Genomic DNA, 57671 nt, shown 5'->3' on the forward strand with positions numbered 1-57671 from the left:
TTAATGGAAAAATCTAAAAGGTATGTTTTACCGAAAAAAAGAAGTAGAAACTACCCACGAGTTGTGAAAGGGAAACCACAGAAATACCCAAAAAAATGCCAGTCAATCTCTTAACTGACTGGCATTAAGCAAGAGCTGGCTTTTTTATTGATTCATTCTAAGTTTAGAGCTGGCTTTGAATATAGTTTTCGATACCCATACTTTCGATAAGATCTAGCTGAGTCGTAGTCCAGTCCAGATATTCCTCTTCTTTTTCCAGAATTTCTCGCACTAAGTCTCGAGTCACATAATCCATCTGTGTTTCTGCCAAAGCCACAGCCTGCTGAATGACTTCAATATTTTCTTTTACTTTACGTACATCACAATGCAGTACTTCTTGAGTATGCTGGCCAATATACAATTTGCCAAGATGTTGTAGGTTTGGTAAGCCTTCCAGAAATAAAATACGTTCAATGATTTTATCGGCATGCTTCATCTGGCGGATGGACTCTTTATATTCTGCCGAACCCAGTTTTTCAATGCCCCAGTCATTAAACATGCGTGAATGCAGGAAATACTGGTTAATCGCTGTAAGGTGGTGATACAACACCTGGTTCAGCTGATTAATTACATCACGATTGCCTTTCATCGTATCACTCCATATAGCCTGTTGACCCATTTATCGCTATGGGTTTTTGATTAACTTATCTTAAATCAATCGAGTGAGCAATGGCGAGTAATTTATTGAACTGCAAATGAAAATCGCAATCAAAAAGCTTCAGGTGAAATATAAAGCAATAAAAACCCGCCAGAGTCAGAGGCGGGGGAGGAGTAATGATACGAGACCATTGATTTTATAATTATCGTTATCCGCTTTAGGCAGCAACCGCTAGCCGTGCAGCAATCTGGGAAATTTCATCACTGATGATCATTCTAGCTTCTGGCGCGCAACGACCACAACACGTCCCTAGATCAAGCATTTCGCGTACATCACGGTAACTTTCGGCGCCATTTGCAATAGCATCTTTAATGTCTTGATCTGTAATGCCACGGCATAGACAAACGTACATAGGATACAACCACAGTGAATAAATAAGATAAGAGATATTATTGATAATTGTTATCGTTTGTCAATAAAAATCATTTGAAAATGCTTTTTATAATGATTGGTGATTTAGATAAAAAAATATCACTCAAGCAAAAATCCGATTATTGCTCGGGTTTTTGCTTGAGTGATTCATGATTGCAAACGAAATATAGAAGCTTAGGTGTTACATAAATTTTAAAAATTATTGCTGAATGATGACTACGCCATCCATCTCGACCAGAGCATCTTTCGGTAGGCTGGCAACACCGAGTGCTGCACGTGCTGGATAAGGCTGGGCAAAATATTCACCCATAATCTGATTCACCAGCTGGAAGTGCGATAAATCAGTCAGATAAATATTCAGTTTGGCGATGTCTGCCAGAGAGCCACCGGCCGCTTCGCAGACGGCTTTTAAATTATCGAATACACGGCGAATCTGTGCTTCAATGCCTTCAACCAGTTCCATGCTGTATGGATCTAAACCTATTTGACCAGATAGATACAGGGTATCGCCCACAAGAATGGCTTGCGAATAGGTGCCAATGGCAGCAGGGGCATTTTCAGTATGGATTACTTGGCGGAACATTAATTTCTCCTTTTATCAAATGGAGCGTAAAACTCTGTCCTTCAGGGCAGAGATATAAGCGATACGACATAAAATGTCGTTGAATTTTTTAAAATCAACACCTTTAATTTAACATGATCTAAAATAAGCTCATGAAAACACTTAAATTACGCATAAAAGACAAACATTGCAAGGTGCTAGACCAATTAGCATCTGAGGTGAACTTTGTTTGGAATTATGTGAATGATTTGAGTTTCAAACACCTGAAAAGAACAGGTGACTTTTTCTCAGCATTTGATATGACTCAATACACAAAAGGAACTTCAAAATTGTGTGGTTTGCATAGTCAAACAGTGCAAGGGATAACAGAAGAATATGTTGATAAAAGAAGACAACACAAGAAAGCAAAGCTGAAATGGCGTGTGAGTAACAAGAAGTCAGCAAGACGTTCGCTTGGTTGGATACCATTTAAAAAAGTAGCGATTAAATATGCTGATGGATATGTGCAATACGGCAAGCAGAAATTTAAGCTATGGGATAGCTACGGCATAAGTAAATACAGCGTGAGAACAGGCTCATTCGTTGAGGATAGTCGTGGGCGCTGGTATGTGTGTCTTGTTGTGGACTCACCTAAACAAGACAAACCAACGGCAACTAAAGCGATTGGTATTGATCTTGGTCTAAAAGACGTTGCCACCTGCTCAGATGGTACTGTAATTTCAAATCCTAAGTTTTACCGTAATTACGAGCAGAAATTAGGGATTGCTCAAAGAGCAAGAAATAAAAAACGTGTACGTGCATTACACGCTAAAATTGCCAATTGTCGTAAAGACCATTTGCATAAAGCAAGCACTCTGCTTGTGAAAGAAAATGCACTGATTGTTGTAGGTGACTTAAGTGCGAGCAAACTTGTAAAAACCAAGATGGCGAAATCTGTTTTGGACACAGGATTTTCAGCACTGAAAACAATGCTCAAGTATAAATGCGAGAACGCAGGGGTATTGTTTGAGGAAGTCAGTGAGAAATTCACAACCCAAATCTGTTCGTGCTGCGGTGAAATCACCTCTAGCAGTCCCAAAGGTAGAACAGATTTGCGAATAAGAGTATGGGAATGTGAGTGTGGAAGTATAAATCATCGTGATTTAAATTCCGCTAAGAACATACTTGCGCTTGGGCATGAGCGTCTAGCAGTAGGAATCCGCTTGCTTTAGCTGGAGGATGTCAACATCAACATACATCATATTAGATCAATTCAACTGACAAAAGCATTATCGTTTTAAATGATTAACTGGCTTTAGAGGTTTCAGCAATATTGAGCGGTTGTTCTAAGCGGGTAATACGTGGAAAACCAAAATGCATGCGTAAATCACGAATAATCTTGGCAATCTGTTTACGGTTATGCACCACAATATTTACATAAGTTTTGCCATCATAATTACGCACCATCTCTACACCTGTATGGCCTTTACGACATTGATAAATCAGATCGGAAATCTGTTCATCGTCCATGGCCTGATCAATACAGAGATAGGCAGTAAAGCTGACATCATCCAGATCTTCAGTCGTCCATTGTAGAGGCATAATATTTTCAGGATGCATATGTTGTTCCTGCAATAAATTATGGCAACGGGCACGATGTACAATTAGGCCACGACGAGTCAGATGACCTTGAATTGGATCACCAAGTACCGGGTTGCAGCAATGTGCGTATTTAACATCTACACCTTCTGTACCCTGAATAAGACGACCTGAACTATTCGCATTTTGATGCTGGTCATGTGCAAATAAATGGTTAGCAACCAGTTGTGGTAATAAGTCACCTACAGCAATCTGTTCAAATAGTTGCTCTTTAGTGGGAACATGACGCCATTCCAGTACATTTTTCCAGTCAGCTTCGGTCAGATCGAGAATAGAACACTGGAAAAGTTTTAAGGCACGGTTGAGGGCCTGTTGACCCACAAGGCGCTGTTCATCAATGTCTTGATCGCGCAGGATATTCTGAATCGCGCGACGGGCTTTTTGGGTGTTAATAAAACTGAGCCAGTCCGGGTTTGGGGTTGCAAGAACATCAGTGATAACTTCAACGACCTGACCACTCAATAATGGCGTAGAAAGCGGTTTGGTTTCACCATTAATTTTAGCGCCAATAGCGTGGTTACCCAGGAACAGGCTGGCAGCATAGGCAAAATCAACTGCAGTCGCACCTTGCGGTAATTCATGCAGATGACCGTGAGGGGTATAAACCCAAATTTTTTCCTGATGTAGATAATCCAGTAATTCACTGAACGTAGTCTTGGCACATTCGCCATCAACGAGTACGTTCAGGTTTTGCATGGATGCCTGAATGGCAGAGCGGCAGGCCTGAGGGGCATTTTCACCAAGTACGACGCCAAAGCGTGCGGCTTTACGCATTAGTTCAGTTTGAATAGTCAGCGATAAAGTAGTCTTTTCGCCTTTTAAGCGCATGGTTAAAGACTGGTTGCCGCCCGGAAGAGGGCGACGGATATTATCTTGATAATTTTGAACCGTAAAACTCTCAGTCAGGATATCGGCCAGGCGGTCACAGTCGGCAATGCTCTCTAAGATAATTTCAAATGCGTGGCTATGCGTAAGTTCCTGCAGATCAATATCATTTTTTACAAAGTGGCGTAATAGCTCGATATTATTGTTTTTCTTTTTAACCCGGCCTTCAATCGCATATTGCTGTAATAGTTCGTTAAGTTTCTGTTCCCACTTGGCCTGATATTCACAGCGTTTAGGCTTGGTTTCTAGAAGGGCTGCCTGGACATCATTGTACATATCCAGATCCAGATTCTGATAACACAGATGTTCCAGATTATCAGCCATTTCGTTCATGCCGACCAAGCGTGCCATTGGAACGAAAATTTCAAAGGTTTCGCGGGCAATACGGGCACGTTTATCCGGGCGTAGCGCTTCTAGCGTAGTCATATTGTGATAGCGATCTGCCAGTTTCACAATAATGACACGTGGATCCTGTAGAGTCGCTTGCAGAATTTTACGGAAAGAGGCCGCTTTATTATATTCCTTATCACTAGAATGGCTGAGCTTGGTGACACCATCAACCAGCTCTGCAACCGTGCTGCCAAATTTTTCAGTAATGTCATCTTTATTGAAGTCGGTATCTTCAATGACATCATGCAGCAGCGCTGCCATTAAGGTTTCAGTATCTAGACGCATATGGGCCAGAATACAGCTCACCGCGATAGGGTGCAGAATATAAGGTTCACCACTTTTACGGGTAATGCCATCATGGGCAATATCGGCATAATCACAGGCCGCAAGCACACGTTCGACATCGCTTTCACTTAAATACGCGTCGATGATGATTTTTAACTGTTGCTTAGCTTCACTGACCTGTGGGCCTGGCATAAAACACCTTTAAAACTGGATTTTTTAACAAATAAAACAGAGAAAGCTCGTATGAAATGTATAACATAAAGTGGGTCAGTTTTTTCATATCAACAAGTGAAAAATTTATACTGACTTTAGAGCTAACCCTTATGTTATAACCGTTCTGTGCAAAATATAAAAGTCACAGAACAAAAAAAGCCTAGTTTAAAACTAGGCTTTTTGGAATGGTTTATTCTTATTGGAAAGAAAAACCATCTAAATTTAGATTATTTGCAGAAAGAGCAAGGTCTAAACTTGAAGTTTGATAATCTTGATCACGTTGTTTCAAAATATCTTTTGATACATGACCTGCAGCGATTTCACGTAAAGCAACTACAGTTGGTTTATCATTGTCCCATTCTACAGTTGGTTCAATGCCTTGACGTGCCAATTGACGCGCGCGTTTGCTTGCCACTAGTACAAGCTCAAAGCGGTTGTCTACATGGTCTAAACAATCTTCAACGGTTACGCGTGCCATAAGAATTCTCGTTTTGAATAGTAAATTTCAACAGACTGCACAGTATAAAATGCTTTGTCTGGAGACTCAAGTTTTAATCACTGTTCGCTTGGAGTAATTAGAGCCTGGATCAGTTTTTCATGGCGGGTCGCTTGCTGGGAAAGGACCAGTCGATTAGCAATAATCACAGATTCAAGATCATGCAATGCCTTATTAAAGTCATCATTGATAATGACATAATCAAAGTTGACGTACTGCTGCATGTCTTCGACTGCACAGCTAAGACGGTGTTCAATCACTTCAACAGAGTCTGTACCACGGTTGGAAAGACGCTGACGCAAATCGAACTGACTTGGCGGAAGAATGAAAATCTGTTTAGATTCAGGAAAAAGTCGACGGACTTGTTGCGCACCTTGCCAGTCAATTTCAAGTAGTACATCATGACCTTTAGCAAGTTGTTCTTTTACAGTCGCTTGTGCTGTGCCGTAATAATTACCAAAGACTTCGGCATATTCAATAAAACCACCTTCCTCGACCAGATTCAAAAAATCTTCTTTAGTCGAGAAATGATAATGTACGCCATCGAGTTCGCCAGGTCGTTGACCGCGTGTCGTATGAGAAACAGAAACATGAAGATTGTTGACACGTTCAAGTAATGCTTTAACGAGGGATGTTTTGCCCGTTCCAGACGCTGCAGAAACGACAAACAAGAGACCCGACATGATATTTTTCCTGATATGATAAAATATCTTCTCTATTTTAGAGTAGACCGGCTTTAAACTAAATAGTTGTACGTCGATTGTTTTACATTTATTTCAATTGTAGCGCCATAAATTGAGTGAGTATTGAGGATTTCTATGGAAATTGTTTTAGCTAACCCGCGTGGTTTCTGTGCCGGTGTGGATCGTGCCATTGCGATCGTGAACCGTGCCCTAGAATGCTTTAATCCACCTATTTATGTGCGTCATGAAGTAGTCCACAACAAATTCGTAGTTGATGACTTGCGCCGGCGTGGTGCGATCTTTGTCGATGAGCTAGATGAAGTTCCGGATGACAATATCGTGATTTTTAGTGCACATGGGGTGTCTAAGGCTGTGCAGCAGGAAGCCGAACGCCGAGGTTTAAAAGTTTTTGATGCGACCTGTCCATTGGTCACTAAAGTACATATTGAAGTGACCAAATATGCCCGTGAGGGAGTAGAAGCGATTCTGATTGGTCATGAGGGTCACCCAGAAGTTGAAGGCACTATGGGGCAATATGATAAAAATAATGGCGGTGACATTTATCTGGTCGAAGATGAAGATGACGTCGCTGCTTTAACAGTTCGTAATCCTGAGAAAGTCGCTTTTGTGACCCAAACGACTTTGTCGATTGACGATACAGCGAAAGTCATTGATGCGCTTCGCAAAAAATTTCCGAATATTCAAGGTCCACGCAAAGATGATATTTGCTATGCGACACAAAACCGTCAGGATGCAGTACGTGATTTAGCTGCACGTTGTGATGTCGTGCTGGTTGTAGGATCACCGAATTCATCGAATTCAAATCGCTTGCGCGAACTGGCGGAACGTATGGGTAAAGCAGCCTATTTGGTTGATAATGCAGATGAGCTCAAGCAGGAATGGTTTACCAATATTTCTAAAATTGGGGTAACCGCAGGTGCTTCCGCCCCGGAAATTTTAATTAAGCAGGTGATTCAGCGGCTACAGGACTGGGGTGCGGCCATACCTCAAGAATTAAATGGTCGTGAAGAAAATATAACTTTTAGTTTGCCAAAAGAATTGCGAATTCCAGTCACACAAGCCTAAAGGGTGATGTATTTAATCAACTGATTTTTACTTTTAAATGGACAGATAACTACTTTTTGCAGTTATCTGTTTTTTTATGCCATTTATCCTGATTTGTGTTAGTTGTGTAATTTAATTATATATTATCTTTAATGGGGTAAAGTTTTGTTGCCTGGGGAGGTTGTATGCAGAAAAAGAATGGATTTACGCTGATTGAGCTCATGGTGACGATTGCGGTATTGGGGATTATTGCTGGAATGGCTGCTCCCTCAATGAGTAATACCTTAGAAAAAAGCAGATTTCAAAAAAAAGAAAGAGAGCTTGTATTAATAGTGAATCATGCAAAAAGTCAAGCTATCTTAAAACGCACTGATATCACTTTAAATTTGAATTCCAGCATTGCTAATACGGAAACAGCGATGAATTGGGAGAAAGGAGCTAATGTGAATTTAACCATTCAAACCCTAGCTGAAGACCAATCATTAGGGAGTTATTCGGGAACAAATTTAATATTTAATAAAAATGGTGTGGTTAGCAGCTTAAATCAAGATGCTTTGATTAGTTTATGTAATACAAAGTTGAAAATAAAAAAACAACTTGTCTTAACCAAGCTGGGTGGTATTTATTCTAAGCTTGAAGGAAGTTGCTGATGAAATACATAAGATATCAGGCGGGCGTAGGGATGATTGAGGTTTTGGTTGCCTTACTTGTGCTTGCTTTGGGGGTGTTGGGATATGTGGCCGTACAATTACGTGCAATAGATGCTTCTGCAGAGGCTTTGACAAAATCACAAGCAATTCTAGTGATGCGTGGATTAGCAGAAAATATTAGAAGTAATCCAGTTGCAATGTCTACCTATCCAGCTCAAGTCCAATCATATATTGGTTACTCTTCATCAACGAGTGAACCTACGACATGTTTAAATTCAGTTTGTACACCTGAGCAAATGGCAACTTATGATGCTTATAGTGCAGCAAAAAATGCTGATCAGTATGGCATGAAACTGACGATGGATGATTGCCCGGGTGTAACTACCTCCATGAGTATGCGACGTAAATGTTTATATACATTTTGGGGTAAGACTACTCCAATAATCAGCAATTGTATGACTACGACAGGAACCTATGTGAGTGGTTCTACCTGTTTAATGATGGAGGTGTATTAAATGTTGAAACTAGCTCCTTCATTACAAAAAGGATTTACGCTTATTGAGTTAATCGTTGCACTGACTCTGGGTTTGATTCTTGTTGCTGCAGCAATTCAATTATTTACTGGTGGCATTATGTCAAGCCAGCTGCAACGCGCAAATGCTGAAATTCAGGATAATGGCGTATTTGGTTTGGACTTTATGTTACGTGATATACGTTTATCAAATGTAGGTAATATTAATAATTTAGAGTTAACTGATCAAACAGCCTATGGTGGTATTGTCCTGACAGCTTCAACAGCTACAAACTCAAATAATGTAAATTTTATTTCTTCTATTGCAGCCAATACGTACCTTCCTGATGCATTATTAAGTCGAGGAATGGGGGATACTGTCTCCACAACAGATAACCATTGGAAAGGTTTGTCCAATGTGAAAGATGATATGGGAGTAGCTCAAAATAGTGATCAGTTAACGATTCAGTTTATTGCGCCTTCAGATATGTTCAACTGTGAGGGGCAGCAGGTCTTTGCTGGTGACTTGGTCGTACAGCGTTACTTCTTAAGAGTGGATGCGAATGGTACGGGAACGACAGATTTGGCCTTGGCTTGTGATGCGAATACACCAGCAACGACAGCCGCTACTGCTTCTGCCACACCTTCTACAATCAGTGGTTTGGGAACAGCAGGGCAAATTCTTATTCCTCGCGTGGATCATTTTCATGTTTTATTAAAAGCGAGAGATCATGCTGGAAATCTTGTTTTATATACGATTCCGCAATATCGAGAGGCTGCAATTCAAGCGCGTAAAGTTGTTACAGCGGATGATGCAACAGATGAAGATCCAGAAAAAGCGGCATCAAATCCGCCAAGAATTTTAGCTGTACAAGTATCGGTACTTATTCGTTCGACAAATAATGCGAATAATCCAGTTTTGGATCCTGTAAATGCAAGCTATGTGATGCTTGATAAAACAATTAAGGCAAGTGATACCACGAATCGTTTCTTGAGAAGGGTATATAACTCAACTATTTCTTTGCGCAATGGTATGGGAGAAGATTTATGAGATATCAATTAGTCAATAAGTCTTTTTCTCAAAGAGGTGCTACTTTAATCGTTGTATTAGTTATCCTTCTTGTGATTACTATGGTCGGAGTTTTGGCAATTCGGGTGGCGATCGTTTCTTTAGCAGTAGCCACAAATAGCCAAGTTGATCAGCTAAACTTCCAATCTGCCGACACACCCCTAGCACTTGTTTCTCAAATCAATCCCACTGACTTAACAAATCTGAGTAATGTGATTGGTGCTAGCTTAAGAGAGCATGAGAATAATCCCGGGGCTGAATATGTATTTTGTTACCAGCCCATCTCAACGACAGCAAAATTTGCTCAAACTAAGGACGCGATTCGTATTCGATTTGATAGTAGTGCTAATAGTATATCTAAAGAAGCTGGTACAGTTGATGGATTTTGTAATCTAAATAGTGACTTCGGTAGTAAACGCCAAGCTGTTTTAACTCAGGTGGCGGTCAGTGTGCCAATTGATGCAAGTAATAATAGACCTGGTGCTAATTTGCCAAGAGGTACAAATGTTTCTGAAGGTACACAACTTCCCAAAAGTATGACATCAGCACAGCGAGTGAGGGTTACGACAACCTCAATGCTTCCAGCCTATTCGTCAGAAACGACATCTTCTATACAGGAGAGTTGTTTGAGTGCTGCAAACATAAAGATTAGTGATAATTTGGCACCTGATTTAAGTTCACAGGAAACACTAGCAGATTGCTTAAAATCTAAAAATGTTCCATTTAATGTGCATGTTCAAGAGTTTAATTATATCAATAAATTGACTGAAGTAATGGCACCAGGTGGTTAAGGGGGAATTGTATGAATATGAAATTATTAAATTTTAAAATAAATAAATTGTGGTATGCCGTTTCTACAAGTTCTTTTGCACTGACTTGGTTAACGGTTTCGTCAGTAGTCCAAGCTAGTGATCTGCAAATTTATGCCAAGCCCGAAGGTGGTCAAACGACGGTTATACTGATGCTAGATAACTCAGGATCAATGGATAGGACTTATACCAGTGAAGGAAGTTTAACTCGATTACAGCGATTAAAAAATGGAGTAAATGACCTGTTAACTAAAGATACCGTTACATTAGCTAATGGTACAGTTGTAGATTTACGCAATGCTTATGTGGGATTGGGCGTGTTCGCAGATTCTGCAAGTCGTTATGACGGACAGATTAAGGTGCCTGCAGCTCCGTTAGGAGATGCTTCAACGCTGACAACCTCTGGTTCACAACGTTTTAAACTAAGAGCAGCTGTAAATGCAATGGATGGATCAAGTTGGACTCCTTCTGCAAATGCGATGGCGGAAGCGGCAGCCTATTTGTTAGGTACAACTACTTTTTGGGAAAAAACGACTTATCCAACAATTCAAAAACAAGTTTATCGGTTATCCCGAAAATACACCGCGAGTGGTACTGGCAGTGGGTCAGCAAATAGAACCTACACATATACTTATGATTTTGAAACTTGTAACAGATGGAATGAAACGAATTTCACTACAAAAGTTCAAGAATGTAATAGATGGATTAGTAAAGTTTCAAAAACGGTTACAGAAGATAAATATGCAAATAGGTCTAGTCCAACATGGAAAGATCAAAGTACTATAATTACTGGATCATATGATGGGCCAAATTTGTCCAGTTACACAAATCCATCTCGGGGTGATTTGCAGTACATAACATTATATGTGAATGATGACACTCAACCTTATGTGATTAATGCAAATACAAATCGTACTAATAGTGGTATATCAGCTGCTAAAGGTAGTACCAGAAATCCAGATATTCTGGTAGAGAAATCTGCTTCTGATATAAATCTAAGATATAAATCTCCTTTACCTGCCAACTCTGTGAGTTGTGATGGACAGGGGATTTATTTTTTATCTGACGGCTTGCCAAATATGACAACAACAGAAAGTGTTGAGCCATTAATGCAAACAGTATTAGAGGATGATACTTTTACATGTCCTGTCAGTAATAATGATACACCTGCAACAGTAAATGATTTGCCTAATCCCGTTGGTGATGGTACAGGTTATGATGCTTGGGGGCGCTATACTGATAATTTACAATCTAACTGGAACTGCATGGGGGCATTAGCTAAGCGGCTTTTCAGTGGAAATAATCCCAAAGTAAGATCAATTAATACTGCTTTTGTTGGTTTTGGTAGTGCATTTTCAAATATGACAGCAAATACTGCTGAAGCTAGAGGTGCGAAATATGCTTGTAAATTAGGTTCAAAATTGACAGGTGATGTATGTTCGCCTGATGCAAGTGACTCGAGTCTAAAGAATCCATCTGAAGGGTTCGGAAATGGTGGGTTTTATTATGTCACAACAGATACTCAGGTAACACAAAGTATCGCCAGCTTTATTAAGGATAATCAAAATGGAGTTGTTGCACCTTTAGCAACAGGGCAAATTACAGTCCCTTATGACGCCTTAAATCCAAATATGCTACAGAATTATGGCTATTTACGTGCTTTAGAACCCAATCCTGCAAGTAATCATGTGACATGGCGTGGAAATTTAAAAAAATATGAAGTTATTCAATCCGGTATTACTACGGGGGCATTTCAAGGTAATTCTGGTGGATTGGTTTTTGACAACTTAGGTAAGTTTAGAACTGGAACTAAAGACTTCTGGAATAGCAGTGATTATAGTGATGGTGGTCTTACGTGGTTAGGTGGTGCATACTCAAAAGTTCCTTTACCTATATTAGGGCAAACACAAACAGTGGATGCAGCAGGTAAAGTAACTCGTTATGCTTACAATGCGTCTAATAATATTCGTAATATATTTACTGACATTAGTGCTGCTACCTCAACGGCTTTAACTAAGCAGTCGACTAAAGATAGTCCTTTATTAAGAATTCCAGCGGCTCCAGAAGGAACTAATCCTTTTACTAGTCCTACTAGTACAGCAAATTATGTTTTAGGTAAATTTAATTCATCGAGTGGACAGCCAATCCTCAGAGATTTGGCATTAACTATAAAGTTAAAACTGCTAAATTATTTAGGTTATAACGTCGATATCAATACAACGACTTTACCTACAAGTTTAACCACTTCAAATGCACCACATCTTTCGATGGGGGCAAGTATTTATTCTTCGCCAGTTCAGTTAACTTATTCAGGAACCTTGGATGCAAATGGTAATTTGACCAATGCACGTGACCAAGCAATCTTGTATGGATCTTCCGAAGGGGGATTACATCTTGTTGATGCTTCTTCTGGTGAAGAGAAAATGGTATTTATACCTGCCGATATTTTAGAGCATTCAATTGCATCTAAAGGTTTGGTTCCAAATACAATTGATTCAGGAAATGTTCCGACACATGGAGTAGATGCAACCTGGGTATCTGATGCAGCATACAATTATAATGAAACCACGACAAAAGATGCAGGGGGGAAGGATCAAACCACTTCACAGATTAAAGCTCGAAAGATGAATATTTATGGTGGCTTACGTATGGGTGGTTCTAGCTATTATGGTTTAGATGTGCTCAACCCAGCATCACCTAAATTTTTATTTAGAATTTACCCTGCTAATATTACAGGAAAAGGTGATTATAGCCGTCTGGGGCAGACATGGTCTAAACCTGTATTAGCAAATGTTCGGCATAATGGTCAAATTAAACGGGCGATGATTGTCGGTGGTGGTTATGACATGTGTTATGAGAATCCTCGCTTCCAACTTAGTGCAACAGTTGATAATACTGAATATCCAAATCTAAATTGCACCAATAAACCTGAAGCTCAAGGTAATGCTATATATGTTATTGATGCATCGGATGGAACGCTTATCTGGTCTGCAACTTATGATGCAAGTGCAGCAATTACGGATGGTAAAAAATATCTTCGGCATAGTATTGTGAGTCGTATTAGTACATTAGATCGTGATGCTGATGGTTTAGTAGATCATCTTTATTTCGGTGACCTAGGTGGACAAATTTTCCGTGTTGATTTAAACAATAATCAGGTTAAAACAGCTAGTCAATATAGTGATTTTGGGGTTCGTGTGGTTCGTTTAGCGGATTTAGCAACGAATGATACTGTTGCTGATTCGAGTAATGACTATACAGGAAGCAAAGCTCCACGCTTTTATGAGTCACCAACAGTCACTATTCATGATGAGGGGGCGCATACCTTCATAACTTTAGGAATTGCATCAGGTGATCGCAGTACACCATTAGACGTATCGCCGACAGGTACGACAGGTCGAGATAACATGAAGCCAGCAGCGGCATTAACCGACCGACCTGTAAACAATGTGTATGGAATTATTGATAAAGATTTTATTAAACGGGATCTAATCACAGGTACGCCTACTTTAGAAACGATCAATAAAGTCAGAACTAACTTAAGAAAAAACCCACAGATACTTGCGAGTGGTGAAACTGTTTCAAACATTTTCTTTCCTGCATCAGGCGCTGGGAAGGATGGTTGGTATAGATCACTTTCGAGCACAAATGACGGTACTGATAAAGCAATTGGCACAGGTAAAATTCGTGTTAAAGGTGGGTTAAAAGCCTTTGAAGAGCCAATTGCAATTACAGGTAATTTAATGGTACCGGTTTATGATCCTGAGGGAACTGGAGTTGGAAGCAATATTCCATGTATGCCACGTGTGGTAGGTGAAACAGACTGGCAAACATTCTGTTTGCCATTTGGAGTTTGTTTAAAATCAGATGGAACTATAAATAGTAATAAAGAACAGCTAACAGGCTTTAAGTTGGATAGAACTGGGAAAAATTCCAATGTTATTGGTCCAGGTATTCGAAGTATTTCACTTGTACCAAAAACTGATTCTACTACTGGTAGTTCATCTACAAGCTGTGGAAAAATTACGATGGCAGGCAATACAGCTGGAACAGGTGAGTGGCAATGTACCAGTCATTTTATTCCAACACGATGGTATGAGCGTTATCGTTAATAGGATATATGAATGAAAAGATCTTTAACGATAAGATTCAATCAGGGATTTACCCTGATTGAATTGATGATTGTAGTGGTGGTGATTGCTATTTTGGCAGCAATTGCAATGCCGAGTTATCAGGCATATGGGCGTAAAGCAAATGCTGCTTTTGCTCAGCAGGAAATATTAAAATTAGCTGATCAACTGGAAAGACATAAGACTCGGAACTTCAATTATAAAAATTTTGCTATAAGCACGATTACACTTAATCGTGGTGGATACACTCTTGCCATTACAGATGATACAACCGCAGGAAATGCATTAAATTCAACAGCAACTAATGGTCAGACTTGGGTGATTAAAGCTACAACTCCAAATAATCGTAATATGAAGCTTATTGCGAAAAGTACGGGTTTACGATGCCAAAGTATTAGCTCAACCTCTGTTGATAATAATTGCGGCGGTTCAGTATGTACGACATGTGAAACTAATAGTGAGGCTTGGTAATGCGTAATGGATTCACATTAATTGAAATGATGATTGTTGTAGCAATTATAGGAATCATTGCTGCAATTGCACTACCAAGTTATTCTCAATATAAAAAAAGAATAAACCGGGCAGATGTTCAAGCAGAAATGTTGAATATTGCTCAAAAATTAGAGTCTTATAAGCTAGCTAATTTTAAATATCCTGTTACTGCAACCATGACAAGCTTATATGGAGGTACAACTTATCCTAAAACTGGAACTCCACTTTTTGATCTAGAGTTTTCGAGTTTAACAGATACCGAATGGGAGATGAGAGCCACACCAATTCTAGGCGCAGCACAAGCAGGTGATGGGGTTATTTGTCTGAACTATCAAGGTCAAAAGTTTTGGGGCAAAGGTGCGACTACTTGTGCGTTATCTACAACATCCAACTGGGACGGCCGCTAACTAAATCCAAAATTGTAGCTAACCTACTTTTAATCTTTCATTCAGGGCAAACTTCGCGTAAAATATGGCCCTCTATGAAAGGGGTTTGAAGTGTTCCGGTGGTCGGTACATGAATAATCCGTAAAAACTATAAGGTTCTATCATGGTTGTTATTCGTCTTGCACGCGGTGGTGCTAAAAAACGTCCGTTCTATCAAATCATTGTGACTGATAGCCGTAATGCACGTGACGGTCGTTTCATCGAACGTATCGGTTTCTTCAACCCTACAGCTCAAGGTAAAGCAGAAAAACTTCGTTTAGATGCTGACCGTTTTGCTCACTGGGTTTCTCAAGGTGCTCAACCTTCTGAACGTGTTGCTTCTCTAGCTGCTCAAGCTAAGAAAGCTGCAGCTGCTGCTTAATTTTAAGGTAGCAGGTAGCCCATGACACCAACACAGAATGTTCCCGAAGATCGTATTCAGATTGGACAGTTACGTTCAGCATATGGATTAAATGGGTGGCTCTGGGTCTATTCCAATACAGAACCTATGAGCAACATATTTGACTACCTTCCTTGGTACATTGAGACCAAAGCAGGATGGCAAATTGTCGATGTAAAACGTTGGAAACCACATGGCAAGGGCCTGGTTGTTTCGCTAAAAGGTGTGAGTGATCGCACCGCAGCAGACGGTCTGGTTGGTGCTAATGTCTGGATCTCTAAATCGCAACTGCCTCAACCAGGCGTGGACGAGTATTACTGGTCTGATTTGAAAGGTCTAACTGTGTTAGGTCTGGATGAAGAAGAACAGGAAGTGAATCTCGGTCAAATCCATGAAATGTTTGAGACAGGTGCCAATGACGTAATGGTAGTTCGCGCTACTGCTGACAGCGTCGATGGCGAAGAGCGGATGATTCCATGGCATAAAGATGTGGTACAGCGGGTTGATCTCGAAGCTGGTCGTATCTACGTAAATTGGGGCGTAGATTATTAATCCTTAAAAAGGGTTAACACAGCAGGAAAATGAGGAGTCTGCGGTGTTCTTTGCAGTCATTACGCTTTTTCCTGAAATGTTTGAAGCGATTACAGCCTACGGTATTAGCGGGCGCGCAGCAAAACGTGATTTGATGCAAATTCATTGTATTAATCCACGAGAATTTGCTGAAGGGAACTATAAACGGGTGGATGAACGTCCATTTGGTGGTGGTCCCGGTATGGTGATGATGGCTGAGCCATTAGCGAAAGCAATTCATCGTGCCAAAGAGCTTGCAGCGCAAGCGGGTGCAGTTAACGTTCCTGTGGTGTATATGTCACCACAAGGAAAAACCTTAAATGAACCTGCGGTACAGGACTTCGTAAACTATGACGGATTGATTGTACTTTGTGGTCGTTACGAAGGTGTCGATGAACGTTTGATCCAGAAATATGTTGATCAGGAATGGTCGATTGGAGATTACGTATTATCGGGTGGCGAGCTCCCTGCGATGGTGTTATTGGACAGTATTATCCGGAGACTTCCGGGTGCAATGTCAGATGAACAATCACACGTGCAAGACTCATTTGTGGATGGTCTGTTAGATTGCCCACAATATACCAAGCCAGACCATTTTGAAGGTATGGATGTACCGGACATCTTGAAATCGGGACATCATGCCAATATTGAGAAATGGCGGTTTTTGCAGCGATATCAGCGCACTTTGGAACGCCGGCCTGAATTGGTAGAAAAAGTTGAACTGACCAAGCAGCAAAAGAAATGGCTAAAAGATTTAAAAAGTGGCAACAACTAATCCTGTTGTCCAAATCTTTATTTAAGCAATGTTGTTTAAATATTTAAAATAGGCTCTTTATGCATTGAAGCGGTCAAGCATAAAGGGAAAGTCAATCGGGTCTATGCGATTTAGCCTCTATACCCAGCGATAATCAGACCTCTTCTGACTCGCACATATTGGAGATACCCCATGAGCGGTAAGCATCCTTTAGTACAAGCTGTTGAAAATGCTCAGCTTAAACAAGACATCCCAGCTTTTGCACCAGGTGACACAGTAGTTGTCCAAGTAAAAGTAAAAGAAGGCGACCGTGAACGTCTACAAGCGTTCGAAGGCGTTGTCATTGCTAAGAAAAACCGTGGTCTGAACTCTGCGTTCACAGTACGTAAAATTTCTAGCGGTGTTGGCGTTGAGCGTGTATTCCAAACTCACTCTCCAATCGTTGCTAAAATCGAAGTGAAACGTCGTGGTGACGTTCGTCGTGCTAAACTTTACTACCTACGCGAATTGTCTGGTAAAGCTGCACGTATTCGTGAAAAATTGCCAGCTCGTAAACAAGGTTAATTTTAGCCTTGCTTTTAAGCAAAAAAATGCGCCTTTGGGCGCATTTTTTTATGTTTGCTTTTATCTGGATTTATTCGAAATGTTCCTGCAAAGGCAAGATCATGGCATCCAAAATATCCAAGAAAATTTTATGAATAAACATCAGGAATAATACAAAATATCCCCAAGACTGGAATCCTGCATTAAAAAGTTGAATGCAAATAAAACATTGTGTGATAGCCAGTAAAATACTGATCCATACATTTGCGATAATATGTCGATGACAAGAGGGACAATAATAAGGCTTATATTTTTTAAATTGAAAAGGATTAATCACTTTTCGTTTGCAACAGGGGCAGGTTCTTTTAAATCTGTTTTTGATTTCTATAGAAGGTATCTGCATTTATTTTATTTCACAGTTCTTTTTATATTTGATGAATATTTTATATGCAGTTTAATCATGATTAACAAGTAAATTTTAAGAAAAAATTTAGCGAAAAATAAGATGGAAAAAGCCTCTGGATGAATAGAGGCTTGTGTAGCTCTATAAACCTTGCAGTTTTAAGCGGTTGGCATGCTGGCGATAAACATCGACTGGGTCTGGAGCAAAGACATTTTTTAACCCGAGTAACTGGTTCACTTCGTCCAGGTGGTTCCAGTTGTAGTTATCCCGAATGGTTTTACCGAATTTGGCACTACAGCGGGAGACCAGACCATCATTTTCCTTGCCGCCATCAATGAGCAGGGCTGTAACTTTGAGTGCTGAATCAGGATCGAGCGGGTTGGTAACTTGGCCTACACCTGTGAATGAATAGTTGTAGATACCTTTTTGTTGATATGCACCTTCACCACAGGTGGTAGTCGGCATACCAATGGGATATCTCTGATTAAAGTTCGCAGAGCCCAATGCCGTTAAACTGCTGCCACCCGCAAGTGAATCATGCGGATAAGAGTTTGGGTCCAGGCCTTGAGCCCAGGTAATGGCTTTAGAAACCAGATTTATTGTGCCGACCAGTGGCGCTTCAATAGCAGTCCCTTCAGCTTTTAGAATCAGGTCTGCAACCGGTGAACCTTTGTGCGGTGCACCTACTGTGGTTAATGAAGCCACCAGTTTAGGTTCTGAACCGGCCACATAACGAATTGTTGGGCCACCATGTGAGTGTCCGATCAGATTAACTTTATCTGCTCCGGTAATTGCGGCAATTTCCTTGACCTGCTCCAAAAGTTGTTCACCGCGAATTTCAGATGAGTTAAAAGGGGAGACTCGCGTTGCCCAAACATTCGCACCATTACGGGCCAGATCAGGTAAAATCTGATACCAATAGTCCAGTCCAAACTGGTCAGTGCCAACCCGAATGAAACCCGCCATGCCGTGTGAAAATACAATCGGATATTTGGTTTTGGCATATTGTGAACTGGCTTTCGCCGTCACCTGACTGGCCTGGGTAGAGGCATGAGCCGTAAAGCAGGCCGCTGCCATGAGCAGACCTGTCGTTAATACTCCATATTTCATCATTATTTCCTCATTCTTGTTGTTGTGTTAAGGCGATCCTCGCCATAATGTGGGGAATAGCCAGCTGAAAAGCTGACCCATTAAGCGTTTTGAGTGTTTTATCTCCCTATTTTTTTAAGTGAAAATAACGAAAAAGCCCTTATATCCGCAGATAGAAGGGCGATGAAAATTATAGATTCTGAAGTTTTAAACGATTGGCATGTTGACGGTACATCGCCACCGGATCTGGAGCAAACAGGCCTTTAAGACCAAACATCATATTGGCCAGATCGGTATGGTTCAGCTTGTACTGGTCATTAATCACCTTACCAATGAATGCACTACAACGGGCAACCATGCCATCGTTGTCTTTATTGCCGTAAGATAAAGGGCCAAGCTGCATCAGGATGGTATCGATATCCAGTGCATTGGTCGCTTGAGCCACACCGGTCCAAGAATAATAATAGATACCGTTACGGTCTTTTGATTTCAGGTTCTTATTACAGTTTTCTGTGGAGGCTAAGACACCATCCTGCACCATCTGTTTGGCCACGCTGGCATTAAAAGAGCTGGAGCCAGTTTGGGTCAGGGATTTCATGGATGCATCGAAATCAATTTCCAGTTCAGGTTTGAACTGTCCCAGTGCGATCAGTGGCCCAATAATATAATCACCGAGAACATTAAAAGCAGTGCGGGTAAGAGTATTGTTCTGAATATCATCGGCCACTTTAGAGCCATGATAGGTGCCTGCAACCCCCGTAATGGATGCAATCTGCTGCGGTCGAGTCGCTGCCACATAGAGTACAGTCGGGCCACCATGGGAGTGACCGATGAGATTGATTTTTTCCTTCCCTGTAATTGCCAGCACTTCATCGACCTGATGAATGAGCTGTTCACCACGGTGGGTCGTGGTATTGGCAGGCGACAATTGGGCGGCAAACACGGTAGAGCCATTACGAGCCATATCCGGCAGAATCTGATACCAGTAATCTAAGCCAATGGTATCAGTACCTATGCGTTGCCAGCCTAGCCAGCCATGCACCATCAGAATAGGATATTTGGTTTTGGCATAGTCTGATTTGGCTTTTTCAGTGACCTGAACTGCACTTGCTACCGCCTGGGTTTGTGTTGAAAAGCCAAAACCGAGGCCTGCTGCCAAGGAAAGCGCCAGCATCTGTGTTGTTTTGATAAAAGTACGCATAACCGTTCCTTTGTTCATTTTATTGTTATAAAAAGCAATCATTGCTCGGGAGTATTGATGCACGATAAATATTGAAGTTGAATACCTCGATCATGCAGACCTAATCTTCAATCACGTGCAAAAATTATTATTTTGAAGCAGAAGCATTTTTTCATGCTGATGAGCCAATTCCATGTCATTTTGGGCCACGCCCAGTAAGCACTTGTGAGTACATAAATTTGCAATTTATATACGTATGTATTTTATTTTTAACCCCTTGAAATATAAGATTGATGAATATTTAGGTTGAAATAGTTAGAAACAAATAACAATGTTAAAAAAAGTAATCAGCCCAAGAAAATCAAGGCTTTCAGAGAGAAATGGCTCTGTTAAACTCTCAAAATAGAGGGTCAGCGTTACTGTTTTTATATAAGAGATGAGACAAAAAAAAGGGAATAAGAGAAGATATTCGACGCCGTAGCAGTACTGTGTAGCTACGGCGTCAATGATCAATTTTAGCTGAAAATTAATTGGCAAAGGGTAGGGTCCCACCCTGATCATGTACCTGTTCAAATGTACCTACACGAAGCCGTTCTTCAGGGCGCTGGAAATGTTTCTGACGCAACTGATCAACTGCTTGCTGTTTGGCATTTTCACTCAGGCCACTTTTTAGGATGTTATCGCGCTCGCCCAAGTAACGCGTCACACTGGATTTCCAATTCGCACGTTCATCATCAAGTTTTTCCAGACGTTGGGTTGCTTCAGGACCGACCAGATTCAGGCGCATCTGACGGATTTCTTCCGCAGAACCACCCCGGGCTTTAATATCAGCGGTGAGTTTACGCAGATCTTCCAGTTTATTCAGCTGCTCCAGATTTTCTTGCCAGTCCTGCGGTAACTGCGCAAACAGTTCTTTTAGCTTCTGGGCTTTTTCTGCTTCGCTCAGCTTTTTATCCGCCATGACTGCCATCCGGTCTAAGGTATATTCATGATAGGTATCTTCAGTGCCAAACAGTCCTTCAATTTCATAATCAGAGAAAAAGCGTTTACGCAGGTTCTGGGTGCTGGTATAGATACTGCGGTAGTAAGCTGGATCTTCTTGATCCAGACCTGCAGGTGGAGTCAGTTCTCCCAAACCTTGACGATACTGGATATAACGATCCCAAAGATCCAGAACTTGTGAGAGTGCAGGATCCTGATAATTTTGTTGAATATAGGCTTTAAAATCTCGCTGGATTTGTTCGAGGGTTTTTTCCCCATATTGGGTAATAAAATATTCAAAACAGTTACGGGTCTGTTCATTGACAATCAGGCGATTGCTGGCATCCATCTGCATCTGGCAATTAATTTCCGTATCCTGCTGGCTTGGACTCGGGAATATGTTATTTACGGGGCCATTGGCCAGTGCTGCTGCCTGCTGAGCACTGCTTTCATTGGTGGATTGCGGGCCTGAGACACGTGCCTGTGCTTCATCCCTGGGCGCAAGCCATAGAATCAGGGTAATCAAGCACAAGATGATGAGCGCAATCACGATCCATAGTTTATATTTCTGCATATCCTATGCACCTTTATTTTAATTATCGGATTATTTTAAATTTTGCATTCGGCAGGATAGGAGATATTGCACCTTATATGCTGTAGAAAAGTTGTAAATAATTGGCTGGGGTTTTACCATTGCGCCAATTTATAAAATGTCTGACTTTTTGCCATGAAATCCTCATCTCCTAAAATTCAGCGTCGTCATATCAGCGGTGTATTTCTATTAAATAAGCCTCTAGGCATCAGCTCGAATGCTGCATTGCAAAAAGTACGCTGGTTATATCGTGCGCAAAAAGCTGGACATACTGGTGCACTAGATCCCTTGGCCTCCGGTCTTTTACCGATCTGTCTGGGTGAGGCGACCAAATTTTCGCATTATCTGCTGGATTCAACCAAGCGTTACCAGACCACAGTTTTTCTGGGACATAGCACCACCACAGGTGATGTCGAAGGAGAGATTCTGCTGGAAAAACCAGTCCCTGAACTGAATGAAGAGTTGATTCAGGAGACAATTGCCAAGTTTGTTGGTGAGATCCAGCAAGTGCCACCGATGTATTCGGCTCTGAAAAAAGAAGGTCGTCCGCTGTATGAGTTGGCACGTAAGGGTATTGAAATCGAACGTGAAGCACGTCCAATTACCATTTATGCAATTGAGCTTTTATCTTTTACTGAAAATAGCATTACGCTGGATGTAACTTGTTCCAAAGGCACTTATATCCGGGTACTCGGCGAAGATATTGCCAAAGCACTCGGTACTTATGGTCATTTGACTTATCTGCACCGGATTCAAACCGGTCATTTTGACCTTATTCCAAGCTATACCATTGAATATCTGGAAAGCTTAACTGAGGCAGAACGTGAAGCACTATTACTGCCAGCTTATGCACCAGTACAGTATTTCCCGCAGATTCAGGCACCGGAAGGCCGTGCAGAATATTTTAGTCGGGGTATGGAAAGTAATATCGACCATCCGGCAGAGCCACAGGTGCTGGTTTTTGATGGCGAGAAATGCTTAGGCCTGGCTGAAATCACGGATAAAAAACGTCTGGTACCTAAACGTGTTCTTAATCTCTAGGCGCGTTGAATAACAATGGACATCGAGATTATCCTCAGTCTGGTGCTTTTTGCCTTTATGGCCGGAGCGATTGACGCTGCTGTCGGTGGTGGCGGTCTGATCCAGATCCCGGCGATTATGAGCAGTCTGCCGCAGTTGCAACCTGCCACGGTATTTGGCACTAACAAGCTGGCCTCTATTTTTGGTACAGGCTCGGCAGCCTTTTCCTATCTTAGACAGGTCAAACTGCCATGGGTTTTACTTGGTGTAATTGCGCTGTGCAGCTTTATTAGCTCATTTATTGGAGCAGCCAGTGTCACCTTGATTCCGGTGGATATTCTCAAGCCTTTTGTGCTGATTATGCTGATCGTGATTGCGATTTATACTTTCATGAAAAAGCAGTTTGGTCGGGTACATGTCGAGCAAAAGCTGAATAAAAAGATGCTGATACTGGCAGCACTAGGCAGTCTGGCTATCGGTTTCTATGACGGAATTTTTGGCCCAGGCACGGGCAGTTTCTTTATCTTTTTCTTTATCCGTTATCTGAGCGTGGATTTCTTGCATGCCTCAGCTTTATCGAAAATTGCCAATTTCACTACCAACTTGGCGGCACTGAGTTTCTTTATTCCTACAGGTCATGTGCTGTTTCTAGTCGGTGCCATGATGGCGGCTGCCAATATTTGCGGTTCGCTATTAGGAGTTAAACTGGCCTTCAAATATGGCAGCGGTTTTATCCGGATTCTGTTTCTGATCCTGGTCAGTTTGCTGATTTGCCGTATGGCTTATCAGATGTTTTTAGCCTAAAAATAGATGTAAACTATTCTCAATATTAAAGTTTTTTATACAAATTCGCCTTATAAATATTCCTGACCATTTGCCGGTTTCACTCTATGCTGGAGCAAAGGCATGACAAAAACAGGAGAAAAATTACATGACCACCATTTTTGAAGCATTAAGGGAAAGTCATGAAATCCAGCGTGATCTGGCAGAAAAATTACTGCAAACTTCGGGGGATTCGCCAGAACGTCGTGAGTTGTTCAAGCAGCTGAAGAATGAACTGTTTGCGCATGAAACCGCAGAAGACCGTTACTTTTATATTCCCTTGATGATGACAGATCCCGGCCTGAACATTACCCGTCACGCCTTGGCAGAACATCATGAGATGGATGAAATGATTGAGGAACTGACTGAAACTGAATTTAGTAGCCCAAGCTGGATTGCAATTGCCAAGAAACTGTCAGATAAGGTACATCATCATTTGAAAGAAGAAGAGCATGCTTTCTTCCAGCAGGCCGGAAAAATTCTGGGAGATGAACAAAAACAGGCTTTAGCGGATCAGTACAAAACTGAATATCAGCGTTATAAAGAAATGAAAAAAGACATGCTGGTTAAAAGCTAATATTTAAATTTATTTAAATTCAAATTTTCATGACAAAAAAAGATGGCCAGAGTGCCATCTTTTTTTTATTTATTCAGCTTTCTATTTTCCGGGTTTTATATTGCTGTCGTGCTTCCCGCATGGTCACGCCAACTGAAGCCAGCATAATACAAACCAGTGCGACGGTTTGAAGTAGCGTAATTTTTTCACCCAGCAAAATAAAACCTACCAGTGCCGCCAGAGCTGGAGACAGACTGGAAAGCGTACCATAACTGGTTTTATTCAAGTGCTGAAGCGCTTTTAAATCCAGCGCATAAGGAATGGCTGTTGCCAGCACTGCGATGGTAATGGCCTTGCCCCAATATTGAGTATCAATCAAAGCAGAGGCGTTGTTATATAGTCCGATTGGTAGCAAACACAAGGCTGAAATACTGATGGCAATCGTCAGTGCATGCATGCCGATATTTTGCTGCACCACGCGTTGCCCAAAATAGATATACAGCGCCCAGCAGAGGCCGGCACCTAAGGCACAGGCTGCACCAAACAGGTCAAAGTTACTGCTATTGGCTTCCCCCCATGGCACCATCAGCACAATACCTAAAATTGCCAGTAATACCCAGACATAGTCCTTACGGTTCTGAATCGAAATTAAGGCCAAGCCTAGCGGGCCAATAAATTCCAGTCCGACCGCAATTCCTTGCGGGAGTTTACCCAGCGACATGTAGAACAGGATATTCATCACGCCCAGAGAAGCGCTATAGCAGAGCAGATCCCGCCATTTCAGGAATTGTAAACGTCGGATAACTTTCCAGGAACGGAACATGATACAGACAATAATGGCGGCAAAGCAGAGTCTTAAAATAGTGACAGTGATCGGGTCAAGCACCAGGAAAAGTTGCTTGGCGAAGGATGCACTGATCTGGTATGAAGTCATGGAGAGAACCATGTACAATACAGCAAGAAGTTGGACGTTTGGCATGGGAGAAACTACTTATACCAGAAGGGTATAATCGAGATACAGAAGAAAGCGGAAGTATATCAAACTGGTTAATTTTTGATGAGTAGGGCAGAAGAATATTTTGTGAATACGAAGCAGATTTTGGATCAGTGGATTTAAATTTTTGATTTTATCCCCCACCGAAAAAATTAAATTCAACGTTAATTGTTGATGAGATTGTGGTTACAAATTAATCAATTTTTAATTTGATCTTAATTTTATATTTATTAAAATGGCTTAGACCTCATGATTTGGGTCAACTTTAAAATAACAATGAAAAATAAAACGATCAAAAAATAATAAGGTAGATAATAATGAAATTAAGATTACTCTCTTGTGCTGTCTTGAGCCTTATGCTGACTGCATGTGGTGGCTCTGATTCTGATAATAACGAGCCAGTCGCAGGCCAACCAACCCCAACCAATCCTGGAACCCCGGATAATGGTGATGGAACATCAGATACGATTTCTGAATTCTATACCTATCAGTTCAACCTGCCGAATATTGATGCTTCAGATATGGAGTCGGAAAAGCTTCTATTGGCCAGTCATAAAAATAAAATCACTGACGGCATCTTGTATGCAGATGATAACCGGACTGTTGATACTGAATATGATCTTGATGAAGATATGACCTTCCCAATTTATGTCACAGAAAAAGGCGTATTCCCTGCAGATCGTGCCCGTACAGCATTAGGTTATAAACTGGAAAAAGTACTGGAAAATACTTCTGAACAATTTACCAGTCGTCCCGTCACTATTCCGGAAAATAACATCAGTAATCATCGACACCTGGAGTGGTACGACCTGTCAGGTAAAGCCTTAATTGAACGTACCAATATTGCTGTCGTGAAGATGTATGACGATACCGAGACCAGAGTTTTCTTTAATACTGATACCACGGATGCTGAACGTAAATATTACAATCAATTTGCTACCAATTTTGTCGGTTTACAGAAGGCGCGTACTTTCCCGAACGGATCTAAATGTTTCCGTATTCTGGCGGAACATCCTGAGGAAGAATTTATTGAATTTGATCCGGATATCAAAACTGGCTATCGTACACTGGCTGAATGGCAGACAGGCGAGTCTGTTCAAGAGATGGCGAAAACCATTTTAGATGGCACGATGGCTAACCTGAAATTTAAAAAAGCCGAATATAAAGACGATGCTCAGCAATATTATAAATACTTTGGGGCGATCGAATATCAGGGTGAAATTTATTCCAGTACTTTCTCGGAACATGGAGAGCATATTGATCATGCCGATTATATTGCTCAAGCAAGAAAAGCTGCCTTGGACAATTTAAGGGAAGAGGGTGCAACTCCTCTAATGCTCAAATGGACAGATTACCTGTATGACCATCTTGCTTCGGCATGTGATGGCTATAATGTGACAGCAGCTACAGCATTAAATACAGCTATTAAGGATGCAACGCCACGCTAAAATTAAATAGGTCATTTAAAAAAGGCGCTTGAGCGCCTTTTTTATTTAATACTTTCTTCTTTGTGTCGTCACCGTACAGCCAATCGACGCACTGATAATGGTGGCCAGCGCCAGCCATTGTGTCCACAATAAAGTCTCGCCTAAGAATACAAAACCGGAGAGTGCTGCAACCGCAGGTTCCAGGCTCATCAAGGTGCCAAAACTCAATGCGGTTAAATTACGCAGTGCAATCATTTCCAAAGTAAAGGGTAAGGCACTGGCAAGTGCAGCCAAAATAACAAAATACATGAGGCTGCTTGGCTCAAACACATGAGCAGGCATTCCCGCGAACAGTGCAATCGGCATCAGCACCAGCATGCCGACGAACATGCCCAGACACACGGTATGATTCCCTGATACACCCGAAGGTTTTTGTCCGGCCACGATATACAGTGCCCAGCAGGAACCTGCACCTAAGGCAAACAGGATGCCAATCGGGTCAAGCGGTTGTGCAGCCTGATCAAAGGGAAACAACAGAACCAGCCCCAGAATGGCCAATCCTACCCAGATAAAATCAAATTTCTGCCGGGCATAAAACAGGGCAACACTTAAAGGGCCAATAAATTCAAAAGAGACTGCGATTCCAATCGGCAATCGATCAATTGCCAGATAAAACAGCATATTCATGCCAGCTAATGCCAAGCCATAGCTGATAATGGCTGGCCATCTGACCTGGCGGAAATTGATCTGCCAGACTTTAAAAATGAGCGCCAGAATCAATGCACCCAATAGCAGGCGCATGGCAGAAACGGTAAGGATCGGGAACTGGCCAAACAGATATTTGGCAAAGGAGCCGCTGCTTTGCATGCTGATCATCGCGATCAGCAGAATCAGCGGTGCTTGCACCATGGGTGCAATTTTAAGATTTAGCATGACTAAATTTGTTTCGATTTCTCGAAGAGCGGAAGAGCAGCATCAGCTGAGTAGGCTTAAAAATAAAAACCTTTAAGCAATAAAAAAACCACAGCCCGAAGACTGTGGCTTTTTAAAAACCTGAATTAGAACAATACGCGAACGCGGATTGTACCTTCAAGGTTGTGTAAAGTATCGAGTGCTTCTTGAGATGCAGTTGCGTCTACATCCATCACCAGGTAACCCACATCGCCTTTGGTCATTAAAGTCTGACCAGAGATGTTGATGCCGTGTTCAGCAAACAGGTTGTTGATCTTAGACAGCACACCCGGAATGTTTTTGTGAATATGTAGCAGACGGTGTTTGCCTTCAGTTAATGGAAGCGCGATTTCTGGGAAGTTCACCGCAGAAAGCGTCATACCTTTATCTGAATAAGCTACAAATTTCTCAGCAACTTCCAGACCGATGTTCGCCTGAGCTTCCATGGTAGAACCGCCCACGTGTGGAGTCAGGATTACATTTGGAATGTTACGTAGTGGAGAAACAAATTCTTCGCCATTTGCTTTAGGCTCTTTCGGGAATACGTCAACCGCAGCACCCGCAAGGTGGCCAGATTTCAACGCTTCAGCCAGATCTTCGATCACAACACATGTACCACGTGCCGCATTGATGAAGATTGAGCCTTCTTTCATTTGCGCGAATTGTTCTTTAGTCATGAAGTTACGTGTAGACGGAACATCAGGAACGTGAATAGAAACAACATCAGCATTTGCAAGAAGTTCGCCCATTGTGCCGACCTGACGTGCATTACCGAGTGGTAATTTAGTCACTGTGTCGAAATAGATCACTTTCATACCCAGGCTTTCAGCAAGAACAGAAAGTTGTGAACCAATTGAACCGTAACCAACGATACCTAAAGTCTTACCACGAGTTTCGAACGAACCTACAGCAGATTTGTTCCAGCCGCCTGCATGTGTATCTGTAGATTTTTCAGGTACACGGCGAAGCAGAAGAATCGCTTCAGCAAGTACAAGTTCAGCAACCGAACGTGTATTTGAATATGGTGCGTTGAATACCGGAATACCGCGACGCATTGCCGCATCCAGGTTCACCTGGTTGGTACCGATACAAAAACAACCTACCGCGATCAGTTTGTTCGCAGCTTCAAACACTTCTTCAGTGAGCTGAGTACGGGAACGGATACCAATGAAGTGTGCATCTTTAATCGCTTCTTTCAGTGCTTCACCCTCAAGCGCTGTTTTGCGATAGTCGATATTGGTATATCCAGCTGCATTCAATGTGTCGATTGCGTTCTGGTGAACGCCTTCTAACAATAGAAAACGGATTTTATCTTTAGGTAGAGATAGATGTTGGCTCATTACGGCTCCGCTACAAAGGCCAAATTTAGTCGCCGTATAATAGCACAGGAATGGGGCGGTTATACATTTCCTTGATGACTACAATATCAGCTATTTTTGCAAGTGATAGTAGTGAAAATGATAGAACTGGTTGAATTAAACTATCATTTTCAAAGGTATATTGTCAAAATTGTCATTTTTTAAGGGAAAGCCCTAAAAATAGCTTATAATATTGCGCCATGCTGTTTAAGCTGCCAGTTTTGGTGCTTTAATCATCATGTTTCGCCTGCTTTGTATACAGGTTTTAATGCCTGAAAAATATACAAATAAACTGGCGAGGTCTCTCTTGTTTAATTCATGCTAGGTCTGCAAACGATGAATGCTCCAGTCGCTTTAACCCCAGAGTTATTGACCCAATTGACTGCAATTGTGGGTGAAAACCGTATTAAAACTGATGCGGACAGCCTCCAGAATTGGGGTCGTGATCATACCAAACACTTTGATCCAAACCCATCGGTCATCGTTTTCCCATCTTCGACTGAACAGGTTCAAGCAATTGTGAAGCTTGCCAATCAGTTCAATGTTGCAGTGACTCCATCAGGTGGTCGTACTGGTCTTTCTGCAGGTGCTGTCGCTGCGAATGGCGAGATTGTGGTAAGCATGGACAAGATGAACCAGATTCTGGAATTCTTCCCGGCAGACCGTATGGTGCGCGTACAGGCAGGTGTGGTGACTGAACAGCTGCAAAACTATGCTGAAGAGCAGGGCATGTACTATCCGGTTGATTTTGCCTCTTCTGGTTCAAGCCAGATCGGCGGGAACATCGGCACCAATGCCGGCGGGATTAAAGTGATCAAATACGGCATGACCCGTAACTGGGTGCTTGGCCTGACTGTGGTGACTGGTAAAGGTGATGTACTGCGTCTAAACAAAGGCATGATTAAGAACGCAACGGGTTATGCACTACAACACCTGTTCATCGGTGGTGAAGGTACTTTAGGTTTAGTCACTGAAGCAGAAATCAAGCTGGAACGTCAGCCACAAGACCTGCAAGTGCTGGTACTGGGTGTACCTGATTTTGATGCGATCATGCCAGTATTACATGCCTTCCAGGCAAAAATCGACCTGACTGCATTTGAGTTCTTCGGTGAGCTGGCGATGCAAAAAGTATTGGCCAATGGTCACGTACAGCGTCCATTTGAAACTGAATGTCCCTTCTATGTATTGCTTGAGTTTGAAGCGCCGTTTGAGCCGATTATGGACAAGGCGATGGAAATCTTCGAGCACTGTATGGAACAGGGTTGGGTGCTGGATGGCGTGATGAGCCAAAGTCTTGAGCAAGTACACAGCTTATGGCGTCTGCGTGAAGACATTTCTGAGTCGATTGCTCCATTTATTCCATACAAAAATGACATCTCTGTACTGATCACTCACGTACCGGCATTCATTAAAGAAATCGATGCGATCGTGAATGAAAACTACCCAGATTTCGAAATCTGCTGGTTCGGTCATATCGGTGACGGTAACCTGCACTTGAATATCCTGAAACCGGCTGACCTGACCAAAGATGAATTCTTTGCGAAATGCCAAGTCGTGAACAAGTACGTATTTGATACTGTGAAAAAATATGACGGTTCAATTTCTGCGGAACATGGTGTGGGTATGACCAAGAAACCTTATCTTGAATACACCCGTTCAGCTGAAGAAATCGAATACATGAAAGCCTTGAAAAAAGTGTTCGATCCAAATGGCATCATGAACCCAGGCAAACTATTCGATCTTTAATCAGAATAGATTTACAAAAGCGCATCGAAAGGTGCGCTTTTTTTATTGCTCTGTAACTGGACTTACAGAGTCTAAATAGCGTTAAGCTGAAAAGCCCGGCATGATAATTTCTGCATAATAAAGATAATCTGGGTTAAACAATATGTTACGGTTATTGGCGGTTACAATTTTAGGTCTGGGTGTGATGACATCAGGTTGTACAACTACCCAGAAAGTGATTGCAAAAGTGCAGTCTTCTTCAGATACACCTTTGGATCAGGTGCTTAAAATGAGGCCTGACCTGCGTGAAGAACTGGCAACAGTCGAGATTCGTCAGTTCTTTAATCGTGTTGAGTCACCGACAGTTGGACAGGTGAAAGTAACTGAAACAGGTCTGATGGATGATTCGGTGAGATCGATTCAGACCATTTATCATTTTAGGAAAGAAGATAAAAACTGGAAAATGCACAATACGGAAAAGCTCTATCAGTGTGTACGAGGTTCAAATACCAAAACTTTCCAGAAAGCAGCATGTCCATAATAATGTTTGATCTTTAAACAAAACTTCGTTAAAAGCGTATCTTCAGGATGCGCTTTTTTGCTTTTTGGGGCGATATGAAAAACGATATTAATATAGAAACTGTGCTTAGTAATATAAGTTATGAACTACAAAAATTATTTGATTCTGCCCCATACAATACTTTTGATTACTTAGATTTAGTACAGCTTCTTATTCTCTATAGATTTGAGGAGTTTTCTAAACGGCTAGAACAGCATACCGATTTATTAGAGTCTTTACTAACTAGATTAAAATACGCGAATCCTCATTTCAATTTAGATGAAGTCTTTGAAGCAGAAAGAACTGCAAGAAAAGTATTAGGGGTATTTGATAGCCAGTATAAATTCGCTGATACTGATGAATTAGATTTCCCTTTAAATATAGATAAAGATAATTTAGAAAGAAGCTATAGAAAAATAAACAGACAACTATTTGATATACATAAAGAACAATTAAGAATTTCTTTTAATAATGAAGATGTTTTGAAATTACAGAGTGAAGCTAATCAATTAGTTGAAGAGTTAAGAGTAAAGAAGTATTTATTAAATCAGGATATAGACGATAAAAATAATAGCTTAATTAAAAAATTATATGATGAAATTCATGAGGAAGAAGTTTCGATAGCAAACAAATATAGAAATTGGGCTTTAGGTATTTTTGCAAGGCTCTAGACTAGCAAAATGATTATGTTAGTCTAGAATCATGATAGAAAACAGTAAATTAAGTCACTACAAGATTAAAAAAATTATTCAATGCTTTTGTGTTGATATTCCTGCTTCCAAAACAGCCTTATTACTCAATTTAAATCGTAATACGATTAACTATTGGTACATGCTTTTTAGCTTAACTACACCTGCTTGGTACTTAGCTCGTGAATCTTCTAAACATCGTAAAGTGGCATATAAAGCCAGAATGTTGGGAACTGAACTCGCTTCTTTCCCACTTTATGCCCGTGAATTTAAAGATGAGGATCGTTTAGAACTTCGGAAACATTTAGCAGATCGTTTCTTTGGACAGGAACTTTATAACGATTCGAAAGCTGATTCAAATTCTGATAATTCGTTGGAACAAGTCAAATTACTGACAGAGGCAAATAAAGTTTTAGCTGAATCTTTTAAAATGAAGAAATCGGTTGAGAACAGTTAAAGTTCAAAATACTTTAAATCCGATCTCTGCTAAAATTATTCTTCTCTATTTTAGATAAAGTTCGGTCTGCTATTAATGGGCAGACTGGCAATAACAACTCCCATGCAAAACGCCCAAACCCACAAACTGACCCGTGCCACACTGATGTTTCCTCTGGCACTGGTGCTGTTTGAATTCTCCGTCTATATCTGTAATGACCTGATCCAGCCGGCCATGTTGGCCATTACCCGTGATTTTGGCGTAAGCAGTTCCTGGGCACCATCTTCTATGTCCTTTTTCCTGTTAGGTGGGGCATTTGTTGCCGCAATTTTAGGACCCTTATCAGACCGATTAGGCCGTAAAAAAGTCCTGCTCGGTGGCGTAGCTTTTTTTGTAATCTGCTGTCTGGCGATTTTACTCACACCGAATATTCAAAGCTTTCTGTTCCTGCGCTTTTTACAAGGTTTTGGCTTGTCCTTTATTGCTGCTGTGGGTTATGCCGCGATTCAGGAAAGTTTTGAAGAACGCGATGCCATTAAAGTCATGGCACTTATGGCCAATGTCTCCTTGCTGGCACCACTTTTAGGGCCAGTAGTCGGTGCCTTTATGATTGACCATGTCTCATGGCACTGGGGTTTTATCGGCATTGCCTGTCTGGCATTTCTGAGCTGGTTTGGACTAAAAGCGAAGATGCCGAATCCGAATATCAGTATTCCCAAACAGCCACTCAGCTATATTATCGATGACTTTAAACAGGTCCTGAAAAATAAGCGTTTTGTGATTATGACCATGGCATTGCCACTGGTGAGCTTGCCATTGATGTTATGGATTGCCTTATCTCCCGTGATTCTGGTTGAAGAACTAGGCTTGAGCAGCATGCAATATGGCCTGGCTCAGTTTCCGGTATTGGGTGGCCTGATTCTGGGCAATATCATTCTGCTAAAAATTATCGACAAGATGCCGCTCGGTAAAACAGTGATGCTGGGTGTGCCATTGATGTTGTTTGGAACCATTTTGCTTTTAGTGGGAATGCTGATTTCGGATTATTTTCTGCATTGCCTGATTATCGGTACGACTTGTATCAGTCTGGGAGAGGGGATCAGCTTTTCGGTATTGTACCGTTTTGCCCTAATGTCTTCTGAAGTGTCTAAAGGCACGGTTGCGGCAACAGTATCCATCTTGATGATGCTGAGTTTCTTTATCGTGATTGAAGTGGTCAGAATTGCTTATGAAGCTTTTGATCTTTGGGCTTATTGCGGTGCCTCGTTTATTTTAATTGCGCTGTGGTTTAGCTTGCCACGTATGCAGCTGAAACAGGTGATGTTGGAAAGAAAAGGGCGAGGGGAGTTTTAAAAGAATTCCTTTCTCTTAAATATTTAATCGAATGAAGCTATTTACTTTATTTGCCTCAAATAAAAGTATTGAATGTTCTCTCTCCCTATGGGAGAGAGAGGGAAATATTAATAAAATAACCTTACCTTTGCGCAGCAGTGCTACTTGTATCTTGATTGATATAGTGATTAGAATCCAAAAGTTAAGCTTCAGCCGGCTGCTCCAACTTCTTTAATTTCATATCAAAGATAAATGGTCCAAACGGCAGAATCGACGCGATCAAGCCCAGAATAAACATACTCAGAGACCATTTCTGTTTTTCGCAGACCGCAAATAACACCACAAGAAAAAGCACGAAAAGAACGCCGTGACCCATGCCGATATATTTTACCAGAATCGGGTTATCCATCATGTACTTGACCGGCATGGCAATAAATAACAGCAGCAGAAATGAAATACCTTCAAGCAATCCAACCAGACGCAAAGTTTTAATATTCACGCGCGCTCACTCTTCTATGTTCTATTCAATCAGGCTTGAGTGTACCCAATCTACCAATTTAAGCAAAATGAAATTTATAGGATAAAATTAATTATTTTAAATACTTATATCCTAGTGCTCCGCTTGGTTATTTGATTTCAACAGCTAGTAATTGCTGTCTTAGAGACAATAATTCAGGCAAGGTTTCCAGTAACAGACTGATCTGTTTAAGCACCAGCAGCAGGTGGGTAGAAATATGTTCCTGCTGACTCAGTTGCCGGATTTCTGCCAATTGGCCTTGAATGTCCTGCTGCGGTACATTTTCAGGATTTGATAGGGCAGAGGTTAAAGTCTGCTGGCAGGCAGAGAGCAGTTGCAGAATTTGCGGATCAGATACCTGTTCACGATGGCTACCCAATGCGGAAATATAACTGAGCTGACTGTGACTATAAACTAGATAACGAAAGGCATTGCGAATCAGCACCGGATCTGGATTTGGTTCGGTACTCAGACTGGAAATCATATTGGAAAGGTCAATCTGGGCATTGTGGGCCAAACGACGTGCTGTCCGATAAGCAATGCTGTTATTTTTGCCATGCTGATATTGCTCCAGAATAGCCAGTAAATAGTTCAGCGTCGCTTGGGAAGATTTTTTGATATTGCTGGAAATATTACGGAAATTCCAGTCTGGCCAGATGCAGCTGACCGCCAGCCAGGCGATCAGACAGCCAATTAGGGTATCGATAATTCTCGGCAGAATGACAGCATAGCCTGCGCCTTTCAGATTAAAAATCAGCAGTACCACCAAGGTTGCCATCAATGTGGCCATAGCATATTTCTTGGAGCGCAAATAGAAAAAGCCGACACCAAAAATCACCGTAAGCAGCAACTGGCCTTCAATACTTGGTACAAAATACAGGATTGGAATTCCCAGAACGACCCCAAGTAGAGTACCTAAAGTCCGCAGTTTTAAACGGCTTTTGGTAGCGAAATAACTGATCTGGCATACAAACAGACTGGTCAGCAATATCCAGTAGCCATTTTTGGCAAAGGGCAATAGAGAAATTGCATAGCCGACCAGAAAGACCAAAGCGATCCGCACCGCATGACGAAACAGCGCCGATTGCGGTCCCAAATGGGGTTTTAATTTCAGCCAGAAATCCGCAGGTCCACGCAGATCATCATCAAACAGGCTGGAATCATCAAAATACTTTGGATAATCTGGACGGTAAATGGCTTGTCCATCCTGCAAATGTTGCAGCTGTTCATGCACACTCAGCAGATTGCTCAGAATGAGCTGTAAGTTTTTTACCTCAATATTCTGTGGATGCTGGGCAATCCAGTCCTGCATAGAGGCTTCTAATGCTTTGAGTGCCAGTTGATGCTGTTCAGGAAGTTGATAAGTTTCATTACGCAATACGCAAGCAGCCAACTGCTGGCAGGCAAGCGCCTGCAAGTGAATATTTTTCTGAATGCGAAAAATCAGATCGGTACGGCTAAAATGCTGGTGAATCTGCTCGTAATGCAGATAGTTAGCAGTTGCCTGCTCATGAATATCCTGAGTCAGAAAATAAAGATTCAGCCAGTAAATAGTTTTATGATTTGGGCGCGAGGCTTTGAGTCGGGTCAGTAAAGAATCTTTGGTGCGGTTAAAGCTTTCAATGACTTGGGTATTTTTTAAGGAAAGTTCATAAAGCAGCGGTTCGACATTATTCTGATTATCGGGATCAAATAATTTGGCTTTGGTCGATAGCAGTTCGGCCATCTGTTGCAGGTTGATGGACAGATTTTCCTGAACCTGTAAAGTTGGACGAATCAGATAAAATAGGATAGAAGTCAGGCCATACCACAGCACACCAACTACAAAATAAAGCGGCTGTTCGTACCAGTGCGCATATTCTCCCAAGCCAAACATAGTGTAAATGGACAGCAATACAGTGCCAAAAGAAATGGTGGCATAACGCTGTCCTAAAGCCCCCATCAAGATAAATACGGCACTAGAAAGTGATAGCCAGAGTGCAAACCAGACTTTATAGGGATGCAGAAATTCCAGCATGCTACTGACTGCAAAAAACAGCAGCATGACCAGCCCCAGATTGCGTAGCCTTAAACTTAAACGGTCATCAAAATCGGTCAGGGCAGTAGCAATTGCCCCTAAAGTAACCGGAACAATCAAAGTCTCATAGCCGAGAAGTTTTAGACCAAAAGTCGTTCCTGAAAGCACAATAAACATCTGCAAACAGTAAGTCATCAAGGCACTGGACTGAAAAGGCAACAGGGCTTTTTTAAGTATGTGCTGAAGAGGATGCAATATGGAATCTGAGCTATTCATAAGAATATGATCCGTGGTATTTGACTGCCGGTTTTGAATGCAATTTAAGCGCCAATTTCAAAAGAAATATCTACTAAAAAACGGGCAAGAAGCCCGTTTTTGAATGCTAATAATCTGTAATAAATCAGATTACGCCACATGCAATACGTTCACCGCCACCGCCTAATGGCTGCGGTTCATCTGAATAGTTATCACCGCCTGCATGGACCATGATGGCACGACCCTGAACATCTGCCAGTTTCAGGCGTGGCGCAAGCAGAGTCACACGTGCTGTACCATCAGTGTTTACTTTAAGGGCTGGTAAGTCACCCAGATGACCCGTCATGGGTGTGCCATGATGAGGTGCCTGATTCGGGTTGTAGTGACTGCCGGCAGCAAGTGCAGCACCTGGTTTGCCATCTTTTTCACCCGGTGCACATGAACCATTTTCATGAATGTGGAAACCACGCTCACCCGCAGGAAGCTGTTTCAGGTTAGTACGAATCACCAGGCCCGCCGGGCTGTCACTCAATAATACGGTACCAATCGATTCACCGACGCCCTGTGCAGAGACTGCATTCAGGGTCACGGTTTTAACATTTTCAGTCGAAGTAGAGGTTGAAGCGCAACCGGTAAAAAGTGCGGCACTGACTGCGCACAAAGCTGTAAGTTTAAACAATGAAGACATAATTATCACACCTTGATCTTTATTCTGCTTTTCGGAATCTATTGAAACAGAGCAAGACCAAAAGCACTATGGAAAATCGGTACTTAAATGTTTTAATTTGTTTAAGCCAGTCAGTCTGGTGATTTCGGTGTCTTGTTGCGGCGCAGACGGAATTTTTTCTTCGGTTCAACCTCATGCGCCATAGTGGCTTTAGGCATCATCAAAGGTTCATTCAAGTTGCTTTCATGCAGCCATTCACGCCAGATGGCCAGTAGTACGGCTAGAATCACCGGTCCAATAAAAACACCGACCAGACCGAAACTGGCAATGCCACCTAAGACACCAAACATGATCAGCAGGAATGGAATTTGTGTTGCACCTGAAATGACCAGTGGACGAATCACATTATCTGCCGTACTCACAATACAGACACCCCAGATCATGACTCCTACGGCTTCAATGGTTTGACCTTGCGAGAACAGCCATAGCGAAACTGCACCATAAGCAACAGGAGGGCCAAAAGGAATTAAAGCAAAGATAAAGGTGATAATGGTCAGTACCATTGGGTTCGGTACGCCAGCCACAAAGTAGCTGATACCTGCCAGTAAAGACTGGGCAATCGCCGTTAAACCTACGCCATAGACCACCGCACGTGTAGTATCCGAAATTGTAGCCAGATAATGATGAATACGTGGACCGACTACCATTTCAAAGGCTTTACGCACCTGATTCAGAATGGTATGGCCATCACGATAAAAGAAGAATAACGACAGCACGGCAAAACACAGCTTGAAGACATTTTTACTGATTTCATTCAGCACAACTTTACCGTAATTCAGATGACCCTGAATCCAGACTGAAATGGTTTGTGCAATGCTATTTGGATCGGCATTAATCTCATTCAGGGTGCGGGTAATTTCCTTACCTACAAGTGGCAGGCCGCGAATAAAATCTGGAACGCTGAGATGACCTGAGAATACCTGTTTCTGCAATTCAAAATACAGGTTCCGGCCTTCGTGTTGCAGCATAAAAATGGCAAAGATAAAAGGCAAACCAAATACCAGAATTACACCCAGAATCATTATAGTCGCGCTCAGCGTCGGCCGATTGCCACTCATTCTTAAGATCGACTGATACAGCGGCCAAGTCATGTACGCAATAATGGCTGCCCAAACTACAGGAATGATGAAATACTTGAGTATGTGAAAACTCAAAAAAATCAGAATGAAAAATAGTCCAAATAATAAGACTTTTTGTAGTGTAGGCGCGTACTGTTGCACTGAATTTAGAAGCTCATTTTTTTAGGTCGTGTCAGGCATATTAACTGAAAAAAAAGCGATCGAAAACGATAGTGCAGGAAGTAGTACGATTATTTTCCTTAGAATAAAAAGAAGAGGCTAAAAATAACAGAACTAGAACCATTGGCTTGGATCGTCAATAATGGCATTCAATAAAGGTTGCCATTGATCCTGTAATTCCCGGTACATCTTCTGCTGTTTATCAAAAATAGACAGGCCTTGCATGGCCAGTCGGCTATAGGGTGCACGTTCAGAAATCCAGGTAACCGGTTGCTGATCAATTTTATTAAAGAATTGCTGAATGTCCTGATTACTGGCTGCATTAGGTTTGGTGCGGTTAGCGAGGAGCAGAATTTCAACCTTGCCTTTACGGATACGTTTAATATCCTGCAAATGTTTGAGAAAACGGCGCGTAGAATCAATATCAAAAAAAGAAGGCTGCAGCGGGATAATGATGGCATCCGCTTCACTAATTAGCTGTTCGGCATGATCTTCAGTCAGCGCTCCGGGTGCATCGATAATCAGATATTCCAGATTTTTAGGCGCATCCCCAATCGATTTGGCATTTCGCCAGTCCAGACTCTGAATCGGTGCGGCATCTTTTGGGCGATGTTTCAGCCATTGCAAGGTCGATTTCTGGCTGTCCGCATCAGCCAGAGCAACTTTATAACCCTTTTGTGCCAGGGCAGCTGCCAGGCTAATCGCAGTAATGGTTTTACCACAGCCACCTTTCTGATTTGCAATTAAAATAGTTTTCATGACCCGGGATGATTTAATTCTGCTCCCGCCTAGCATATCATTCTTTGCAGGCTTACTGGATGGCAGACCCTTTCAACTTCAGTCGAAGGTAGGCAGCAAAATAAAGCAGATTAGGAAGATTGAATGTCCATTGGAATGGCTATGCTGATTGGTGCCTGTATTGGAGTGGTTTTAACTACCCTGATTCTGGGCCAGACGCGAAATGGTCGAATTAAAGCAGAATATGAACAATATATTGCCGAGCTGGAGCTGGAACATCAGCAAGCTTTAGTCGCTGCACAAAAACGCAGTGTAAATACCAGTCGCGCGGTACTCAAAGGCAAAATGGCCGAGCAGTTGGCACCGATCATGCCAGAGTTTCAATATCTACCTAGTGATGCCAAATTTTTAGGCGATCCGGTGGATTATGTAGTCTTTGATGGTTATACCGATTTTCGTGATGGTGAAGGACTGGCAGAAGATATTGAAGTGGTTTTGATTGATATTAAAAGTGGTGGTGCACGTCTGACCAAAGGCCAGATGGCAATTGCTCAAGCCATTCAGGAAGGGCGGGTACGTTTTGAGACCATCCGGATTGATTTTGAAGACTGAAGGACAGCAAGCTTCAACGCTACACTATGGATAAACTGATTATTGCCGCAGCACTGTTTGCGCTTGGACTATGGATCTGGTCGGAATACTTTCGGGCGATTCCGAATCTGGAGCAGGCCGGGGTACTCAAGAATTTTCAGGTAGAATCGATTGAGCCGCATCAGGCAGAATATCGTGTACTGGCTAAACAGTATTATGGGCCTGAGCGCCGTACCATTCATCCAGCCAGTCCGGTGGTGGGAAGTTTTAATGATCTGGCCTATGTCAGTAATATTGATCTGTTACTAGCAGTACCGGAAGTATCCAGTGCTGTATTTAAACCATTCAAGCTTGAGCAGGACAGGCGTTGTTTTAATATGACCGCTACAGACGCACAAGCCAATCCTGCGAACATTCAACCTCATTTGCTGAACCTGAGTGTGATTGCCGCCAGCGAAGCTGTTGCCAATAAGGTTCGCCGTTTAAAAGCAGATCAGCGGATCTGGCTGCAAGGGGACTGGGTACAGGTCAAATTAGCGACCAGCCAGCAAGAATTTCAGGTTGGAAAAAGCAATCCAAAATCAGCCCAATGCCGCCTGTTTAGAATAACTGATTTAAAAGTGCTGGATTAAAGCGGTTTATGCGCTCTAGCTAACAGCATACGCTGGCCAATCTTTGGAATACCTTCGGCATCGATATAATGAACTTCATCCAGTTCAAACCCAGCCTCTAAAAGAGCGGTTTCAATATCCCGGTTAAGATGACAGCCATCTGCCACTTTCTTCTGAATCGGGGTGAGTAAATGCTGTAAGCGCTGAATGTTGAGATGCTCTCGGTTTAATACATGCTCAACCAGATGAAAATGGCCGCCTGGCTTCAGAACCCAGTAAATTTCATGCAGACTTTGGTGCAGATCTGGAATACTACATAAGGTCCAGGTTGATACGATATTTTCCAAACTATTCTCTGCAAAAGGCAGGGCTTCTGCACGGGCCTGAATCTGTTCGACCGCAAAAGGGCTTTGACTGATACGCTGCTGAGCCAGTTTAAAAATGTCCGGGTTAGGTTCCAGCGCATAGACTTTATCGACGGCCTGATAAAAAGGCAGATTTAATCCTGTACCGAAGCCAATTTCCAGGACTTCACCTGTAATAGGCAATAATAATTCGCGGCGTAAATCCATCAGGGATGGGGTCTGCATGACCTGATTTAGCAAATGTGGAAAAATATGTTGTTGATAGAATTTATACAGCATGGTCGCATTCAAATTATTTTTAGACAGGCTTAGATTAACCGAAAATAATCAGATTAGCTAAAGCCCTCCGCTCACCAAAATTGATCAACTTGTTACTAATTTCAACTATTTATTCATTAAAAAAATCGTACTATCAAGCAAGATATTCTTGAAAAGATTTGATGGAATAAAGACAGAATTATGTTCAAACATCTTCGATACTATGCTTTGGCGGCCAGTCTTTTACTACCGCTTTATGGTCACACTTCTGTAGACCATAATGTTGCCAAAGGACTGCCACCGATGGCTAAAGACCAATCTATTTCAGTCTTGCAGCCGTTTAAAGGTGATTTCCGCATTCTGGGATCAAAAATTTATACCGACGATGAGCAGGCCAAGTTCTCTCCGATCGATTATGCGGTGAGTTGGGGGCTGTTTGCACAACCTGAAATTGCCCGGCACATTACAGTCAACCAGTATAACCGTTACCTGAACTGGAAAATGGATCGCGTGCCAGTGCCTATTGAACAGGCTAAACAGATGGTATCCAATATGCACATCATCCCTGCCAATCCACAAATTGCCAAAGCAATTAAACAGGTAAAACGGGGTGACCTGGTGCGTTTGCAAGGGGAACTGGTGGAAGTACGTGATAAAGACCTCGTCTGGAAATCCTCTTTAACTCCAACCGATACCGGTGATGGCGCTTGTGAAGTGTTTCGGGTCAGCTCAATCAAGTGGATTGAGAAAGTGGGTAAAGGTTAAAACTGGAAAACTTATGGCTTTCTGAAAGGGTCGCTTGGAGTGCTTCAGGGTGACCAGGCTTTATTGATATTTAATTTATTTTTAGCCTTATAGTTTTTCATTTTTAAAGTGAACTACTTCTTCCAAAAAATAATTTTAATCTTAAATATGAATGTCATCTTGTTCTGTTATTTTGATATAAAAAACCGCCAGAAATAGGCGGTTTTTTATTTTAAAGACATGCTTATTTGGCAACCAGTGCTTCACTTTCAAAGGCAATGCCATCCCAGCCATTTTGCATGAACTGGCGGATATTCTGGTGATCCGTTGCTTCTGGCGTGGCCAGTACAGCCGCATAGTGTTCTGCAAACAGGCTCAAGGTTTGTACCTGATCTAGGCCATTCAGTTGGGCAAATGAAAATACTTTGGCACTGCCTTGGTTTTCAGTGGCAGCATTAGCCTGTTGACCATTTTTAAAAGCAGTTGGTGTATGAGCATAGCGCGCATCGATATATGCAATTACATCTGCAAATTTAGCTTCGCCCGCAGCCAATTGAACCAGTAATTCCTGAGCCATGTGGATTCCCTCTAGACTTAAATCAATTTGAATGGCGTCGAATATACCAATTTTTTGGCAAAGATCCATGTTCATTCTGCAATTTTAGGTGCATGATGTTATTCATTATTCTCGTCCCACATGGTGGCTGAGAAAAGGTTTAAGATCGAATAAAGACGGAGTAGACATGAACTGGCTTTTGGTGGCAATGGGCGGCGCGATCGGGGCAACACTGCGTTATGGAGCAGGAATGTTGATTGCCAAGCCACAGATGCTATTTCCGTGGCCGACCTGGTGGACCAATATTATAGGCTGTCTGTTTGCCGGGATTTTCTTTGCCCTTAGCCAGAAATACAGTTTCCTGCAAACTGAAGCACGGCTATTTTTGATGGTAGGCATCTTGGGCGGCTTTACGACTTTTTCCAGTTTTGGCCTAGAAACTTTTCAGCTGCTTAAGCAGGGTGCAGTCACGATTGCCCTCAGTTATGTGATCTCTAGTGTGATTGTCGGAGTATTGATGCTGGGTGTGGGCTTCTATTTAACTCAGCTGGCTTTAGCGCAGGCATAAAAAAGTCAGGAAATTGGAGGTAATTTCCTGACATAAACCGCGATTTAAATTGAGAGTAAAAATCGGAGGTTTTAAGTTTAACCACGTTTAAAACGGGCAAAACGTTTGTTAAAGCTCGCTACGCGACCTTCATTACTGGTTTGACGTTGCTCACCGGTATAAAACGGATGTGAAGCACTCGAAATATCCAGGGTGACATAAGGATAGGTCTTACCTTCATATTCCTTGGTCTGGCTAGAAGTCATGGTGCTGCCAATCACGAAGTAGGCATCAGCATTGGTGTCATGAAATAAAACTTCTCGATATTCGGGATGAATGTCTGGACGCATCGTAATATTCCTCTTGTAATTTAAGAGTAATGTTATAATGTAACATTTGATATTTCAAGTGAAGTAGGGTTACAGCTTGTAAGCTTATTACTTCAACTTAACTGCGACTTGGCACGATTTCTTCAAATACATCACTCAAATCATCATGTACTTTCAAATGAATCAAGTTCCAGTATTGTCCGGAAATAGTACGGTTCACCATCAGGGTATCTGGCGACGGTTTGAATACATCCCAATATTTCAGAGAAGGTTTGAGCAATTCCATTCCATCATGATGTGCTGAGTTTTTAGCAAAATCATAATTAGTGGTTAAAGGACGCATCAGCACTTCTAGCCATTGTTCATACAGATCGGCCGGGAATTTTCCGGTTTCTGTCAGGGTATGCAAGGCATCCAGTTGCTGTTCAATGGTCGAAATATCCTTGTCACGGGCTGCATGGATCAACTCTTTGAAATGAGTAATGATCTCGGTAGAAAGCGTTTTAACACCGCCGTAATCGTAAATAATCACCGAGCCATCTTCACGGAAGGCAAAGTTCCCTGGATGCGGATCACAATGGAAACGTTTCAGATAGAAAATTTCCTGACCAATCGCACGGAATAAACGGCGGCCTAGGGCATTACGGGTTTCTAGCGGCCATTGGCTGGCTGTTTCCATACTTTCACCCTGTTCCAAGCTTAGGGTCAGAATATGGCGGGAAGAATATTCACTAAATACTTTCGGAATCACAATTTGGTGATCGAGCGATTCATGAAAGGCACGTGCCACTTCCAGATTCTGAGCTTCAATTTCATAATTGAGTTCATTGTCCAGACTATGCTGGATTTCCTTGAATAGCTGATCCTGCAATTTGCGGTCAATTTTTAGTACACCCATCAAACGCAAGGCCAGACGAACCTGTTTCAGGTCACTTTCACAGGCTTCTTCCACTCCCGGATATTGCACCTTGACCACAACCTGCTGGCCATCGGGTAGCGTCGCTTTATGTACCTGTCCGATTGAGGCTGCAGCAAAAGGCTGCTCATCAAACTGCTGGAATAGGTCCTGCAAAGATTTTCCCAATTCTTTTTCGACCTGAGACTGAATCTCTTTAAATGGCATCGGTGGAGCCTGACGCTGCAATTTGGAGATGGCTCGAGCAACTTCAGGCGGGAAAATATCTTTATATTGTGAGGCAATCTGGCCGACTTTCATCACCGCACCTTTCATTTCCCCCAAGGTATCAGCAATCTGTACTCCAATATCCTGAAATAATTTACTGCGTGCAGCATTTTTCTGCTCTTCATCCGCAGTTAAATTTTTAATCGAATTGGATAGGGTTTTACTTGCAATACTTGCGGTCATTCCAGCCAATTTCATAAAGCGGCGACCAGGCGTTCGAGCCGTTTTTGCCATGCGAGATTCCTCAAAATCACCATTTTTATGGGTGTATTTGATCATAGGTGACAAACTATAAATTGCCTATATTTAATTGTAGATGTTATGTTGCAAAGCTTCTCAAAGTATTCATATTTGCTTGATATTGTTCATTTGATTTATGCAATTTTTAAACCAACTCGGCGTATGTACGGCAGTTTTTAAATCAATTATTTAATTATTCTGGAGAGAGCAAAGCATGATTTTTCAGTGCCTTTCCATGATGAAAGTCTTAAAATAATCGCATCTCAAGATCAAGAAATTTCAATGAAAGTCTATCGATATTTTACTGGTAAAGATGATGTGAATTTTTGTGCCCGTGTGACCAAGGCACTCAATGAAGGCTATGAACTTTATGGTGCACCGACCATGACCTTTAATGGAACAGATGTCATTGTCGGGCAAGTGGTGATTAAGGAAGTGGCGGATGAGTCGGAAATTCCACAGGGATTAAAAGATGCATTAAATCAGTAATTCAATGCATCTTTTTAAATAATAAGAGAATTAGGCACGCTGGCTTAAACGTTTGTTATTGCCATAAAGTCGTGCCAGCAATAAAACACAGGCCACGCTTAGACCGACAATCAGTCCGACCCAGACGCCTGCCGCACCCATATCTCCAAAACGGGATAGATAAACCCCTACAGGAAAGGCAATCACCCAATAGGCAATCATGGTGATCCACATGGGACCTTTGGTATCCTGCATGCCGCGTAAGCAACCTGCAGCACTGATCTGCCAGGCATCCATCAGCTGATAGGCCACAGCAAAGAGCACCAGATAAAGCGCAATCTGGGTCACCATAGGATCAGAGGTATAAAGCGCTACGATTTCACTACGGAACACCCAGAGTAATAACATGATGAGCAGAGCCAAAATCGTCGCGGTCATCAGACCTAAGCCTTGCACTCTACGCATGGCATCCCAGTTCTGTTCACCATAATAAGTTCCCACCCGAATGGTTAGTGCAATGGCGAGAGACATCGGAATCATGAACAGCTGTGAGGTAACAGAAATAGCAATCTGGTGAGCGGCCACAATGGTTTCACCCAATGGGCTCAAGACTATCGCTGCGGTACTAAAAATACTCACTTCAAAGAAAATTGCCAGTCCGATCGGAAAGCCCAGCTTTAAAATCCGTTTCAGCCAATATCCGTTCAGCTTTTCCCAGTGACTAAATGGCTGACTACTTTGATAAACCCGATTTTTAAAAATATACAGCGCCAAGCTGAGTACCATTAACCATTGCAGAATTGCTGTGGCAAAACCACAACCGGCACTGCCCAGTGCCGGAATAGGGCCAACTCCATACATAAAAATGAAGTTTAATGGAACCAAAAGCAGTAGCGCCATGAGGCTAATAGCAGTGACCGGACGTGGATAACCAATGGCTTCAGAATAACCACGTAAAGCCGCATACATGGTCACAGCAGGCATACCAAAGCCGATGGCATGTAGGAACAGACCAGCCTTAGGTTGCAAGCTTTCTGGGACACCTAGTAAAGGTAAAGAGAGGGGCAAAACTTGTAAAACCAGACCCGCAATCACCCCAAGGATGAATGCGACCCATAATGATTGTCGCGCAATTGTGGCAATTTTCTCAGGTGTACGTGCACCTTTAGCTTCAGCGACTAGAGGCGTGGTGGCGATCATGATGCCACTGAAGAGTAGCATGACTGGAATCCAGAGGCCGACACCAACCGCAATCGCTGCCAGATCAGTTGGTGAGAGACGCCCGGCCATAATGGTATCAATCAGGCCCAAACCTGCCTGGGAGAATTGTGTGACCAGAATGGGCAACATCAGATGGAACAGCTGTTTTAATTCATAACGACGGGTTGTGGCTGTCAAAACATTCGACACAAAAATTACTCATTAGTGATCATGTGCTTAGAGATAAGGTTTAGCGTTGTAAAGTGAGAAGCACACCAATAAAAATCACCACGCCACCTAAAAGACGTTGCCAGTTCACCGGCATTTTTTCATTGCCCAGCAGACCAAACTGATCGACGATCATGGACATCACCATCTGACCAAAAATAATCATTCCAGTCAGTGTCAGGAAGCCCATTTTGGGAGCAGCATAAATGCTCATGCTAATTGCATAAACACCCAAAAATCCACCTAACCAGAGATACCAGGGAACTGCCATCAGCTCCTGTAAGCCTGGTTTGGGATGTGACTGAAATAGCACGATGCCGGCAAGCACTATTGTACCAATCAAAAAGGAAAAAAATGCAGCTTGAATAGGAGAATATAAATATTCTTTTAACTGGGTATTAATAGCCGTCTGTAAGGTCAGCAAGACCCCGATTGCAAAGACCAAAGGCAGTAAAATGAGGAGCTGGGAAGATATTTTCATAATTTTAACTATCTAATTCTATTTAAATTTTTAGGCATTAGGCGATGGCGATTTTAATTTTAGCAGTGTTGTTGCCGAGTCATGTTAAAATTACGCTAGATCTTGTAGTTGTTTTTGAGTAGTTCTTTGGCTGAATTGAATCCTGCACTTATTCCCTTATCCCTGTATATTCATATGCCGTGGTGTGTACGTAAATGTCCGTATTGTGACTTTAACTCGCATGCCGTGCCTGATGGGGAGTTGTCTCTCGAGCTGGAGCGGGAATATCTGCATGCGCTGGTAGAGGACTTTAAAACTCAGGTTGATTTTGCCCAAGGCCGTTCGATTCATAGTGTATTTATCGGAGGGGGAACGCCATCACTGATCTCTGCTGCAGGTTATCAGTGGCTGTTTACCGAACTGAAAGCACTGATTCCTTTTGAAGAGAATTGTGAAATCACACTGGAAGCCAATCCAGGTACGGTGGAGCATGATCCATTTGCTGGCTATTTAGCAGCTGGTATTAATCGTCTTTCTATTGGCGTGCAAAGTTTTAATACCGAGCATCTGAAAAAGCTGGGCCGAATCCATAGCAATGAAGATGCGATCTCGGCGATTGGCCTGGCGCGTGATGCTGGTTTTCAACGGATTAATGTGGATTTGATGCATGGCTTACCTGAACAGACACTAGAGCAGGCACTCAATGACCTGAAACTGGCAGTTGAGAATGGCGCTACGCATATTTCGTGGTATCAGTTAACCATTGAGCCGAATACCGTGTTTTTCCGTACTCAGCCGATTTTACCAGTCGATGAAGTACTGGAAGAGATTCAGGAACAGGGCGAGGCCTATTTAAAAGCCAATGGCTTTATCAATTATGAAGTCTCTGCCTGGCGTAAAGAATTACCCTCAGCACATAACCTGAATTACTGGCAATTTGGTGATTATCTGGCCATTGGAGCAGGGGCACATGGCAAAGTGACTCAACCGGATGGTGTTTACCGTTTCCAGAAAACCCGTTTGCCTAAAGACTATTTAGCCAAAGTGCCAGCCGAACATTTGCAGTTTAAGCGCATCGAAGCGGCAGATATGCCGTTTGAATTTATGATGAATGCCTTACGTTTAAATGATGGTGTGGAAGCGAAGCTTTATCTTGAACGAACAGGCTATAGTCTGGATACACTGGATGAATTGCTGACTTCATTGCGCCAACGCCAATTAATGGTAGAAGATACAGAACGTCTGGCATGTACTGAGCAAGGTCACATCTTTTTAAACTCTGTGCTGGAAGAGTTTCTTTAATTGCCTAATCTATCCGAATAATTAATCCAGTTTAAAAAGAAAAAGCCCGATGAGTTACATCGGGCTTTTTCTTCTCTCTCCACTATGCATTTAAGCCATTCGGATTAACGATACTTAGGTGGCAACTTGTGATGCGGGCCATTGTGATGATTTTTGTTGAAGAAGCCCTTATGGTCTTTCTTGCCAAATTTATCATGACGATCATGCTGGTTAAAATGCGCTTTAGGAGGTGCTTTATGGAAACCCCCTTTATGCGGCATTGGTTTCTTATCAAAATGATGCGCTGATGGCGTTGGATGACGATGATCCGGTCCAGGAGCCGCCATTGCTGACATGGTAGCTGTTGTTGCGATCAAGCCAATCATTAAAGAAGAAACTAGTTTTTTCATGATCATACTCATATTTATTCAATGAGTTCATCATAGGAGTCAGTGATGTAGGGAAAATGGAGCTATAGACAAGACTTTTGTAAATTCTAGGATTTCTTTAAACTTTTTATTTAAGTAATTAATAAATAATATTTTTAATTAAAACTTCTATATTTTTATGGGCAATTTTTGATTTTAAAATCATCAAAATTCTTCTCAGTTTCTTCATGTTTTAACCTGAATAAATTTAGATGAAGAAATTTAGGACAAGATGATGAATGAAAAGCGAATATTTTTAATTATCTTTAAAATTTAATTAATTGATCTAGAAACTAAAATTAGCCAATTTAAGGTACAAAAAAAGCACTCTAATGAGTGCTTTTTTTCATCTTCGCAATATTAGATTGCAGTGATGTTAGTCGCTGTAGGACCTTTTTGGCCTTGAGCTACGCTGAAAGAAACCTTTTGGCCTTCAGCTAAAGTTTTGAAACCTGAACCTTGGATTTCGCTGAAGTGAGCGAAAACATCTGGACCATTGTCTTGTTGAATGAAGCCAAAACCTTTAGTTTCGTTGAACCACTTTACTGTACCGGTAACTGTGTTAGACATAATATAACCTATTGAATCTTATGGATTTATAGTCAAAATTTCAGATGACTAGCTGTAACTTTGAAAAATAAAAAGGATGGAGCTTATTGATCTTTAAAACGAAGGTTTATGACTAAAACTGCGATACTTAAAAGAAGACTAACCAAAACAAGAATTTTTCTAGTTATCGCCATCATACCCTGTATTTATAGATATTCAAGTAAATTATATGGATTATTTAATAGACGTCTGAAAATTATAGATATAAATTTGTGTAGTTTGTGTACGCAGCAGATTTTTCTTTGTATCCAGTCATCATTTTGACATATGAAAAAGAGCGCCGTAGCGCTCTTTTTAAAGCTAAAACCTAAACTTTTGACTTAGTAATCAAAACTGAAGTGTTCTGCTGCCAGTGAAGTCATGGTTTTGGATGGATTCACCATTGCTTCAGCATGGCCTTGGGCACGTGGCAATAAACGCTCAAAGTAGAAATCAGCAGTTTTAATTTTCGCTTTGTAGAACTCTGGAACTTCTGCACCATCACCAGCAACCAGTTTCGCTGAAGCCACTGCAGCTTGTTGTGCCCAGAAGTAAGCCATCATTACATAGCCTGAGAACATCAGGAAGTCCACAGAAGCAGAGGATACGATGTCACGGTCTTTACGTGCTGCCAGCATGATACGTACAGTTAACGCATTCCACTGTGCACATAGCTTGGTCAGGTCCCAGGCAAAACGGCGCATGTATTTATTGCGTGCATGCTGTCCACAGAATTTCAGAATTTCAGCGGTGTAATCACGAATCACTTTACCTTTAGAGGTTAGCAGGACCTTACGACCAATCAGGTCAAGTGCCTGAACGCCAGTCGTTCCTTCGTACAGGGTAGAGATACGTGAATCACGAACGATTTGCTCCATGCCCCATTCTTTGATGTAACCATGACCACCAAATACTTGCATACCGTGGTTCGCTGCTTCATAACCCATTTCAGTCAGGAAGCCTTTCAGAATAGGGGTATAGAAACCTAAGTGATCATCCTGCTGTTCAAATTCAGCAGTATCACCACGCAGCAGAGCATCATTCATGTTATCTGCGATTTGTGCAGCATGATAGATCATGGCACGACCACCTTCAGCAATCGCTTTCTGGGTCAACAGCATACGGCGTACATCAGCATGGTGGATAATCGCATCCGCCACTTTTTCTGGATCTTTTTTACCAGACAGGGCACGCATCGACATACGTTCTTTGGCATATGGCAATGCACCCTGGAACGATAGTTCTGCATGACAGATACCTTGGATTGCGGTACCAATACGCGCGGTATTCATGAAGGTAAACATGGCATGCAAGCCTTTGTTTGGCTCGCCAATTAAATAACCTACTGCATTGTCAAAGTTTAGTACCGCTGTTGCAGAGGCACGGATCCCCATTTTGTGTTCAATCGAACCACAGTTCACCGCATTGCGTTCACCAATACCGCCATCTTCAGTGGCAATGAATTTCGGTACGATGAACAGGGAAATGCCTTTGGTGCCTTGTGGCGCATCTGGAAGGCGTGCCAAAACGATGTGCACGATATTTTCAGTTAAATCGTGTTCACCCGCAGAAATGAAGATTTTAGTGCCAGAAATCGCATAAGTGCCATCAGCTTGCGGTTCTGCTTTAGTTTTTACCTGACCCAGGTCGGTACCACATTGTGGCTCAGTCAGACACATGGTTCCTGACCAGGTACCTGCAACCAAATGCGGTAGATAGGTGTTTTTCTGCTCGTCAGTACCATACTGGATGATGGTATTGATACAGCCCACGCTCAAACCTGGATACATCTGGAAAGACCAGTTTGCTGTACCCATCATTTCGGATTTGATCAGGTTTAAAGACATCGGCAGGTTTTGACCGCCAAATTCTTCAGGATAAGACAGACCTTGCCAGCCACCTTGTACGAACTGATCATAAGCTTCCTTGAAGCCTTTAGGTGTGCGTACTTCGCCATTTTCAAAATGACAGCCTTCTGCATCGCCGGTCTGGTTCAGTGGAGAAAGTACATTTTCACAGAAATCTGCCGCACCTTCTAGAATCATGTCTACCGTATCTGCATCGGCATATTCGCCATTTGACAGTTTTTGGTAATGTGCAGGGTAATCAAGCACTTCATTCATTAAGAAGCGAATATCACGTAAAGGAGCTTTATATGCTGGCATGCGTTTAATCCTGATTAAAATAGTTTTGGATTATCTGTATCGATTCTATGATTATTCACATTGGGGATAAAAAAACATTGATAAAGACAACAAATAAAAATGTCAGAAAAGCGAATCGAGAAGATCAGACAAGTTTAAAGATTAAATAACGGAACTCTCCATCTTTAAATAAGGCACTTCTATTTAAAAATGCCTATCTGTCTGGACTTTAATCAACATTTAGGGAGATTGTCTAGGGGTATTTTTGTATGAATTGTACACGAATGTTAGGGTCTAATCATTGGATAAATCATGTCATTAAATCCAATTTAATTTTATTATTTTTAATGAAAGGAAAAGAGCGAACGGATTAATGGCTAACCCGTTCATCTCAAAAATATTCAGAATTAAAGAAAATCTTTCAACTCAGGTTTTACTCCGTTCCAGATATAAAAAGATTCAATGGCCTGACCGACTAGCATGCCGAAACCTTCAGAGGTAGGGACGCCACGGGCTTTGGCTTGATCTAAGAACGTGGACGGTTTGCCATAGGCCATTTCATAGGCATGTTTAAACTGTAGAGCTTCAGGTAGTACCAGCGCATCACCGCTAAGACTGGCAGAAGTCGCATTAATCACGATATCAAACTCACCAGCTAAATCAGTTAAGGCAATGGCTTGTAACTCCGCTTGAGGCACAGCGTCTTTTAGATCGGCAACCAGTTGTTCTGCACGTGACAAAGTACGGTTAGCAATAACAATCTTCTTCACACTAGCCTGTACCAATGGATAGATCACGCCGCGGGTCGCGCCACCAGCACCAATAATCAGGATATCGGTATTTTCCAGAGTCCAGTCAAGAGCACGAATAGCCTCGACTAAGCCTTGTCCGTCAGTATTGTCACCATGCAGAATGCCATCTTTCATCCATAGGGTATTCACGGCTTTGGCGATTTTGGCGCGTTCGGTAAGGACCTGGCACTGGGCAAAGGCCTGTTCTTTGAAGGGCACAGTCACATTCATGCCAATACCGCCCTGAGCAAAAAATTCCTGGATATTGGCTGTGAAACCATCCAGAGGGGCAAGGCGTTTGGTATAGGTCAGATTGACCCCGGTTTTGGCAGCGAAAGCCTGATGCAGTTCAGGAGAGCGTGATTGTTCGATGGGGTTGCCAATGACGGCAAATTGCTTGCTCATTTCACCATGTCCATGTGCGGAAATGGCCATTAATATACGTGAAAATGCAGGAGGGCTAAAGCCTGTCAGCAGTGAAAAGCAGGCTAAAGATTAAAGGTTTAGGAACTGCAAATCTCAATAATATGTTCGACAAATAGCAAGGCCATACTAAATAAGGTTCCGGCAATCGTGAGGACACTCACAGAAATGGCAACTACATCTAAAATCAGGTTATGACTGATAACAGCGGTACTAATCGCACTAATACCAAGCGCCAGAAATAGCCAAAAGGCCAACGTAGCAGGATTAAGGTGAAGCTTAAACATTGTTATTTTTACCTAGCAGAATTTATCTTTATCAGAGTCAAGATCAAGGAGTAGATCCTGAAATATCTTTCTGAATTGCAGTATAGAGGATTTATCCATTAAAAAAGCCCTCTATCTGAGGGCAATTTGTATTTAAATATTTTGATTGCTTTATTTTGTTTTTAATTCTGTTAACCAGTCATGCGGTTTAAGGTAGTAATCGGTCAAACGTTTTTCTGGTGATCCTTCAGCCCATTCTGGGCGATATAACCAGCCGGTAAGAGGTGGCAGGCTGACTAGAATCGATTCAATCCGGCCGCCCGTCTGCAGGCCAAACAGTGTGCCACGGTCATATACCAGATTGTATTCCACATAACGGCCACGACGGTACAGCTGGAAATCACGTTGTGCTTCAGTATAAGACTTGTCTTGGTTACGCTGGAAAATTGGCAGAATGGCCTCTAAATAGCCATTGCCTACAGCCTGCATATACTGAAAACAGGTTTCAAAATCCCATTGATTCAGGTCATCAAAGAATAGACCGCCGACACCGCGCTGCTCATCACGATGTTTTAGATAGAAATAATCATCACACCATTTTTTATGTTCTGGATAAACCTCTTCGCCAAAAGGTGCACACAGGTCATATGCTGTCTGGTGCCATGACAGCACATCTTCATCATTTGGATAGAAAGGGGTGAGGTCAAAACCGCCACCAAACCACCAGATTGGATCCTGACCTTCTTTTTCCGCCACAAATAAACGTACATTGGCATGTGAGGTCGGGACATTCGGATTTTTAGGATGGATAACCAAAGATACACCCATGGCTTGAGCTTTAGCTCCGGCTATATTCGGATGGCGTTCAGTGGCAGAAGCGGGCAGTTTGGAAATATTGATGTGAGAGAACATCACACCGCCTTTTTCAATCACCGTACCATTTTGCAGCACGCGTGAACGGCCGCCGCCACCTTCAGGACGTTCCCAGTCATCAATCACAAATTCGGCTGTACCGCCACCGGCACGTTCCTGCTGTTCCAGCGCGGCACAAATCCGGGCTTGCAGGTCGAGGAGAAAATCGCGAACGCGTTGAATATCTGCAGAGGTAGGATGCTGCATCAGAACCCTCATAGGGAAATAAAAAGACTGCTTACATCAAAGCATAAAATGGCCTAAAAATTAAGGTGTTTTTCTGGATGCTCACCATCTGTAACAACATTCAACCTAATGTTTTAGAAGGATGTGTAGAGCATTAAATCCGACCAGACTACTAGGTTGAATTCTTTTTTTGAGCTCCGCACAATAACCTCAACAGCGCTTATGCAGCGCATTAACCTGACTGATAAGGTGGTAGGCATTCATGACTGTGCAGGCAAATTCTCTCATTCAAAAATATAATGTCCCCGGTCCTCGCTACACCAGTTATCCAACTGTACCTTATTGGGAAGAGTCAGGATTTTCACTAGAGCTTTGGAAGCAGACACTAAAACGTTCTTTTCAGGAGTCGAATGCGACTGAAGGCGTTAGCCTGTATATCCATCTACCATTTTGTGAAAGCTTATGCACCTTTTGTGGCTGTCATAAACGGGTGACCAAACGTCATGAAGTCGAGCTGCCTTATATACAAGCTGTGCTGAAAGAATGGGAGTTATATTGTGAGCTGTTGCAAGAGAAACCCATCATCAAAGAAATTCATCTCGGCGGTGGGACACCAACGTTCTTTTCTATTGAAAATTTAACCCAGCTCATTCAAGGTATTTTGTCCAAAGCCGAGATTGCAGCAGAACATGAATTCAGCTTCGAAGGTCATCCAAACAATACCACGCGTGAGCATTTGCAAGGCTTATATGACTTGGGCTTTCGTCGGGTCAGTTATGGCGTGCAGGATTATAATGAAACCGTACAAAAAGCCATTCACCGCATTCAACCTTATGAAAATGTTAAACAGGTGACTGAATGGGCACGTGAAATTGGTTATGAATCGATTTCGCATGATCTGGTTTTTGGTCTGCCATTTCAAAGTCTGGATGATGTTTTAAATACTATTGATCAGACCAATTCATTGTTACCAGACCGTCTGGCCTTATATAGCTATGCACATGTGCCTTGGATTAAAGGGAATGGCCAGCGCGGTTTTAAAGATGCGGATGTGCCAAAAGATGAGATCAAGCGTCAATGTTATGAAGAGGGTAAGAAAAAGCTCCTAGCGCATGGTTATCATGAAATTGGTATGGATCATTTCGCGCTAGAAAAAGACAGCATGTACCAATCCTTTCAATCCGGAACTTTGCACCGCAATTTTATGGGTTATACCGCGTCTAAAACTCAGGTGATGATCGGACTCGGAATCTCTTCGATTAGTGATAGCTGGTATAGCTTCGCACAGAATGTGAAAACCATTGAAGAATATTATGAACTGCTAGAGCGGAATCAGATTCCAGTGGTAAAAGGGCATATCCTGACTCAGGAAGACCTGATCATTCGTAAACATATCCTGAATCTGATGTGTAGTTTTACTACTTCATGGGAAAGTGGAGACATACAGTTTGCTGAAATTGATGAAGTGCTAAAGCAGCTTGAGGAAATGCAGCAGGATCAGCTAATCAAAATTGAAGACTCTTCAGTCACGATTTTGGAGAAAGGGAAACCATTTGTACGCAATATTTGCATGGCTTTTGATTTACGTTTAAAGCGTCGTATGCCAGAGAACCGGATTTTCTCAATGACGATTTAAGAATCCCTCTTAGGATCTTATAAATCCCTCCAAACCTCCCTTTAAAAAAGGGAGGCTTCCCTATACTTATATAAAAGGAAATTTCCCCTCTTTGAAAAAGAGGGGGCAGGGGGAGATTCTTTTAAAAATCTTCCTTCTGATACATATGTGCCATACGCTCATGCTTGGTTTTGAGGTATTGCTCATTGAATGGATTCAGACCCACAGTGAGTGGTACACGGTCCACTACATTAATGCCTTGCTCTTTCAGTGCATCAATTTTTAAAGGGTTATTGGTGATCAGGCGGACGGCTTTTACACCTAGGTGATCCAGCATGATGCTGCACATATCATATTGACGTGCATCTGCCGGTAAATTCAGCATCAGATTGGCATCGACCGTATCATGACCCTGGTCTTGCAAGGCATATGCACGGATTTTATTGGTCAGGCCAATTCCGCGTCCTTCCTGACGTAAATAAAGAATGACACCGCGACCCACTTCATTAATCAGTTTTTGTGTTGCCTGGAGTTGAGGGCCACAGTCGCATTTTAATGAAGCAAAGGCATCACCGGTTAAACATTCAGAATGTACACGGACCAGCACAGGTTCATCACTTGGTTCTTCGAGGCCTTTAGAAAGAGCGACATGTTCTTCGCCAGTTTTAGGGTCTTGAAAAACAGTAATTTTAAATTCACCATGAGCGGTCGGTAATCTTGAAGTTGCGACAAATTCGATAGGCACAGCTGAACCCGTAAAATCCTAATAAAGTAGCTAAAGTATAGCGTAATGCTTAAACATTAGTAGAATTGCTCAGCTGAATTTATGAAGAACATTTTCTTTTTTGTAGAAAGCGAACGATAATAGTTGATAAATAGTAAGATTATTCAGGATAATCGTAGCCTGCAAATTTTTCACCCCGACGAGATCGCTGTTTAATATTGCATCGCTAGAAGCGTAGCTGAATTGAAGCTGCTACAATTCAACTATATGATCGGTTATTCCCCATTGACCTAGCTTAAGATTTTGCCAGGCTTTAGAAGGCTTTGCCATATATGCTGTATACAGAAATACCAACTCAACGCCCTGTAACACCGTTGCTTGATGCGATCGATCATCCTGAGCAACTGCGTGCACTCGAGCAAAGCCAGCTCACTCAAGTGGCAGATGAGTTACGTCAATTCATTTTGTATGCTGCGGGTCAGAGTGGTGGACACTTTGGGGCCAATCTGGGTGTGATTGAGCTCACAGTCGCTTTACATTACTGCTTTAATACGCCACATGATCGCCTGATCTGGGATGTGGGTCATCAGGCTTATCCGCATAAGGCGTTGACTGGACGTCGTGAACAGCTCACTACAATCCGTGCCAAAGATGGTCTGGCCGCATTTCCAGCGCGTGAAGAATCTGAATTTGATACTTTTGGGGTAGGACATTCATCTACCGCCATTTCTGCTGGCCTTGGCATGGCTTTGGCCCGCCGTTATCAGAACAATCCGTGTGAAGTCGTATCAATCATTGGTGATGGGGCCATGACAGCAGGCATGGCTTTTGAAGCGATGAATGATGCTGTGGCACATCAGGCTGACCTGATGGTGATTCTGAACGACAATGATATGTCGATCTCTTGCAGTACTGGTGGTTTTGCCAAGCATCTTGCTGCAATCTGGGAACGTGGCGAATTCGTCAATGTGACTGAAGATGGTGAGGCTTATGTACAGCCACATCCGGAATGGCTTTATAACTCGCGTTTACATCAAGCTGCAACTGATGCCGCAGATAACCTGTTTAAAGCCATTGGTTTTGATTATTTTGGTCCTTATGATGGCCATGATGTTAAACAGCTGGTACATGTCTTTAAAGCCTTGAAAAAACGTAAAGGTCCGCGTCTAATCCATATCTATACCAAAAAAGGTAAGGGCTTTGCGCCAGCAGAATGTGACCAGATTAAATACCACGCCATTAGTAAACTCAATGCAGTTGCAGTCCCTAATCCAGCACCGAAATATTC

Annotated in this window: 59 protein-coding genes and 1 pseudogene (1 of these 60 running past the window's edge); 30 read left to right on the forward strand and 30 right to left on the reverse strand. The window is 42.1% G+C overall.

The window, feature by feature from the left end; all coding sequences use genetic code 11:
- Positions 1 to 163: 163 nt before the first annotated feature.
- The 3 genes from bfr to FTU19_RS08720 form a co-directional block, all read right to left on the reverse strand.
- Positions 164 to 628, reverse strand: a complete 465-nt coding sequence (gene bfr, locus FTU19_RS08710) for a bacterioferritin (RefSeq protein WP_180130817.1) — start codon at positions 626 to 628, stop codon at positions 164 to 166.
- A gap of 226 nt (positions 629 to 854) precedes the next feature.
- Positions 855 to 1049: a bacterioferritin-associated ferredoxin gene (locus tag FTU19_RS08715; RefSeq protein WP_004787097.1), complete on the reverse strand. Its 195-nt coding sequence runs from the start codon at positions 1047 to 1049 to the stop codon at positions 855 to 857.
- A 219-nt stretch (positions 1050 to 1268) separates the two neighbouring features.
- The gene (locus FTU19_RS08720) at positions 1269 to 1652 is read right to left on the reverse strand and encodes a RidA family protein (RefSeq protein WP_004787096.1); all 384 of its coding nucleotides are present in this window, start codon (positions 1650 to 1652) and stop codon (positions 1269 to 1271) included.
- A 131-nt stretch (positions 1653 to 1783) separates the two neighbouring features.
- On the opposite strand from FTU19_RS08720, the gene FTU19_RS08725 reads away from it, so the two are divergent.
- Complete coding sequence (locus FTU19_RS08725) at positions 1784 to 2842, forward strand: RNA-guided endonuclease TnpB family protein (RefSeq protein ID WP_004787095.1); 1059 nt, start codon at positions 1784 to 1786, stop codon at positions 2840 to 2842.
- 73 nt (positions 2843 to 2915) lie between these two features.
- On the opposite strand, the gene FTU19_RS08730 is transcribed toward FTU19_RS08725, so the two are convergent.
- The 3 genes from FTU19_RS08730 to gmk all read right to left on the reverse strand — a co-directional run bounded on the left by FTU19_RS08730 (position 2916) and on the right by gmk (position 6221).
- Positions 2916 to 5021, reverse strand: coding sequence for a bifunctional (p)ppGpp synthetase/guanosine-3',5'-bis(diphosphate) 3'-pyrophosphohydrolase (locus tag FTU19_RS08730; protein WP_180130821.1), 2106 nt, complete (start codon positions 5019 to 5021; stop codon positions 2916 to 2918).
- A gap of 217 nt (positions 5022 to 5238) precedes the next feature.
- Positions 5239 to 5520: a DNA-directed RNA polymerase subunit omega gene (rpoZ, locus tag FTU19_RS08735; RefSeq protein ID WP_004650579.1), complete on the reverse strand. Its 282-nt coding sequence runs from the start codon at positions 5518 to 5520 to the stop codon at positions 5239 to 5241.
- A 77-nt stretch (positions 5521 to 5597) separates the two neighbouring features.
- Positions 5598 to 6221: a guanylate kinase gene (gmk, locus tag FTU19_RS08740; RefSeq protein WP_004787090.1), complete on the reverse strand. Its 624-nt coding sequence runs from the start codon at positions 6219 to 6221 to the stop codon at positions 5598 to 5600.
- 135 nt (positions 6222 to 6356) lie between these two features.
- Here gmk and ispH point away from each other — a divergent pair, with 135 nt between their 5' ends.
- The 12 genes from ispH to rplS all read left to right on the forward strand — a co-directional run bounded on the left by ispH (position 6357) and on the right by rplS (position 17660).
- Positions 6357 to 7307 carry a 4-hydroxy-3-methylbut-2-enyl diphosphate reductase gene (gene ispH / locus FTU19_RS08745; protein WP_180130824.1) on the forward strand — a complete coding sequence of 317 codons (951 nt, stop codon included), beginning with the start codon at positions 6357 to 6359 and terminating at the stop codon, positions 7305 to 7307.
- A 164-nt stretch (positions 7308 to 7471) separates the two neighbouring features.
- The gene (locus tag FTU19_RS08750; RefSeq protein ID WP_180025551.1) at positions 7472 to 7936 is read left to right on the forward strand and encodes a Tfp pilus assembly protein FimT/FimU; all 465 of its coding nucleotides are present in this window, start codon (positions 7472 to 7474) and stop codon (positions 7934 to 7936) included.
- The gene (gene pilV / locus FTU19_RS08755; protein WP_180025552.1) at positions 7936 to 8451 is read left to right on the forward strand and encodes a type IV pilus modification protein PilV; all 516 of its coding nucleotides are present in this window, start codon (positions 7936 to 7938) and stop codon (positions 8449 to 8451) included. Before FTU19_RS08750 ends, pilV begins: the two co-directional genes overlap by 1 nt.
- On the forward strand, positions 8452 to 9498 hold the full coding sequence (locus FTU19_RS08760; protein ID WP_180025553.1) for a PilW family protein: 1047 nt from the start codon (positions 8452 to 8454) through the stop codon (positions 9496 to 9498).
- Positions 9495 to 10307, forward strand: a complete 813-nt coding sequence (locus tag FTU19_RS08765) for a PilX N-terminal domain-containing pilus assembly protein (RefSeq protein ID WP_180025554.1) — start codon at positions 9495 to 9497, stop codon at positions 10305 to 10307. Before FTU19_RS08760 ends, FTU19_RS08765 begins: the two co-directional genes overlap by 4 nt.
- Before the next feature lie 11 nt (positions 10308 to 10318).
- Complete coding sequence (locus FTU19_RS08770) at positions 10319 to 14437, forward strand: PilC/PilY family type IV pilus protein (RefSeq protein WP_180130827.1); 4119 nt, start codon at positions 10319 to 10321, stop codon at positions 14435 to 14437.
- Between the two features lie 12 nt (positions 14438 to 14449).
- A complete protein-coding gene (locus FTU19_RS08775) occupies positions 14450 to 14926 on the forward strand; it encodes a type IV pilin protein (protein WP_218945691.1) in 477 nt (158 codons plus the stop codon).
- The gene (locus tag FTU19_RS08780) at positions 14926 to 15354 is read left to right on the forward strand and encodes a type IV pilin protein (RefSeq protein WP_306669811.1); all 429 of its coding nucleotides are present in this window, start codon (positions 14926 to 14928) and stop codon (positions 15352 to 15354) included. Before FTU19_RS08775 ends, FTU19_RS08780 begins: the two co-directional genes overlap by 1 nt.
- Before the next feature lie 142 nt (positions 15355 to 15496).
- On the forward strand, positions 15497 to 15754 hold the full coding sequence (gene rpsP / locus FTU19_RS08785) for a 30S ribosomal protein S16 (protein WP_004826436.1): 258 nt from the start codon (positions 15497 to 15499) through the stop codon (positions 15752 to 15754).
- A 21-nt stretch (positions 15755 to 15775) separates the two neighbouring features.
- Complete coding sequence (gene rimM / locus FTU19_RS08790; protein WP_004787070.1) at positions 15776 to 16324, forward strand: ribosome maturation factor RimM; 549 nt, start codon at positions 15776 to 15778, stop codon at positions 16322 to 16324.
- A gap of 43 nt (positions 16325 to 16367) precedes the next feature.
- Positions 16368 to 17117 (forward strand): tRNA (guanosine(37)-N1)-methyltransferase TrmD, encoded by a 750-nt coding sequence (gene trmD / locus FTU19_RS08795; protein WP_034704491.1) that lies wholly within the window; start codon positions 16368 to 16370, stop codon positions 17115 to 17117.
- 171 nt (positions 17118 to 17288) lie between these two features.
- Positions 17289 to 17660: a 50S ribosomal protein L19 gene (rplS, locus tag FTU19_RS08800; protein WP_004787066.1), complete on the forward strand. Its 372-nt coding sequence runs from the start codon at positions 17289 to 17291 to the stop codon at positions 17658 to 17660.
- Between the two features lie 523 nt (positions 17661 to 18183).
- On the opposite strand, the gene FTU19_RS08805 is transcribed toward rplS, so the two are convergent.
- The 3 genes from FTU19_RS08805 to FTU19_RS08815 form a co-directional block, all read right to left on the reverse strand.
- Positions 18184 to 19152, reverse strand: coding sequence for a triacylglycerol lipase (locus FTU19_RS08805; protein ID WP_034704494.1), 969 nt, complete (start codon positions 19150 to 19152; stop codon positions 18184 to 18186).
- A 169-nt stretch (positions 19153 to 19321) separates the two neighbouring features.
- Positions 19322 to 20332: a triacylglycerol lipase gene (locus tag FTU19_RS08810; RefSeq protein WP_180130830.1), complete on the reverse strand. Its 1011-nt coding sequence runs from the start codon at positions 20330 to 20332 to the stop codon at positions 19322 to 19324.
- A gap of 505 nt (positions 20333 to 20837) precedes the next feature.
- On the reverse strand, positions 20838 to 21866 hold the full coding sequence (locus tag FTU19_RS08815) for a lipase secretion chaperone (RefSeq protein WP_180130833.1): 1029 nt from the start codon (positions 21864 to 21866) through the stop codon (positions 20838 to 20840).
- A gap of 153 nt (positions 21867 to 22019) precedes the next feature.
- On the opposite strand from FTU19_RS08815, the gene truB reads away from it, so the two are divergent.
- The 3 genes from truB to FTU19_RS08830 all read left to right on the forward strand — a co-directional run bounded on the left by truB (position 22020) and on the right by FTU19_RS08830 (position 24303).
- Positions 22020 to 22925 carry a tRNA pseudouridine(55) synthase TruB gene (truB, locus tag FTU19_RS08820; RefSeq protein ID WP_180130835.1) on the forward strand — a complete coding sequence of 302 codons (906 nt, stop codon included), beginning with the start codon at positions 22020 to 22022 and terminating at the stop codon, positions 22923 to 22925.
- Positions 22926 to 22940: 15 nt separating this feature from the next.
- Positions 22941 to 23708, forward strand: coding sequence for a TSUP family transporter (locus tag FTU19_RS08825; protein ID WP_004787054.1), 768 nt, complete (start codon positions 22941 to 22943; stop codon positions 23706 to 23708).
- 127 nt (positions 23709 to 23835) lie between these two features.
- A complete protein-coding gene (locus FTU19_RS08830) occupies positions 23836 to 24303 on the forward strand; it encodes a hemerythrin domain-containing protein (RefSeq protein ID WP_179992156.1) in 468 nt (155 codons plus the stop codon).
- A 73-nt stretch (positions 24304 to 24376) separates the two neighbouring features.
- On the opposite strand, the gene FTU19_RS08835 is transcribed toward FTU19_RS08830, so the two are convergent.
- Positions 24377 to 25261: a DMT family transporter gene (locus tag FTU19_RS08835; protein ID WP_180016567.1), complete on the reverse strand. Its 885-nt coding sequence runs from the start codon at positions 25259 to 25261 to the stop codon at positions 24377 to 24379.
- Positions 25262 to 25593: 332 nt separating this feature from the next.
- Between FTU19_RS08835 and FTU19_RS08840 the strand changes: the two genes are divergently transcribed.
- Complete coding sequence (locus FTU19_RS08840) at positions 25594 to 26724, forward strand: hypothetical protein (RefSeq protein ID WP_180130837.1); 1131 nt, start codon at positions 25594 to 25596, stop codon at positions 26722 to 26724.
- 45 nt (positions 26725 to 26769) lie between these two features.
- On the opposite strand, the gene FTU19_RS08845 is transcribed toward FTU19_RS08840, so the two are convergent.
- Together FTU19_RS08845 and serA are read right to left on the reverse strand one after the other, a co-directional pair.
- A complete protein-coding gene (locus FTU19_RS08845) occupies positions 26770 to 27636 on the reverse strand; it encodes a DMT family transporter (RefSeq protein ID WP_180130839.1) in 867 nt (288 codons plus the stop codon).
- A gap of 125 nt (positions 27637 to 27761) precedes the next feature.
- A complete protein-coding gene (gene serA, locus FTU19_RS08850) occupies positions 27762 to 28994 on the reverse strand; it encodes a phosphoglycerate dehydrogenase (RefSeq protein WP_005233651.1) in 1233 nt (410 codons plus the stop codon).
- A 354-nt stretch (positions 28995 to 29348) separates the two neighbouring features.
- On the opposite strand from serA, the gene FTU19_RS08855 reads away from it, so the two are divergent.
- The 5 genes and pseudogenes from FTU19_RS08855 to FTU19_RS08875 all read left to right on the forward strand — a co-directional run bounded on the left by FTU19_RS08855 (position 29349) and on the right by FTU19_RS08875 (position 33774).
- A complete protein-coding gene (locus tag FTU19_RS08855) occupies positions 29349 to 30758 on the forward strand; it encodes an FAD-binding oxidoreductase (protein ID WP_034704522.1) in 1410 nt (469 codons plus the stop codon).
- Positions 30759 to 30900: 142 nt separating this feature from the next.
- Complete coding sequence (locus FTU19_RS08860; RefSeq protein WP_179992152.1) at positions 30901 to 31278, forward strand: hypothetical protein; 378 nt, start codon at positions 30901 to 30903, stop codon at positions 31276 to 31278.
- A 74-nt stretch (positions 31279 to 31352) separates the two neighbouring features.
- Entirely contained in the window at positions 31353 to 31967 is a 615-nt protein-coding gene (locus FTU19_RS08865; RefSeq protein WP_180130841.1) for a hypothetical protein, read from the forward strand.
- Positions 31968 to 31998: 31 nt separating this feature from the next.
- Positions 31999 to 32145, forward strand: a pseudogene (locus tag FTU19_RS08870) (IS1595 family transposase); the annotation flags it as partial.
- Between the two features lie 399 nt (positions 32146 to 32544).
- Complete coding sequence (locus tag FTU19_RS08875; RefSeq protein ID WP_104425669.1) at positions 32545 to 33774, forward strand: MFS transporter; 1230 nt, start codon at positions 32545 to 32547, stop codon at positions 33772 to 33774.
- A 181-nt stretch (positions 33775 to 33955) separates the two neighbouring features.
- On the opposite strand, the gene FTU19_RS08880 is transcribed toward FTU19_RS08875, so the two are convergent.
- From FTU19_RS08880 to FTU19_RS08900, 5 genes are all read right to left on the reverse strand, one after another.
- Positions 33956 to 34252: a DUF3817 domain-containing protein gene (locus FTU19_RS08880; RefSeq protein ID WP_004787034.1), complete on the reverse strand. Its 297-nt coding sequence runs from the start codon at positions 34250 to 34252 to the stop codon at positions 33956 to 33958.
- Positions 34253 to 34379: 127 nt separating this feature from the next.
- Positions 34380 to 36482 (reverse strand): YccS family putative transporter, encoded by a 2103-nt coding sequence (yccS, locus tag FTU19_RS08885; RefSeq protein ID WP_257225442.1) that lies wholly within the window; start codon positions 36480 to 36482, stop codon positions 34380 to 34382.
- Between the two features lie 205 nt (positions 36483 to 36687).
- Positions 36688 to 37230, reverse strand: a complete 543-nt coding sequence (sodC, locus tag FTU19_RS08890) for a superoxide dismutase family protein (protein WP_180003255.1) — start codon at positions 37228 to 37230, stop codon at positions 36688 to 36690.
- 110 nt (positions 37231 to 37340) lie between these two features.
- Positions 37341 to 38489, reverse strand: coding sequence for an AI-2E family transporter (locus FTU19_RS08895; RefSeq protein ID WP_180130844.1), 1149 nt, complete (start codon positions 38487 to 38489; stop codon positions 37341 to 37343).
- Between the two features lie 132 nt (positions 38490 to 38621).
- Complete coding sequence (locus FTU19_RS08900) at positions 38622 to 39266, reverse strand: ParA family protein (protein WP_180003259.1); 645 nt, start codon at positions 39264 to 39266, stop codon at positions 38622 to 38624.
- Positions 39267 to 39389: 123 nt separating this feature from the next.
- Here FTU19_RS08900 and FTU19_RS08905 point away from each other — a divergent pair, with 123 nt between their 5' ends.
- Together FTU19_RS08905 and FTU19_RS08910 are read left to right on the forward strand one after the other, a co-directional pair.
- Positions 39390 to 39857, forward strand: a complete 468-nt coding sequence (locus FTU19_RS08905; RefSeq protein WP_004787020.1) for a Holliday junction resolvase-like protein — start codon at positions 39390 to 39392, stop codon at positions 39855 to 39857.
- A gap of 26 nt (positions 39858 to 39883) precedes the next feature.
- On the forward strand, positions 39884 to 40468 hold the full coding sequence (locus FTU19_RS08910; RefSeq protein ID WP_180016559.1) for a hypothetical protein: 585 nt from the start codon (positions 39884 to 39886) through the stop codon (positions 40466 to 40468).
- On the opposite strand, the gene FTU19_RS08915 is transcribed toward FTU19_RS08910, so the two are convergent.
- Positions 40465 to 41091 (reverse strand): class I SAM-dependent methyltransferase, encoded by a 627-nt coding sequence (locus tag FTU19_RS08915; RefSeq protein WP_180130846.1) that lies wholly within the window; start codon positions 41089 to 41091, stop codon positions 40465 to 40467. The two genes, FTU19_RS08910 and FTU19_RS08915, sit on opposite strands and share 4 nt — an antisense overlap.
- 180 nt (positions 41092 to 41271) lie before the next feature.
- Here FTU19_RS08915 and FTU19_RS08920 point away from each other — a divergent pair, with 180 nt between their 5' ends.
- A complete protein-coding gene (locus FTU19_RS08920) occupies positions 41272 to 41835 on the forward strand; it encodes a hypothetical protein (RefSeq protein ID WP_004787012.1) in 564 nt (187 codons plus the stop codon).
- A gap of 223 nt (positions 41836 to 42058) precedes the next feature.
- Here the strand turns inward: FTU19_RS08920 and FTU19_RS08925 are convergent, their stop codons facing one another.
- Positions 42059 to 42391 (reverse strand): HopJ type III effector protein, encoded by a 333-nt coding sequence (locus FTU19_RS08925; RefSeq protein WP_180054063.1) that lies wholly within the window; start codon positions 42389 to 42391, stop codon positions 42059 to 42061.
- A gap of 166 nt (positions 42392 to 42557) precedes the next feature.
- Between FTU19_RS08925 and crcB the strand changes: the two genes are divergently transcribed.
- Positions 42558 to 42938: a fluoride efflux transporter CrcB gene (crcB, locus tag FTU19_RS08930; protein ID WP_180054062.1), complete on the forward strand. Its 381-nt coding sequence runs from the start codon at positions 42558 to 42560 to the stop codon at positions 42936 to 42938.
- Between the two features lie 77 nt (positions 42939 to 43015).
- Here the strand turns inward: crcB and FTU19_RS08935 are convergent, their stop codons facing one another.
- Together FTU19_RS08935 and FTU19_RS08940 are read right to left on the reverse strand one after the other, a co-directional pair.
- On the reverse strand, positions 43016 to 43267 hold the full coding sequence (locus tag FTU19_RS08935; RefSeq protein WP_004787006.1) for a type B 50S ribosomal protein L31: 252 nt from the start codon (positions 43265 to 43267) through the stop codon (positions 43016 to 43018).
- A gap of 97 nt (positions 43268 to 43364) precedes the next feature.
- On the reverse strand, positions 43365 to 44663 hold the full coding sequence (locus tag FTU19_RS08940; protein ID WP_166135870.1) for an AarF/ABC1/UbiB kinase family protein: 1299 nt from the start codon (positions 44661 to 44663) through the stop codon (positions 43365 to 43367).
- 288 nt (positions 44664 to 44951) lie between these two features.
- Here FTU19_RS08940 and FTU19_RS08945 point away from each other — a divergent pair, with 288 nt between their 5' ends.
- Positions 44952 to 45158 (forward strand): DUF1737 domain-containing protein, encoded by a 207-nt coding sequence (locus FTU19_RS08945; RefSeq protein ID WP_034701512.1) that lies wholly within the window; start codon positions 44952 to 44954, stop codon positions 45156 to 45158.
- A gap of 30 nt (positions 45159 to 45188) precedes the next feature.
- Here the strand turns inward: FTU19_RS08945 and FTU19_RS08950 are convergent, their stop codons facing one another.
- Together FTU19_RS08950 and FTU19_RS08955 are read right to left on the reverse strand one after the other, a co-directional pair.
- The gene (locus FTU19_RS08950; RefSeq protein ID WP_180130848.1) at positions 45189 to 46547 is read right to left on the reverse strand and encodes an MATE family efflux transporter; all 1359 of its coding nucleotides are present in this window, start codon (positions 46545 to 46547) and stop codon (positions 45189 to 45191) included.
- Between the two features lie 40 nt (positions 46548 to 46587).
- On the reverse strand, positions 46588 to 47046 hold the full coding sequence (locus FTU19_RS08955) for a DMT family transporter (RefSeq protein WP_166135880.1): 459 nt from the start codon (positions 47044 to 47046) through the stop codon (positions 46588 to 46590).
- A 126-nt stretch (positions 47047 to 47172) separates the two neighbouring features.
- On the opposite strand from FTU19_RS08955, the gene hemW reads away from it, so the two are divergent.
- Positions 47173 to 48327 carry a radical SAM family heme chaperone HemW gene (hemW, locus tag FTU19_RS08960; RefSeq protein ID WP_180130850.1) on the forward strand — a complete coding sequence of 385 codons (1155 nt, stop codon included), beginning with the start codon at positions 47173 to 47175 and terminating at the stop codon, positions 48325 to 48327.
- Between the two features lie 104 nt (positions 48328 to 48431).
- On the opposite strand, the gene FTU19_RS08965 is transcribed toward hemW, so the two are convergent.
- The 6 genes from FTU19_RS08965 to hemF all read right to left on the reverse strand — a co-directional run bounded on the left by FTU19_RS08965 (position 48432) and on the right by hemF (position 54065).
- Entirely contained in the window at positions 48432 to 48716 is a 285-nt protein-coding gene (locus FTU19_RS08965) for a hypothetical protein (protein WP_166135886.1), read from the reverse strand.
- A 378-nt stretch (positions 48717 to 49094) separates the two neighbouring features.
- Entirely contained in the window at positions 49095 to 49304 is a 210-nt protein-coding gene (locus FTU19_RS08970; protein WP_004786992.1) for a cold-shock protein, read from the reverse strand.
- Positions 49305 to 49663: 359 nt separating this feature from the next.
- On the reverse strand, positions 49664 to 51487 hold the full coding sequence (locus FTU19_RS08975; protein ID WP_166135889.1) for an acyl-CoA dehydrogenase C-terminal domain-containing protein: 1824 nt from the start codon (positions 51485 to 51487) through the stop codon (positions 49664 to 49666).
- A 386-nt stretch (positions 51488 to 51873) separates the two neighbouring features.
- Entirely contained in the window at positions 51874 to 52662 is a 789-nt protein-coding gene (aroE, locus tag FTU19_RS08980; RefSeq protein WP_166135892.1) for a shikimate dehydrogenase, read from the reverse strand.
- Between the two features lie 98 nt (positions 52663 to 52760).
- Positions 52761 to 52967 (reverse strand): hypothetical protein, encoded by a 207-nt coding sequence (locus tag FTU19_RS08985; protein ID WP_004786985.1) that lies wholly within the window; start codon positions 52965 to 52967, stop codon positions 52761 to 52763.
- Positions 52968 to 53117: 150 nt separating this feature from the next.
- Positions 53118 to 54065, reverse strand: a complete 948-nt coding sequence (hemF, locus tag FTU19_RS08990; protein ID WP_180130853.1) for an oxygen-dependent coproporphyrinogen oxidase — start codon at positions 54063 to 54065, stop codon at positions 53118 to 53120.
- 241 nt (positions 54066 to 54306) lie between these two features.
- Here hemF and hemN point away from each other — a divergent pair, with 241 nt between their 5' ends.
- Entirely contained in the window at positions 54307 to 55680 is a 1374-nt protein-coding gene (gene hemN, locus FTU19_RS08995) for an oxygen-independent coproporphyrinogen III oxidase (RefSeq protein WP_166135898.1), read from the forward strand.
- 121 nt (positions 55681 to 55801) lie between these two features.
- On the opposite strand, the gene ribA is transcribed toward hemN, so the two are convergent.
- Complete coding sequence (ribA, locus tag FTU19_RS09000) at positions 55802 to 56404, reverse strand: GTP cyclohydrolase II (RefSeq protein ID WP_004786979.1); 603 nt, start codon at positions 56402 to 56404, stop codon at positions 55802 to 55804.
- Positions 56405 to 56715: 311 nt separating this feature from the next.
- Here ribA and dxs point away from each other — a divergent pair, with 311 nt between their 5' ends.
- Positions 56716 to 57671, forward strand: the 5' portion of a protein-coding gene (gene dxs, locus FTU19_RS09005; RefSeq protein WP_180130854.1) for a 1-deoxy-D-xylulose-5-phosphate synthase. It continues 955 nt past the right edge of the window; the window shows 956 of its 1911 coding nt (coding positions 1–956); the start codon lies at positions 56716 to 56718; its stop codon lies beyond the right edge, outside the window.

The sequence above is a fragment of the Acinetobacter sp. YH12072 genome (assembly GCF_013419565.1).
In the GTDB taxonomy this organism is placed as follows: Bacteria; Pseudomonadota; Gammaproteobacteria; order Pseudomonadales; family Moraxellaceae; genus Acinetobacter.

Bases quoted from the DNA above. Each gene is read 5' to 3' on its own strand.
- bfr (WP_180130817.1), bottom strand. From the start codon at position 628: ATGAAAGGCAATCGTGATGTAATTAATCAGCTGAACCAGGTGTTGTAT.
- FTU19_RS08715 (WP_004787097.1), bottom strand. From the start codon at position 1,049: ATGTACGTTTGTCTATGCCGTGGCATTACAGATCAAGACATTAAAGAT.
- FTU19_RS08720 (WP_004787096.1), bottom strand. From the start codon at position 1,652: ATGTTCCGCCAAGTAATCCATACTGAAAATGCCCCTGCTGCCATTGGC.
- FTU19_RS08725 (WP_004787095.1), top strand. From the start codon at position 1,784: ATGAAAACACTTAAATTACGCATAAAAGACAAACATTGCAAGGTGCTA.
- FTU19_RS08730 (WP_180130821.1), bottom strand. From the start codon at position 5,021: ATGCCAGGCCCACAGGTCAGTGAAGCTAAGCAACAGTTAAAAATCATC.
- rpoZ (WP_004650579.1), bottom strand. From the start codon at position 5,520: ATGGCACGCGTAACCGTTGAAGATTGTTTAGACCATGTAGACAACCGC.
- gmk (WP_004787090.1), bottom strand. From the start codon at position 6,221: ATGTCGGGTCTCTTGTTTGTCGTTTCTGCAGCGTCTGGAACGGGCAAA.
- ispH (WP_180130824.1), top strand. From the start codon at position 6,357: ATGGAAATTGTTTTAGCTAACCCGCGTGGTTTCTGTGCCGGTGTGGAT.
- FTU19_RS08750 (WP_180025551.1), top strand. From the start codon at position 7,472: ATGCAGAAAAAGAATGGATTTACGCTGATTGAGCTCATGGTGACGATT.
- pilV (WP_180025552.1), top strand. From the start codon at position 7,936: ATGAAATACATAAGATATCAGGCGGGCGTAGGGATGATTGAGGTTTTG.
- FTU19_RS08760 (WP_180025553.1), top strand. From the start codon at position 8,452: ATGTTGAAACTAGCTCCTTCATTACAAAAAGGATTTACGCTTATTGAG.
- FTU19_RS08765 (WP_180025554.1), top strand. From the start codon at position 9,495: ATGAGATATCAATTAGTCAATAAGTCTTTTTCTCAAAGAGGTGCTACT.
- FTU19_RS08770 (WP_180130827.1), top strand. From the start codon at position 10,319: ATGAATATGAAATTATTAAATTTTAAAATAAATAAATTGTGGTATGCC.
- FTU19_RS08775 (WP_218945691.1), top strand. From the start codon at position 14,450: ATGAAAAGATCTTTAACGATAAGATTCAATCAGGGATTTACCCTGATT.
- FTU19_RS08780 (WP_306669811.1), top strand. From the start codon at position 14,926: ATGCGTAATGGATTCACATTAATTGAAATGATGATTGTTGTAGCAATT.
- rpsP (WP_004826436.1), top strand. From the start codon at position 15,497: ATGGTTGTTATTCGTCTTGCACGCGGTGGTGCTAAAAAACGTCCGTTC.
- rimM (WP_004787070.1), top strand. From the start codon at position 15,776: ATGACACCAACACAGAATGTTCCCGAAGATCGTATTCAGATTGGACAG.
- rplS (WP_004787066.1), top strand. From the start codon at position 17,289: ATGAGCGGTAAGCATCCTTTAGTACAAGCTGTTGAAAATGCTCAGCTT.
- FTU19_RS08805 (WP_034704494.1), bottom strand. From the start codon at position 19,152: ATGAAATATGGAGTATTAACGACAGGTCTGCTCATGGCAGCGGCCTGC.
- FTU19_RS08810 (WP_180130830.1), bottom strand. From the start codon at position 20,332: ATGCGTACTTTTATCAAAACAACACAGATGCTGGCGCTTTCCTTGGCA.
- FTU19_RS08815 (WP_180130833.1), bottom strand. From the start codon at position 21,866: ATGCAGAAATATAAACTATGGATCGTGATTGCGCTCATCATCTTGTGC.
- truB (WP_180130835.1), top strand. From the start codon at position 22,020: ATGAAATCCTCATCTCCTAAAATTCAGCGTCGTCATATCAGCGGTGTA.
- FTU19_RS08825 (WP_004787054.1), top strand. From the start codon at position 22,941: ATGGACATCGAGATTATCCTCAGTCTGGTGCTTTTTGCCTTTATGGCC.
- FTU19_RS08830 (WP_179992156.1), top strand. From the start codon at position 23,836: ATGACCACCATTTTTGAAGCATTAAGGGAAAGTCATGAAATCCAGCGT.
- FTU19_RS08835 (WP_180016567.1), bottom strand. From the start codon at position 25,261: ATGCCAAACGTCCAACTTCTTGCTGTATTGTACATGGTTCTCTCCATG.
- FTU19_RS08840 (WP_180130837.1), top strand. From the start codon at position 25,594: ATGAAATTAAGATTACTCTCTTGTGCTGTCTTGAGCCTTATGCTGACT.
- FTU19_RS08845 (WP_180130839.1), bottom strand. From the start codon at position 27,636: ATGCTAAATCTTAAAATTGCACCCATGGTGCAAGCACCGCTGATTCTG.
- serA (WP_005233651.1), bottom strand. From the start codon at position 28,994: ATGAGCCAACATCTATCTCTACCTAAAGATAAAATCCGTTTTCTATTG.
- FTU19_RS08855 (WP_034704522.1), top strand. From the start codon at position 29,349: ATGAATGCTCCAGTCGCTTTAACCCCAGAGTTATTGACCCAATTGACT.
- FTU19_RS08860 (WP_179992152.1), top strand. From the start codon at position 30,901: ATGTTACGGTTATTGGCGGTTACAATTTTAGGTCTGGGTGTGATGACA.
- FTU19_RS08865 (WP_180130841.1), top strand. From the start codon at position 31,353: ATGAAAAACGATATTAATATAGAAACTGTGCTTAGTAATATAAGTTAT.
- FTU19_RS08875 (WP_104425669.1), top strand. From the start codon at position 32,545: ATGCAAAACGCCCAAACCCACAAACTGACCCGTGCCACACTGATGTTT.
- yccS (WP_257225442.1), bottom strand. From the start codon at position 36,482: ATGACTTACTGTTTGCAGATGTTTATTGTGCTTTCAGGAACGACTTTT.
- sodC (WP_180003255.1), bottom strand. From the start codon at position 37,230: ATGTCTTCATTGTTTAAACTTACAGCTTTGTGCGCAGTCAGTGCCGCA.
- FTU19_RS08900 (WP_180003259.1), bottom strand. From the start codon at position 39,266: ATGAAAACTATTTTAATTGCAAATCAGAAAGGTGGCTGTGGTAAAACC.
- FTU19_RS08905 (WP_004787020.1), top strand. From the start codon at position 39,390: ATGTCCATTGGAATGGCTATGCTGATTGGTGCCTGTATTGGAGTGGTT.
- FTU19_RS08910 (WP_180016559.1), top strand. From the start codon at position 39,884: ATGGATAAACTGATTATTGCCGCAGCACTGTTTGCGCTTGGACTATGG.
- FTU19_RS08915 (WP_180130846.1), bottom strand. From the start codon at position 41,091: ATGCTGTATAAATTCTATCAACAACATATTTTTCCACATTTGCTAAAT.
- FTU19_RS08920 (WP_004787012.1), top strand. From the start codon at position 41,272: ATGTTCAAACATCTTCGATACTATGCTTTGGCGGCCAGTCTTTTACTA.
- FTU19_RS08925 (WP_180054063.1), bottom strand. From the start codon at position 42,391: ATGGCTCAGGAATTACTGGTTCAATTGGCTGCGGGCGAAGCTAAATTT.
- crcB (WP_180054062.1), top strand. From the start codon at position 42,558: ATGAACTGGCTTTTGGTGGCAATGGGCGGCGCGATCGGGGCAACACTG.
- FTU19_RS08935 (WP_004787006.1), bottom strand. From the start codon at position 43,267: ATGCGTCCAGACATTCATCCCGAATATCGAGAAGTTTTATTTCATGAC.
- FTU19_RS08940 (WP_166135870.1), bottom strand. From the start codon at position 44,663: ATGGCAAAAACGGCTCGAACGCCTGGTCGCCGCTTTATGAAATTGGCT.
- FTU19_RS08945 (WP_034701512.1), top strand. From the start codon at position 44,952: ATGAAAGTCTATCGATATTTTACTGGTAAAGATGATGTGAATTTTTGT.
- FTU19_RS08955 (WP_166135880.1), bottom strand. From the start codon at position 47,046: ATGAAAATATCTTCCCAGCTCCTCATTTTACTGCCTTTGGTCTTTGCA.
- FTU19_RS08965 (WP_166135886.1), bottom strand. From the start codon at position 48,716: ATGAAAAAACTAGTTTCTTCTTTAATGATTGGCTTGATCGCAACAACA.
- FTU19_RS08970 (WP_004786992.1), bottom strand. From the start codon at position 49,304: ATGTCTAACACAGTTACCGGTACAGTAAAGTGGTTCAACGAAACTAAA.
- FTU19_RS08975 (WP_166135889.1), bottom strand. From the start codon at position 51,487: ATGCCAGCATATAAAGCTCCTTTACGTGATATTCGCTTCTTAATGAAT.
- aroE (WP_166135892.1), bottom strand. From the start codon at position 52,662: ATGAGCAAGCAATTTGCCGTCATTGGCAACCCCATCGAACAATCACGC.
- FTU19_RS08985 (WP_004786985.1), bottom strand. From the start codon at position 52,967: ATGTTTAAGCTTCACCTTAATCCTGCTACGTTGGCCTTTTGGCTATTT.
- hemF (WP_180130853.1), bottom strand. From the start codon at position 54,065: ATGCAGCATCCTACCTCTGCAGATATTCAACGCGTTCGCGATTTTCTC.
- hemN (WP_166135898.1), top strand. From the start codon at position 54,307: ATGACTGTGCAGGCAAATTCTCTCATTCAAAAATATAATGTCCCCGGT.